Annotated in this window: 61 protein-coding genes (2 of these 61 cut by a window edge); 39 read left to right on the top strand and 22 right to left on the bottom strand. The window is 59.6% G+C overall.

The window, feature by feature from the left end; all coding sequences use genetic code 11:
- From AC0IXS_RS11965 to AC0IXS_RS11930, 8 genes are all read right to left on the bottom strand, one after another.
- A protein-coding gene (locus AC0IXS_RS11965) for a PrkA family serine protein kinase (RefSeq protein ID WP_004885332.1) crosses the window boundary here: on the bottom strand, positions 1–185 show its 5' end (the start). Its footprint begins 1,738 nt before the window's first position; 185 of the gene's 1,923 nt are visible here — the first part of the coding sequence; its start codon is at positions 183–185; its stop codon lies off the left edge, out of view.
- A 285-nt stretch (positions 186–470) separates the two neighbouring features.
- The gene (glpE, locus tag AC0IXS_RS11960) at positions 471–794 is read right to left on the bottom strand and encodes a thiosulfate sulfurtransferase GlpE (protein ID WP_004885333.1); all 324 of its coding nucleotides are present in this window, start codon (positions 792–794) and stop codon (positions 471–473) included.
- Positions 791–1,693 (bottom strand): symmetrical bis(5'-nucleosyl)-tetraphosphatase, encoded by a 903-nt coding sequence (locus tag AC0IXS_RS11955; protein ID WP_057409935.1) that lies wholly within the window; start codon positions 1,691–1,693, stop codon positions 791–793. Before AC0IXS_RS11955 ends, glpE begins: the two co-directional genes overlap by 4 nt.
- Positions 1,693–2,073, bottom strand: coding sequence for a Co2+/Mg2+ efflux protein ApaG (gene apaG, locus AC0IXS_RS11950; RefSeq protein WP_025993453.1), 381 nt, complete (start codon positions 2,071–2,073; stop codon positions 1,693–1,695). The genes AC0IXS_RS11955 and apaG overlap by 1 nt, the downstream gene beginning before the upstream one ends.
- Before the next feature lie 116 nt (positions 2,074–2,189).
- Positions 2,190–2,996, bottom strand: coding sequence for a 16S rRNA (adenine(1518)-N(6)/adenine(1519)-N(6))-dimethyltransferase RsmA (gene rsmA, locus AC0IXS_RS11945; protein WP_471824694.1), 807 nt, complete (start codon positions 2,994–2,996; stop codon positions 2,190–2,192).
- A complete protein-coding gene (gene pdxA / locus AC0IXS_RS11940) occupies positions 2,993–3,982 on the bottom strand; it encodes a 4-hydroxythreonine-4-phosphate dehydrogenase PdxA (RefSeq protein ID WP_471824692.1) in 990 nt (329 codons plus the stop codon). Before pdxA ends, rsmA begins: the two co-directional genes overlap by 4 nt.
- The gene (locus AC0IXS_RS11935; protein WP_004885338.1) at positions 3,979–5,301 is read right to left on the bottom strand and encodes a peptidylprolyl isomerase; all 1,323 of its coding nucleotides are present in this window, start codon (positions 5,299–5,301) and stop codon (positions 3,979–3,981) included. Before AC0IXS_RS11935 ends, pdxA begins: the two co-directional genes overlap by 4 nt.
- On the bottom strand, positions 5,282–8,062 hold the full coding sequence (locus AC0IXS_RS11930; RefSeq protein WP_057409932.1) for an LPS-assembly protein LptD: 2,781 nt from the start codon (positions 8,060–8,062) through the stop codon (positions 5,282–5,284). The genes AC0IXS_RS11935 and AC0IXS_RS11930 overlap by 20 nt, the downstream gene beginning before the upstream one ends.
- A gap of 129 nt (positions 8,063–8,191) precedes the next feature.
- Here AC0IXS_RS11930 and AC0IXS_RS11925 point away from each other — a divergent pair, with 129 nt between their 5' ends.
- Genes AC0IXS_RS11925 through AC0IXS_RS11915 form a run of 3 tightly spaced genes read left to right on the top strand, consistent with a single transcriptional unit; the run spans position 8,192 to position 10,694 of the window.
- Complete coding sequence (locus AC0IXS_RS11925; protein ID WP_122668073.1) at positions 8,192–9,217, top strand: aminoglycoside phosphotransferase family protein; 1,026 nt, start codon at positions 8,192–8,194, stop codon at positions 9,215–9,217.
- Between the two features lie 41 nt (positions 9,218–9,258).
- Entirely contained in the window at positions 9,259–9,933 is a 675-nt protein-coding gene (murU, locus tag AC0IXS_RS11920) for an N-acetylmuramate alpha-1-phosphate uridylyltransferase MurU (RefSeq protein WP_057409930.1), read from the top strand.
- Positions 9,930–10,694, top strand: coding sequence for a TerB family tellurite resistance protein (locus tag AC0IXS_RS11915; protein ID WP_057409929.1), 765 nt, complete (start codon positions 9,930–9,932; stop codon positions 10,692–10,694). The genes murU and AC0IXS_RS11915 overlap by 4 nt, the downstream gene beginning before the upstream one ends.
- A gap of 293 nt (positions 10,695–10,987) precedes the next feature.
- On the opposite strand, the gene AC0IXS_RS11910 is transcribed toward AC0IXS_RS11915, so the two are convergent.
- The gene (locus AC0IXS_RS11910; RefSeq protein ID WP_471824689.1) at positions 10,988–11,953 is read right to left on the bottom strand and encodes an alpha/beta hydrolase family protein; all 966 of its coding nucleotides are present in this window, start codon (positions 11,951–11,953) and stop codon (positions 10,988–10,990) included.
- 154 nt (positions 11,954–12,107) lie between these two features.
- On the opposite strand from AC0IXS_RS11910, the gene AC0IXS_RS11905 reads away from it, so the two are divergent.
- The 9 genes from AC0IXS_RS11905 (at position 12,108) to trpE (ending at position 22,598) form a co-directional block, all read left to right on the top strand.
- Entirely contained in the window at positions 12,108–14,069 is a 1,962-nt protein-coding gene (locus AC0IXS_RS11905; RefSeq protein ID WP_471826226.1) for a sensor histidine kinase, read from the top strand.
- Complete coding sequence (locus AC0IXS_RS11900; protein ID WP_004885362.1) at positions 14,066–14,695, top strand: response regulator; 630 nt, start codon at positions 14,066–14,068, stop codon at positions 14,693–14,695. Before AC0IXS_RS11905 ends, AC0IXS_RS11900 begins: the two co-directional genes overlap by 4 nt.
- Before the next feature lie 296 nt (positions 14,696–14,991).
- On the top strand, positions 14,992–16,116 hold the full coding sequence (locus AC0IXS_RS11895) for an ABC transporter ATP-binding protein (RefSeq protein WP_025995960.1): 1,125 nt from the start codon (positions 14,992–14,994) through the stop codon (positions 16,114–16,116).
- 82 nt (positions 16,117–16,198) lie between these two features.
- Complete coding sequence (locus AC0IXS_RS11890; protein WP_004885367.1) at positions 16,199–17,233, top strand: polyamine ABC transporter substrate-binding protein; 1,035 nt, start codon at positions 16,199–16,201, stop codon at positions 17,231–17,233.
- Between the two features lie 78 nt (positions 17,234–17,311).
- Positions 17,312–18,559 carry an ABC transporter permease gene (locus tag AC0IXS_RS11885; RefSeq protein ID WP_471824686.1) on the top strand — a complete coding sequence of 416 codons (1,248 nt, stop codon included), beginning with the start codon at positions 17,312–17,314 and terminating at the stop codon, positions 18,557–18,559.
- Between the two features lie 11 nt (positions 18,560–18,570).
- Positions 18,571–19,395 carry an ABC transporter permease gene (locus AC0IXS_RS11880; protein ID WP_449117685.1) on the top strand — a complete coding sequence of 275 codons (825 nt, stop codon included), beginning with the start codon at positions 18,571–18,573 and terminating at the stop codon, positions 19,393–19,395.
- Between the two features lie 161 nt (positions 19,396–19,556).
- Positions 19,557–20,231, top strand: a complete 675-nt coding sequence (gene rpe, locus AC0IXS_RS11875) for a ribulose-phosphate 3-epimerase (RefSeq protein ID WP_004885372.1) — start codon at positions 19,557–19,559, stop codon at positions 20,229–20,231.
- Positions 20,228–21,046 (top strand): phosphoglycolate phosphatase, encoded by an 819-nt coding sequence (locus AC0IXS_RS11870; protein WP_122553354.1) that lies wholly within the window; start codon positions 20,228–20,230, stop codon positions 21,044–21,046. Before rpe ends, AC0IXS_RS11870 begins: the two co-directional genes overlap by 4 nt.
- 70 nt (positions 21,047–21,116) lie before the next feature.
- The gene (trpE, locus tag AC0IXS_RS11865; protein ID WP_057409924.1) at positions 21,117–22,598 is read left to right on the top strand and encodes an anthranilate synthase component I; all 1,482 of its coding nucleotides are present in this window, start codon (positions 21,117–21,119) and stop codon (positions 22,596–22,598) included.
- Between the two features lie 149 nt (positions 22,599–22,747).
- On the opposite strand, the gene estP is transcribed toward trpE, so the two are convergent.
- From estP to AC0IXS_RS11840, 5 genes are all read right to left on the bottom strand, one after another.
- Positions 22,748–24,679, bottom strand: a complete 1,932-nt coding sequence (gene estP / locus AC0IXS_RS11860; protein ID WP_471824683.1) for an esterase EstP — start codon at positions 24,677–24,679, stop codon at positions 22,748–22,750.
- Between the two features lie 113 nt (positions 24,680–24,792).
- Positions 24,793–25,035, bottom strand: coding sequence for a pyocin activator PrtN family protein (locus AC0IXS_RS11855; protein WP_004885381.1), 243 nt, complete (start codon positions 25,033–25,035; stop codon positions 24,793–24,795).
- Positions 25,036–25,081: 46 nt separating this feature from the next.
- Entirely contained in the window at positions 25,082–25,264 is a 183-nt protein-coding gene (locus tag AC0IXS_RS11850; RefSeq protein ID WP_471824681.1) for a hypothetical protein, read from the bottom strand.
- Positions 25,265–25,352: 88 nt separating this feature from the next.
- The gene (locus AC0IXS_RS11845) at positions 25,353–25,610 is read right to left on the bottom strand and encodes a DUF1654 domain-containing protein (protein WP_004885385.1); all 258 of its coding nucleotides are present in this window, start codon (positions 25,608–25,610) and stop codon (positions 25,353–25,355) included.
- Positions 25,611–25,758: 148 nt separating this feature from the next.
- A complete protein-coding gene (locus AC0IXS_RS11840) occupies positions 25,759–26,370 on the bottom strand; it encodes a LexA family protein (RefSeq protein WP_471826224.1) in 612 nt (203 codons plus the stop codon).
- 175 nt (positions 26,371–26,545) lie between these two features.
- Here AC0IXS_RS11840 and AC0IXS_RS11835 point away from each other — a divergent pair, with 175 nt between their 5' ends.
- From AC0IXS_RS11835 to AC0IXS_RS11725, 23 genes are all read left to right on the top strand, one after another.
- On the top strand, positions 26,546–26,983 hold the full coding sequence (locus tag AC0IXS_RS11835; RefSeq protein WP_025995967.1) for a hypothetical protein: 438 nt from the start codon (positions 26,546–26,548) through the stop codon (positions 26,981–26,983).
- A gap of 304 nt (positions 26,984–27,287) precedes the next feature.
- Positions 27,288–27,677 (top strand): DUF3450 domain-containing protein, encoded by a 390-nt coding sequence (locus AC0IXS_RS11830; protein ID WP_004885392.1) that lies wholly within the window; start codon positions 27,288–27,290, stop codon positions 27,675–27,677.
- The gene (locus tag AC0IXS_RS11825) at positions 27,658–27,996 is read left to right on the top strand and encodes a hypothetical protein (protein ID WP_025995968.1); all 339 of its coding nucleotides are present in this window, start codon (positions 27,658–27,660) and stop codon (positions 27,994–27,996) included. Before AC0IXS_RS11830 ends, AC0IXS_RS11825 begins: the two co-directional genes overlap by 20 nt.
- An 86-nt stretch (positions 27,997–28,082) precedes the next feature.
- Entirely contained in the window at positions 28,083–28,673 is a 591-nt protein-coding gene (locus AC0IXS_RS11820; protein ID WP_029243356.1) for a phage tail terminator protein, read from the top strand.
- Positions 28,670–28,855 (top strand): DUF2635 domain-containing protein, encoded by a 186-nt coding sequence (locus AC0IXS_RS11815; RefSeq protein ID WP_025995970.1) that lies wholly within the window; start codon positions 28,670–28,672, stop codon positions 28,853–28,855. The genes AC0IXS_RS11820 and AC0IXS_RS11815 overlap by 4 nt, the downstream gene beginning before the upstream one ends.
- An 18-nt stretch (positions 28,856–28,873) precedes the next feature.
- Positions 28,874–30,370 carry a phage tail sheath subtilisin-like domain-containing protein gene (locus AC0IXS_RS11810; RefSeq protein WP_449121774.1) on the top strand — a complete coding sequence of 499 codons (1,497 nt, stop codon included), beginning with the start codon at positions 28,874–28,876 and terminating at the stop codon, positions 30,368–30,370.
- 67 nt (positions 30,371–30,437) lie between these two features.
- The gene (locus AC0IXS_RS11805; protein WP_004885400.1) at positions 30,438–30,785 is read left to right on the top strand and encodes a phage tail tube protein; all 348 of its coding nucleotides are present in this window, start codon (positions 30,438–30,440) and stop codon (positions 30,783–30,785) included.
- Positions 30,782–31,078: a phage tail assembly protein gene (locus AC0IXS_RS11800; RefSeq protein WP_004885402.1), complete on the top strand. Its 297-nt coding sequence runs from the start codon at positions 30,782–30,784 to the stop codon at positions 31,076–31,078. Before AC0IXS_RS11805 ends, AC0IXS_RS11800 begins: the two co-directional genes overlap by 4 nt.
- A 130-nt stretch (positions 31,079–31,208) precedes the next feature.
- Positions 31,209–33,491, top strand: coding sequence for a phage tail tape measure protein (locus tag AC0IXS_RS11795; RefSeq protein ID WP_471824677.1), 2,283 nt, complete (start codon positions 31,209–31,211; stop codon positions 33,489–33,491).
- Positions 33,488–34,933, top strand: coding sequence for a DNA circularization protein (locus tag AC0IXS_RS11790; protein ID WP_122689874.1), 1,446 nt, complete (start codon positions 33,488–33,490; stop codon positions 34,931–34,933). The genes AC0IXS_RS11795 and AC0IXS_RS11790 overlap by 4 nt, the downstream gene beginning before the upstream one ends.
- A gap of 3 nt (positions 34,934–34,936) precedes the next feature.
- Positions 34,937–36,043: a phage baseplate assembly protein gene (locus AC0IXS_RS11785; protein WP_029243351.1), complete on the top strand. Its 1,107-nt coding sequence runs from the start codon at positions 34,937–34,939 to the stop codon at positions 36,041–36,043.
- Positions 36,040–36,549: a phage baseplate assembly protein V gene (locus AC0IXS_RS11780; protein WP_122413322.1), complete on the top strand. Its 510-nt coding sequence runs from the start codon at positions 36,040–36,042 to the stop codon at positions 36,547–36,549. Before AC0IXS_RS11785 ends, AC0IXS_RS11780 begins: the two co-directional genes overlap by 4 nt.
- Positions 36,549–36,947 carry a phage GP46 family protein gene (locus AC0IXS_RS11775; protein WP_025995977.1) on the top strand — a complete coding sequence of 133 codons (399 nt, stop codon included), beginning with the start codon at positions 36,549–36,551 and terminating at the stop codon, positions 36,945–36,947. The genes AC0IXS_RS11780 and AC0IXS_RS11775 overlap by 1 nt, the downstream gene beginning before the upstream one ends.
- Complete coding sequence (locus tag AC0IXS_RS11770) at positions 36,937–37,977, top strand: baseplate J/gp47 family protein (RefSeq protein ID WP_122559082.1); 1,041 nt, start codon at positions 36,937–36,939, stop codon at positions 37,975–37,977. Before AC0IXS_RS11775 ends, AC0IXS_RS11770 begins: the two co-directional genes overlap by 11 nt.
- Positions 37,965–38,564: a YmfQ family protein gene (locus AC0IXS_RS11765; RefSeq protein ID WP_191957480.1), complete on the top strand. Its 600-nt coding sequence runs from the start codon at positions 37,965–37,967 to the stop codon at positions 38,562–38,564. Before AC0IXS_RS11770 ends, AC0IXS_RS11765 begins: the two co-directional genes overlap by 13 nt.
- Positions 38,565–38,574: 10 nt before the next feature.
- A complete protein-coding gene (locus AC0IXS_RS11760; protein ID WP_191957479.1) occupies positions 38,575–40,404 on the top strand; it encodes a phage tail protein in 1,830 nt (609 codons plus the stop codon).
- 17 nt (positions 40,405–40,421) lie between these two features.
- A complete protein-coding gene (locus tag AC0IXS_RS11755) occupies positions 40,422–40,964 on the top strand; it encodes a tail fiber assembly protein (protein ID WP_471824673.1) in 543 nt (180 codons plus the stop codon).
- 11 nt (positions 40,965–40,975) lie between these two features.
- Entirely contained in the window at positions 40,976–41,521 is a 546-nt protein-coding gene (locus AC0IXS_RS11750; protein ID WP_471824671.1) for a glycoside hydrolase family 19 protein, read from the top strand.
- Positions 41,518–42,027 (top strand): lysis system spanin subunit, encoded by a 510-nt coding sequence (locus AC0IXS_RS11745; RefSeq protein ID WP_137203400.1) that lies wholly within the window; start codon positions 41,518–41,520, stop codon positions 42,025–42,027. Before AC0IXS_RS11750 ends, AC0IXS_RS11745 begins: the two co-directional genes overlap by 4 nt.
- A gap of 397 nt (positions 42,028–42,424) precedes the next feature.
- Entirely contained in the window at positions 42,425–43,024 is a 600-nt protein-coding gene (locus AC0IXS_RS11740; protein WP_025995984.1) for an aminodeoxychorismate/anthranilate synthase component II, read from the top strand.
- A 21-nt stretch (positions 43,025–43,045) separates the two neighbouring features.
- Positions 43,046–44,095 carry an anthranilate phosphoribosyltransferase gene (gene trpD / locus AC0IXS_RS11735; RefSeq protein ID WP_057410148.1) on the top strand — a complete coding sequence of 350 codons (1,050 nt, stop codon included), beginning with the start codon at positions 43,046–43,048 and terminating at the stop codon, positions 44,093–44,095.
- On the top strand, positions 44,092–44,928 hold the full coding sequence (gene trpC, locus AC0IXS_RS11730) for an indole-3-glycerol phosphate synthase TrpC (protein WP_471824668.1): 837 nt from the start codon (positions 44,092–44,094) through the stop codon (positions 44,926–44,928). The genes trpD and trpC overlap by 4 nt, the downstream gene beginning before the upstream one ends.
- A 33-nt stretch (positions 44,929–44,961) precedes the next feature.
- Positions 44,962–45,654, top strand: a complete 693-nt coding sequence (locus tag AC0IXS_RS11725) for a lipoate--protein ligase family protein (protein WP_137203398.1) — start codon at positions 44,962–44,964, stop codon at positions 45,652–45,654.
- A gap of 12 nt (positions 45,655–45,666) precedes the next feature.
- Here AC0IXS_RS11725 and crp read toward each other — a convergent pair whose 3' ends face one another.
- Positions 45,667–46,311 (bottom strand): cAMP-activated global transcriptional regulator CRP, encoded by a 645-nt coding sequence (gene crp, locus AC0IXS_RS11720; protein ID WP_122553360.1) that lies wholly within the window; start codon positions 46,309–46,311, stop codon positions 45,667–45,669.
- A 211-nt stretch (positions 46,312–46,522) separates the two neighbouring features.
- On the opposite strand from crp, the gene AC0IXS_RS11715 reads away from it, so the two are divergent.
- Both AC0IXS_RS11715 and speD read left to right on the top strand, forming a co-directional pair.
- Positions 46,523–46,945, top strand: coding sequence for an OsmC family protein (locus tag AC0IXS_RS11715; RefSeq protein WP_137203397.1), 423 nt, complete (start codon positions 46,523–46,525; stop codon positions 46,943–46,945).
- 243 nt (positions 46,946–47,188) lie between these two features.
- Positions 47,189–47,983, top strand: a complete 795-nt coding sequence (speD, locus tag AC0IXS_RS11710) for an adenosylmethionine decarboxylase (RefSeq protein WP_004885441.1) — start codon at positions 47,189–47,191, stop codon at positions 47,981–47,983.
- 78 nt (positions 47,984–48,061) lie between these two features.
- Here the strand turns inward: speD and coq7 are convergent, their stop codons facing one another.
- The 5 genes from coq7 to hemJ form a co-directional block, all read right to left on the bottom strand.
- Positions 48,062–48,709 carry a 2-polyprenyl-3-methyl-6-methoxy-1,4-benzoquinone monooxygenase gene (gene coq7, locus AC0IXS_RS11705; RefSeq protein ID WP_004885443.1) on the bottom strand — a complete coding sequence of 216 codons (648 nt, stop codon included), beginning with the start codon at positions 48,707–48,709 and terminating at the stop codon, positions 48,062–48,064.
- A 116-nt stretch (positions 48,710–48,825) separates the two neighbouring features.
- Positions 48,826–49,164, bottom strand: a complete 339-nt coding sequence (locus tag AC0IXS_RS11700; RefSeq protein ID WP_003316306.1) for a histidine triad nucleotide-binding protein — start codon at positions 49,162–49,164, stop codon at positions 48,826–48,828.
- A 94-nt stretch (positions 49,165–49,258) separates the two neighbouring features.
- The gene (locus AC0IXS_RS11695) at positions 49,259–50,035 is read right to left on the bottom strand and encodes an SDR family NAD(P)-dependent oxidoreductase (protein WP_057410152.1); all 777 of its coding nucleotides are present in this window, start codon (positions 50,033–50,035) and stop codon (positions 49,259–49,261) included.
- Positions 50,036–50,088: 53 nt separating this feature from the next.
- The gene (locus AC0IXS_RS11690; RefSeq protein WP_471824665.1) at positions 50,089–50,988 is read right to left on the bottom strand and encodes a DUF805 domain-containing protein; all 900 of its coding nucleotides are present in this window, start codon (positions 50,986–50,988) and stop codon (positions 50,089–50,091) included.
- Between the two features lie 105 nt (positions 50,989–51,093).
- Positions 51,094–51,522 carry a protoporphyrinogen oxidase HemJ gene (gene hemJ / locus AC0IXS_RS11685; protein ID WP_025995992.1) on the bottom strand — a complete coding sequence of 143 codons (429 nt, stop codon included), beginning with the start codon at positions 51,520–51,522 and terminating at the stop codon, positions 51,094–51,096.
- A 133-nt stretch (positions 51,523–51,655) separates the two neighbouring features.
- On the opposite strand from hemJ, the gene argC reads away from it, so the two are divergent.
- Together argC and erpA are read left to right on the top strand one after the other, a co-directional pair.
- On the top strand, positions 51,656–52,690 hold the full coding sequence (gene argC / locus AC0IXS_RS11680) for an N-acetyl-gamma-glutamyl-phosphate reductase (protein ID WP_025995993.1): 1,035 nt from the start codon (positions 51,656–51,658) through the stop codon (positions 52,688–52,690).
- Positions 52,691–52,825: 135 nt separating this feature from the next.
- The gene (erpA, locus tag AC0IXS_RS11675; RefSeq protein WP_004885454.1) at positions 52,826–53,176 is read left to right on the top strand and encodes an iron-sulfur cluster insertion protein ErpA; all 351 of its coding nucleotides are present in this window, start codon (positions 52,826–52,828) and stop codon (positions 53,174–53,176) included.
- A gap of 75 nt (positions 53,177–53,251) precedes the next feature.
- Here the strand turns inward: erpA and AC0IXS_RS11670 are convergent, their stop codons facing one another.
- Complete coding sequence (locus AC0IXS_RS11670) at positions 53,252–54,346, bottom strand: anhydro-N-acetylmuramic acid kinase (RefSeq protein ID WP_025995994.1); 1,095 nt, start codon at positions 54,344–54,346, stop codon at positions 53,252–53,254.
- Between the two features lie 3 nt (positions 54,347–54,349).
- Positions 54,350–55,378, bottom strand: partial view of a peptidoglycan DD-metalloendopeptidase family protein gene (locus tag AC0IXS_RS11665; protein ID WP_057410154.1) — the 3' portion only. It continues 399 nt past the right edge of the window; the window shows 1,029 of its 1,428 coding nt (coding positions 400–1,428); its start codon lies off the right edge, out of view; its stop codon occupies positions 54,350–54,352.

Raw genomic sequence — 55,378 nt, 5'->3', positions numbered from 1 at the left:
CGCGACAGCCGCGAGTTGGCGGAAGTATCCACCAGCTCAGGTTCGCCTATGGCCAGCAGCAGACGTTCTGCCGCCGAAGCATATGCGCTGCGATCCTGTTTGCAGAGCTCAAGATACTCCTGCAGCGAGAGCTCTTCCTGACGTGTGGTTTCAAAGCGTTGTTGGAAGTGGCTAAAAATACTCATGACGTCACCTCGCTCGATACGTTGAGCCGGCGGCGGATCGTCAGTCGATGCTGGCAGCAGCTGAGTATCCAGATGCCGTTTACCCCCCAGAACACCATAAAAGTAACTACCGATGACCCACGCGCCGGTGTACCGGCTCTCCCCTGATTTCGGATGGCCTAGGCTAAGGATAGTTCGGATTCGGAAAGATAAAGAAGGGATGAGCGAGAAGACGGGCTGACCGTTCGTCAGTTGGGGTGCGAGCCCGCGTAGAACGCGGGATCGACTGTCATAAAAATATTTTTTTCAGTTGCCTTGTACGGTTTCGGCCGGAAAAGTCGAGCGCCACAGCTCGAAGCCGCCGTCCACGCTGTACACGTCCGAGAATCCCTGACCCACGAGATAGGCCGCTGCGCTCTGGCTGGAGTTGCCGTGATAGCAGATCACCACAAGGGGTTTGTCCAGATCGGCTTTGGCGATGAAGTCGGCGATCGAGTGGTTGTCCAGGTGCTGTGACTCGGGAATGTGGCTGCTCTCGAACGTCTGGGCGTCACGAACATCGACCACGACCGCGCCTTGCTCGCGCAGTGCCTGAGCCTGTTCGGGGGGGATGCGTTTGAAATCGGTCATTGCGTGGGCTCCTGAGCCTGTGGCGGCTGATGACGGCTGGCGTCTGCCGGTATTCGGGTGATGGTCGGTGTTGCAACATGGCCGACAGCATCGCAATTGCATTGATGGCGTTCAAGGGTATCGACGTTGAGCAGTGTCATGGCGCCGCCCCACACGCAGCCGCTGTCGAGCGCGAAGACGTCCGGCTCGTCACAGCGACCTTCAAGCGCGGCCCAGTGGCCAAAGATGATCTTCACCGAGCGGGTCTTGCGGTTCTTGTGAGTGAACCAGGGAGCGTAGCCAGGCTTGGCCGTCTCGACGCCTTCCTTGCCCTTGAGGTCGAGCTTGCCATCGCTGGTACAGAAACGCATACGCGTGAAGTAGTTGGTGATGACTCGCAGCCGGGTGACACCAGTAAGGTCGTTGTCCCACTTGGCAGGCTCGTTGCCGTACATGCCGTCCAGAAACGGTTCATACAGGTTGTCTTCCTGCAGAGCCTGTTCGACTTCGGCCGCATGCTTGAGCGCTTTCTTCAGCGACCACTGGGGTGCGATTCCGGCGTGGACCATGGCGACATTGCGCGATTCGTCGTAATGCATCAGTTTCTGCTGGCGTATCCAGCCCAGCAGTTGGTCACGATCCGGCGCTTCCAGGATTTCACGCAACGTGTCGCCTTTTTTCAGGCGCTCGATGCTGCGTGCGGCGGCCAGCAGGTGCAGGTCATGATTGCCCAGTACGCAGACCAACGATTGCCGGATGCCGTATAGGAACCGGAGTGTCTCCAGCGACTGGGGGCCGCGGTTGACCAGATCGCCCACCAGCCACAATTGATCCTTTTCAGGATCGAACTGCACATCGTCAAGCAGGCACTTCAGCGGATCCAGGCAACCTTGCAGGTCGCCGACGGCGTACACCGCCATCAGTGAAGGGCACCCGGAACGGCAAGGCGGAACGGGGCGATGACGGCGTCGAAGCGTTTGCCGTCTTCGGCCAGCATCTGATAAGAGCCCTGCATGTTGCCGACCTTGGTCGTCATCACGGTGCCGCTGCTGTACGTGTGGCTCTGACCAGCCTTGATCAGCGGTTGCTGACCCACCACGCCTTCGCCACGGACTTCCTCGACGTGGCCGTCGCCATCCGTGATGACCCAATGCCGGGACAACAGCTTGGCAGGCAGCTGGCCATTGTTCTGGACCGTGATGGTGTAGGCGAACGCGAAGCGATTCTGCTCGGGTTGGGACTGTTCTGCGAGGAAGCGCGTGACGACGCTGACGTCGACCTGATAACGGGAATCGGACATTCAGTAGGCCTTGAAATCCATAGCGAAAAAAACGGAGTGCTCAACAGCAGCATCAGTCTAGGACAAGTAAACGAAAAATGACCAATGGCCGTCTGCCGTTTACCTGTTACCAATGCTTACTCCGCGACGGCTTTCTCGCCCAGCTTGTCGGCCAGACGAACGAAAGCGGCCAGGTCCAGTTGCTCCGGACGCAGACTGCCGTCTACACCCGCAGCGGTGATGTCGTCACTGCTCAACAGCAGTTTGAGGGTATTACGCAGGGTCTTGCGACGCTGGTTGAAGGCTTCGCGTACGACGCGCTCCAGCAGGCGGTGATCCTTGGCCGGGTGGGGCAGGGTTTCGTGCGGCACGAGGCGCACGATGGCCGAGTCCACCTTGGGCGGCGGGTTGAACGCGCCAGGCCCGACGTTGAACAGGTGTTCCACGCGGCAGTGATACTGAACCATGATCGACAGGCGACCCCAGTCTCCGCCGCCAGGGCCTGCTGCGAGACGCTCGACCACTTCTTTCTGCAGCATGAAGTGCATGTCGCGGATCAGGCTGGCGTTCTGCAAAAGGTGGAAGATCAGCGGTGTCGAGATGTTATACGGCAGGTTGCCAACGACTCTCAGACTGCGAGGCTCGTCACCCAGGCTGTTGAAGTCGAACTTCAGCGCATCACCCTGATGCAGGTTGAAGTTCGGCTTGCCGGCGAACTGGCTGTTGAGGATCGGTATCAGGTCCTTGTCCAGTTCCACGACATCCAGGTGGGCACCGCTGTTGAGCAGGCCTTCCGTCAATGCGCCCTGACCCGGACCGATTTCCAGCAGACGGTCTTCGGGTTTGGCGCGAATCGCGCGCAGGATCTTGTCGATAACGCCTGCGTCGTGCAGGAAGTTCTGCCCGAAACGCTTGCGCGCCCGGTGTTGGTATAGCTCGGTCATGAATGGGTCTCGGCCATCTGGTAGGCGGTTTGCAGTGCGACGTGCAGGCTGCCGGTGTCGATCTTGCCACTGCCCGCCAGATCCAGCGCGGTGCCGTGGTCGACGGACGTACGGATGATCGGCAGGCCCAGCGTCACATTGACGGCTGCGCCGAAGCCTTTGTACTTGAGTACGGGCAGGCCCTGATCGTGGTACATCGCCAGCACCGCATCGCAGTGCTCCAGATATTTGGGGGTAAACAGAGTGTCGGCAGGCAGCGGACCACGCAGGTCCAGGCCGTCGCTGCGCAGACGCTCCAGAGTCGGTTCGATGATGTCGATTTCCTCGCGCCCCAGATGCCCGCTTTCTCCAGCATGCGGGTTCAGGCCACACACCAGGATGCGCGGGTGAAGGATGCCGAACTTGTTCACCAGATCGGCATGCAGAATGCGCGTGACGCGTTCCAGCCGGTCCGGGGTAATGGCATCGGCAACATCGCGCAACGGCAGGTGTGTGGTGACCAGTGCGACTCGCAGGTCGCCAGTGGCCAGCATCATCACCACCTGCTCGGTGTGGGTCAGCTCTGCGAGGAATTCGGTGTGTCCGGAGAAGGCAAAGCCGCCTTCGTTTATCACGCCCTTGTGCACCGGGGCGGTGATCATGCCGCTGAACAGGCCGTCGAGGCAGCCTTGTCCGGCGCGTGTCAGGGTTTGCAGCACGAACCCGGCGTTGGCCGTGTTCAGCTCACCCGTGACCACCGACGCCGCCAGCGGAGTATCCCAGACATACAGGCTGCCCGCAGGAGCGGGCGAGTCGGGGAGGGCATCTGGCATCACGTCGAGCAGGTTGACGGCCACGCCCAGTTGCGCGGCTCGCTCGGTGAGCAGGTCGCGGCTGGTAATGGCAATCAGGGGGTGTGGCTGAGGCTGCGTGGCGAGCAGCAGGCAAAGGTCGGGACCTATGCCGGCCGGCTCGCCGGGTGTCAGGGCGAAGCGCTTTGGTTTCACTGAGCAGCCTGGACTGCGCCAGGAAGCTTGATTTCAACGTAGGCTTCGTCACGGATCTGACGCAGCCAGGTTTGCAGCTCTTCGTCGTACTTGCGGTTACGCAGTACGTTCAACGCTTGCTGATCACGAGCCTGACTGGTGGCGTCCGTGGCGCGACGGCCCAGGACTTCCAGAACGTGCCAGCCATAAGCAGTCTTGAACGGTTTGGAGACCACGCCCTGAGGCGTCTCGGTCATCACTTCACGGAACTCTGGAACCAGCGAGTTGGGATCGACCCAGTTCAGGTCACCGCCGTTGAGCGCCGAACCCGGATCTTCCGAGAAGCTCTTCGCCAGTTCGCCGAAATCTTCACCGTTTTCGATGCGGTCATAGATCTTGGCAGCCAGACGCTTGGTTTCTTCTTCGCTGCGGATTTCGCTTGGCTTGATCAGGATGTGGCGCACATGCACTTCATCGCGCATTTGAGCCTGACCCTGTCCACCGCGCTTTTCCAGCAGCTTGAGGATAATGAAGCCGCCCGGTGTACGCGCCGGAGGCGTCACGTCACCAATTGGCATCGAACTGAGCATGTCGCCGAACGGAGGTGGCAACTGGGCTGCCTTGCGCCAGCCCATGTCGCCGCCTTCCAGCGCGCTTTCGCTCGACGATTTTGCAATCGCCATCTGTGCGAAGTCGGCACCTTTCTTCAACTGGTCGTAAACGTCCTTGGCCCTGCGCGCTGCGGCCTGAATGGCATCGGACGATGCACTGTCAGGCGTGGCGATCATGATGTTGGCCAGGTGAAACTCTTCGGACAGCTGAGCCTTGCCCAGATCGGAGGCCAGGAAGTTCTTCACTTCCTGTTCGGAGACCTGGATACGCTCGGCCACACGACGCTGGCGCACACGGCTGATGATCATCTCGCGACGAACCTGCTCGCGTGCATCGTTGTATGACAGACCGTCATGGGCCAGCGCTGCACGGAACTGGTCAACGCTCATGTTATTGCGCTGAGCGATGGTGCCGATGGCCTGATTCAGTTCTTCGTCAGTGACGCGAATGCCGGAGCGCTCGCCGATCTGCAACTGCAGGTTTTCCAGAATCAGACGATCCAGAACCTGCTGCTGCAGCGCTTCGGCGGGCGGTACGCCCGACCCGCGCTTGGCGATGGTTTGCTGAACTTCACGAACACGCTGGTCCATCTGGCTTTTCATGATCACGTCGTTGTCGACGATGGCCACGACACTGTCCAGAGGCTGAACCGCTGCATGCACAGCACCGCTCAGGAGTAACGCGCCCAGCATCAGCGGGCGCAGACAATCAGAAAGCTTGGTCTTCACGTTCACGATAACCTTGGATGCCTTTGTCGAGGAAGCTCTCTACTTTGGCGCCGGTCACGCCGCCGAGTCCCTTCAACACGATTTGTAGGAATATGCCGCGGTCGCCTTTTTCGTTCTGAGGCTCGGCCTGGCTGGATTCGTCGTAGTCAATCCAATAGCGGTTGATCAGTCGCATTTTCCAGCAGCAGTTATCGTATTCGAAGCCGCCGAACGCCTCGAGTGTACGATTACGGTTGTAGTCGAACTGCCAGCGGCTGATAACACTCCATTGCGGCACAATCGGCCAAATGACCGAGAAGTCGTGCTGCTGGATCTTGTAGTAATCCTTCACGTAGTTCGGATCACCCGGACGACCGTAGTCGCCGCCACCCACGATCCAACGGCCAGTGCTTTCGTCGTAACGAATCTGGTCATTGCGATAGCGATAGCCGAGGTTGACGACCTTGTTCGGGGTGTCTTCAGGCTGGTAGTGGAAGAACGCACTGCCCGAACGGGTGCTCTTGCTGTCGGGATCCCAATTGAAGTCGGAGTTGAAGCGCCAGTCGCGGTTGAAACGGTATTCATATTCCAGCGCGTAAGGAGAGACCTTGGCCTGCGCGTCGTCGCGGTCTTCAAAGACCACACCCGGAAGTTGAACCTTGCGATCTGCGAAATACAGAGCCTGGCCGATACTGAGGCGTTGACGTTCGAAGCCGTTTTCCTCTATCCAGCGATTGGTCACGCCCAGAGACAACTTGTTCTCGTCACCGATGCGGTCGGAGCCGGAGAAGCGGTTGTCACGGAAAAGCGACGCATAGTTGAACGTACTTTCGCCAGAGTCGAATACCGGGATGTCGGTCTGATCCTTCTCCGGCACGTAGAGGTAGAACAGTCGAGGCTCAAGGGTCTGGCGATAATTCTTGCCGAACCATTGGGTGTCACGGTCGAAGTACAGACCGCTGTCGACGCTGAAGATGGGTACGCTGCGGCTCTGGCTGCTGCTGTACTCCTCGTCTGCCAACAGCGAGTTCTTGCCCTGGCTGTCCAGGTCAAGCGCGTACTGCGTATAGACATACTTTAGCTTCGGCGTCAGGAAACCGTAGTTCCAGTTCATCGGCAGGCTCACTGCCGGAGCCAGATTCAGGCGGTCTCCATTGGCCCGGGCGATACCGGAAATGTTGGAGTCCAGACGTCGCTCGGCAATACCGTCTTCATCGATGAAGGTACCGTCACGCAAATCCCGGTCGAAACGAACGGCTTCTGTCTGATACTCGAACTTGAGACCACCGGGGCTGTAAGGCAGTACGCCGTCCAGGGAAATCTGAGGCAGTCGGTTGTAAGGCGTAATTTTGGAGACGGTTGCCAGCTTGTAGGCCTGAGCATTGAGCGTCGCCGTGTAGCTTGAGCCACGATAGATCAACGAGCCCTGCTGGTTGAGGAAGTCAGTTCTTTCTACTCCAATCTGATCGCTTTCCAGATCCTGGAAATAGTACGGGTCGCTGATATCGGTGTAGTCGACCTTTGTCATCAAGCGCGAATCCAGCCCGCCCTTGTGCTGCCAGTTGATCATCCAGCGTGTCTTGTCGTAATCCGACTGCAGCTTGCGATCATCGTTTTCGTCATTCAGGTAACCGCCGCCGAACTGGCCTTCGCTGCTCTTGGTCAGGTAGCGGAACTCACCTTCCATTAAGAGACCGCGTTTGGCCATGTACCGCGGGTACAGCGTGGCGTCGTAGTTCGGCGCCAGGTTGAAGTAGTACGGTGTGACCAGCATGAAGCCGGTGTCGGTGCTCGTAGAGAAGCTCGGCGGCAGGAAACCGGACTGGCGACGGTCGTCGATCGGGAAGTAGATGTACGGCGTGTAGAGTACAGGTACGTCCTTGACCCGCAGCGTCACGTTGGTCGCAGTGCCGAAACCGGTGGCCGGGTTCAGCGTGATGTTGTTGCCTTTGAGCGTCCAGGCGTTGCTGTTCGGCTCGCACGTGGTGTACGTGCCGTCCTTGAGACGAATGATCGCGTTCTCGGCACGCTTGGCGTACAGAGCGTTACCGCGAATGTTCGATTTGTGCAGGACGTACTCGGCGTTGTCGACACGGGCTTCGCCTGTGTCGAGCTGCAGTTCGGCCTTGTCGCCGACGATCAGCGCGCCGTTGTCACGCAGACGTACGTCACCGTTCAGCTCGCCACGGTTCTCGGCCTGATGCAGGGAGGCTTCCTGAGCCTGTACCTGCATGCTGCCCTGACGTAACACGACGTCACCAGCAAGGGTCGCAACCTGTGCTTCCTGCTCGTAACGCGAGGCTTTTGCACCGACGAACATCGGTGCATCGCTCATCTTCGTCTTGTCGTCCATACCCGGGCGAATCGGCTCTACGTAGGCACCCGAGCAATACGGACCGGTTTCGGCCAGTTGTGCTGCGGTGAGCTTTTCACGAGGAACCCAATCGAGGTGACTGTAGTCAGCACTACGCGACCTCAGGCCTTTGCCCTTGGCTTCGGTCACCAGTTGCGTGGTCGCAACTGGTTCGCCGGCGGAAGTGCTTTCCGAGGTCACAGTACCGTTGGAACTGACCGACGTCGTGCTGTGCACGGGGCGCGGAGGCAGTTCAACGGCAGCGGTGCCGGATTTAGGCGCACAATTCCAGGCACCCGAAGCAGAGACTGAGCAGTCATACTGTTCCGCGGCAACCACGAATTGAGTGGCCAGAGGTTGCATCGCCAGCAGACTGCCGGTTACGAGCAACGGAAATTTTTTACGAAACGCGGGGGATTTCAATGCCATCTTATTAGTCCGGGCTTCCTGCGCGCCATCTGCCCGCGGGGGGGCCGCACGCCTCTCGATGGGCTGAAAAAGATTCCGGATAATAAAGCATGACCCGCTTGACGGCTAGCGCCGTCGGAGACCCTTGTAATGCCAGATCAAGATATACGCCTGCAATCCCTGAAAGTTTGGCTGGATCAGCAGTTGCCAGCGCTGTTCGCCGCGCAGAATTGGGGCGCCGTACCCCCGGCCACGTTGACTGCGGCCAGTAGCGACGCGAGTTTTCGTCGTTATTTCCGTTGGGAGGGCGAAGGGCGAACTTTTATTGTGATGGACGCGCCGCCACCCCAGGAAAACTGCAAACCGTTTGTGGATATCGCTCATTTGCTGGAAAAGTCCGGCATAAATGTTCCGAAAATTTATGCCGAGGACCTCGCGCAGGGCTTTTTGCTGCTCAATGATCTGGGGCGTCAGACTTATCTGGACGTGATCGATGCCGATAACGCGGATGCGTTGTTTGCCGACGCCATCGAGTCGTTGCTGGCTTATCAGCAGTTGCCGATGGATGCGCCGTTGCCCAGTTATGACGTGGCCTTGCTGCGCCGTGAACTGGAGCTGTTTCCCGAGTGGTACGTGAAGCGTCATCTGGGCATCGACATGGACGAGGCGCAACTGGCTGACTGGCAGCAGGCCAGCGATTTGTTGATCGAAAGTGCGCTGATACAGCCCAAGGTGCTGGTGCATCGCGACTACATGCCTCGTAACCTGATGATCAGCGAACCCAATCCGGGCGTTCTGGATTTTCAGGATGCCGTGTATGGCCCGGTCACTTACGACATCACCTGCCTGTTCAAGGATGCGTTCCTGAGCTGGCCGCAGGAGCGCGTCAGCGACTGGTTGAAAATCTACTGGGACAAGGCGCGGGCGCTGGGCATTCCGGTCCATGAAGACTTCGCTGCGTTCGAGCGGGCCAGCGACCTGATGGGCGTACAGCGTCACTTGAAGGTCATCGGAATCTTCGCACGCATCTGTCACCGCGACGGCAAGCCGCGTTATCTGGGCGACGTTCCACGCTTTTTCGCCTATATAGAAGCCGTTCTTTCGCGACGTCCGGAACTGGCGCAACTGGGCCAGTTGCTGACCAGCCTGCAGCAGCCCGTCGAGACAGCCGTCTGACTCATTTTGAAAAAGGTACCGATTGTGTTGAAGAGGACTGCATGAAAGCGATGATTCTCGCTGCCGGGAAAGGCGAGCGCATGCGCCCGTTGACCCTGCACACGCCAAAACCTCTGGTGCGCGCAGGTGGTGTGCCTTTGATCGAATATCACCTCAATGCTTTGCGTGAGGCCGGGTTTCACGATCTGGTCATCAATCATGCGTGGCTGGGTCAGCAGATCGAAGACTGGCTTGGCGACGGCCAGCGCTTCGGTCTGAACATCCGTTACTCCCCTGAAGGCGAGCCGCTGGAAACCGGTGGCGGCATCTTCCGCGCCCTGCCTTTGCTGGGCGACGAGCTTTTTGTGGTGGTCAATGGTGACATCTGGACGGACTACGACTTCGCCTCGCTGCGTCGACCGCTAACGGGGCTTGCGCATTTGGTGTTGATCGACAACCCGGCGCATCACCCGACGGGGGATTTCTCGCTGGTTGATGGTCAGGTACTCGATGACGATTCGGCCGGGCACCGTCTCACCTACAGCGGTATCGCGATTCTGCATCCTCGACTGTTCGCCGGCTGCGAGGCGGGCGCGTTCAAGCTGGCGCCGTTGCTGCGTGATGCCATGCGTGAAGGGCAGGTAACCGGTGAGCATTTCAGCGGACGCTGGGTGGATGTCGGTACTCATGAACGGCTGGCCGAAGTGGAGCAGTTGCTGGCGGGACGTACTGAATGATCTGGCCGGGCACACTGGCAGGCGCTGGTATCGGGTACGCGATTGCCGACATACCCGGTGCGATGCTGGGCGCCTTGCTGGGGCAGGCGCTGGACCGTCGATTGAAACTGTACAGCTGGGCGCATCTGCGTGAGTGTCTGGGTGGTCGCCCGGCTGTTCATGACGATGAGTTGCTGTTCGTGCTGCTGGGGCGCCTGGCCAAATGTGACGGGCGCGTGGTCGCCAGTCACATCCATCAGGCGCGGGTCGAGATGCAACGACTGAGCATGGACAAGGCGGGTCAGTTGCGTGCAATTAATGCGTTCAAGCGCGGCAAGGACGGTTCCGATGGGCTGCGCAGTTATCTGCGAGGTTTGCGTGATCAACCGGACAAGGCCGAAGGATTGTTACATGCCTGTTGGCGAATGGCGTGGGCCGATGGCAAGGCGTCCCGGGCCGAGCGCGAGCTGATTGGTGTGTGGGGCATGTGGCTGGGCTGGACCGAGCCGCAGATCGAGGCGCTGGCCGCCGAACATGATCCGATGAAGCGGCCGTCAATCGGCAGCACTGACGCCTACAAAGGTGCACTGCTGTTGCTGGGCGTAAAGGCCGACACCGATCCTGTGACCATCAAGCGTGCCTACCGGCGGCTGCTCAGCCGCCACCACCCGGACAAGATCGCAGGCTCGGGCGCCAGCTCATTGCAGGTGCGTGTGGCGACCGAGAAAACCAGCGAACTGCACAACGCCTATCGACTCATCAAGGGGCGCCGCGGGTTTTAGTGATGATTCTGCGCGTGGATGTGTTCTGAATACCCCGATCAGTGGGAGGCGGCTCTTATCAAACAACCTGCAACTTACTGAAGGAACGCGATTTTTTTGTAGGAGCGCGCTTGCCCGCGATTGCGTCATGTCAGTCACTGATTTTCTGTCTGTAAGAACCTATCGCGGGCAAGCGCTCCTACGGTCCGGTGTGTGCTGCGCGACAGCGCTACGTCGAAGACGTGGTGACGCCTCTCACAATCTGGTGATTGCTACGGACAGCGTGTTTCAACACGCCAAGAGCATCCCCCGGCCTATTTGGCCTCGACCCAGCCCCGAACCCGGCGGAACAGTTGTTCCTGTTCTGTCTCTGCATTGCCTGCAATATTGATCAGCCCGATTTGTGTGAAGCCCGGTCCCTTGGCGCGTTTGCTGGCCTGGAGGCGTTCGGTCGCTGCCTGCTGGGGCGGGTTCTTGTAGATGAAGTCGGCGGTGTTGACCTTCAGCGTGGGCACCATGTCCAGCAGTGACGGTGGCGTGTCGAGCGGTTCGCGCGCGGCCACCATCACCAGTTTCTGTACCAGAGGCGACGGGCGCTCGCTCATGTAGCGCGTCGCCCAATAAGCGCCGCTGCTGTGGCCGAGCAAGACGATGCTGTGCGCCTTGTTCTGCTGCGCAAAGGCAATCGCGCTATCAATGCGGGCAAAGACCCGTTCAGCCTGGGCCTTGTTGCGTTCTTCATCGGCCGCTGCCTTGGCCGTGTCGGCGCTGGCCTGGGCTTCTGCTTCGGCGGCCGCATCCTTGGCAGGCGCATCCTTTGGCGCTTCCTTGGGTTTTTCAGCGCTGGCGTCGCCGGTTGCGGCGTCAGTGTCACGTGGCATCAGCGCACTGTCCTGTGCGTCCGGCAAGGTCACGCTCAGGCTGGACCAGCCAACGTTGGGAAACTTGCGTCGCAGCGGGCCGACCACGTCGGGCCAGTCCGGCGATTCGCCTGCGCCAGGCAGGATAATGACGGCACCTTGCGGCTCGTCGGTGTTGGCCGGTTTCCAGAGCGCCAGAAAGCTTTCGTCGCCTGCCTGCAGTTGCTGCTGATCCTCTTTGGGCAGTTGACGCTCAAGCGCGACGGCATCTTCCTGCGCGCGGCTGGGCAGTGGCGCGCGCTCTTCGGGAGCTTCCTTGGCCGCGTCCTTTGGTGCATCGGCTGCCAGGGCAGGCAGGGCACAAGGAATGATCAATGACAGAAACAATGCAGGAAACATTGCGCGAATGGTGTGGGACATCGGATATTCCAAGCCAGAAACGATACCGGCAGCCTAATGGGTTGATCGGCTTTTGTCAGGCGTGAGCCTGGGCGCACTACCTCTATATGAGAACGACACGTTGCTAACTCGTCTTCGGCGCATCGGTTTTATCGGCTGCCTGGCTGTGCTCTTGATGGCGCAGGCGGCAAATGCACAGTTCGCTGCATCTGACGTTGCTGCGCGTGCCCAACTGAATCCGGCGCAGCGTGAGTGGCTGAAACAGCATGGCCCGTTGCGCGTCGGCCTTGTGCTGCGTGCGCCCTACGCGCAGTTCGATCAGCGCCTGCAGCAGTTGTCGGGAGCCAATGTCGAGTTCATGAATGCCCTGGCGGCCACGTTGCCAGTGGAATTGCTGTGGCGAAATTTCGCTGATCAGGCCGCACTCGAGAAAGCGCTGGCCGAGGGCGAAGTGGACGTTGCACCCGGTCTGACCCAGACGCCTGCGGGACTGAAACTCTGGCTGTTTTCCGATCCCTATCTACGAGTCTCCCAGTTGTTGATCGGCGAACGGGACGGCAGCACCGCCGTGGATCTTGACAAGCTCGACAGTCTCTCCCGAGTTGCGGTCCGTATGCCCAGTGCCACGGCCGATTACCTGCGCAGCAATTACCCGCACCTGAATCTGCAAGGCGTACCGCTGGAGCGTCAGGCCTTGCAGTTGTTGCTCAGCCAGCAGGCGCGCTATGCCGTGGCCGATGAAGCCCAGCTCAGTCGCCTGCTGCGCGAGCCCGAGTTTGCAGGTCTTGCGGTGGTGGGCGACATCGGCCTGCCGCTGTTGCTGAGGGTCGCGTCGCGCCGGGATGCCCCGGAGCTTGCGGACATCATCGGTGAAGCGTTGCGTGCCATTCCGGCCAGAGAACTGGATCAACTGCACACCCGCTGGATGCCGCTGACACCTTCGCATTTCAGCGAGTCGCCGGGGCTCTGGCAGAACCTGTGCATCCTGCTGCTGGTGATGCTGCTGGCCTGTTTCGCCATCGTGATCTGGCAACGTCGTCAGCAGCAGGCGCTCGAGCAGGAGTTGCTCACTGCTCGCGATGACATCGCCCGCCGGGTGCAAGGCGAGGAATCGCTACGGTTGGCGCAGTTTTCCATCGACCAGAGCACCGTCGGCATTCTCTGGGTCAACTGGGACAGCCGCGTGCGCTACGCCAACCGGGCGGCGGAAACCATGCTCGGTTATGCGCCGGGTAAAGTCGTCGAAAGGCCCTTGATCGATTTTGACCCCAGCCTGCATATGGATCGCTGGCTCAACCTGTGGAAGAACGCTCGCTCGACCGAAGAGAGCCCACAACTGTTCGAGACCAATTGTGTGCGCGCCGACGGCAGCGTATTGCCGGTCGATGTATCGCTGAGCTTTCTGCGCTTTCGCGAGGCGGAATATCTGGTGGTCTTCCTCAGCGATGTCAGCGAACGACGTCGCGCCCATGATCAGTTGCGCGAACTGTCGGCTCACCTGGAAAGCGTGCGTGAAGAAGAAAAAGCCAGGATCGCCCGCGAGGTCCACGACGAATTGGGGCAGATGCTGACCGTACTCAAGCTGGAAACCTCGATGTGCGAACTGGCCTACGCCGATCTGGACCCCGGCCTCAGCGAGCGGCTGGGCAGCATGAAAAAACTGATTGCGCAGTTGTTCCAGTTGGTACGCGATGTGGCGACCGCGCTGAGACCGCCGATTCTCGATGCGGGCATTGCCTCGGCCATCGAGTGGCAGGCCCGGCGTTTCGAGGCGCGGACTCAGATCCCTTGCCTGGTGCAGGTCCCGGACAATCTGCCGACGCTCAGCGATGCGAAGGCGACAGGAATGTTCAGGATTCTTCAGGAGGCGCTGACCAATGTGATGCGTCACGCGCAGGCGCACACGGTCGAAATCAGCCTGACGCTTGAGCGAGACATGCTCTGCATGACGGTGGCCGACGACGGGCAGGGCTTCGTCATCGAGTCCGGCAGGTCGGCGTCGTTCGGTGTGGTCGGGATGCGCGAGCGGGTATTGATGCTGGGCGGTCGATTGTTGCTGGACAGCGAGCTGGGTGAGGGCACAACCTTGCGCGCCTATATTCCGTTGGACCCCGCTGGACAGGAGCGAGCAAAGTGATCCGTGTACTGGTAGCCGAAGACCACACCATCGTGCGTGAGGGCATCAAGCAGTTGATCGGCCTGGCCAAGGACCTGCAGGTGGTGGGCGAGGCGAGCAATGGCGAGCAACTGCTGGAGACGCTGCGCCATGTGGCCTGCGAGGTGGTGCTGCTGGATATTTCCATGCCGGGCGTCAACGGACTTGAAGCGATCCCGAGAATTCGTGCCTTGAACAATCCACCCGCCATTCTGGTGCTGTCGATGCATGACGAGGCGCAGATGGCGGCCCGCGCCTTGAAAGTCGGTGCCGCAGGTTACGCCACCAAGGACAGCGATCCGGCGCTGCTGCTGACGGCGATCCGTCGCGTGGCGGCAGGCGGGCGTTACATCGACCCCGAACTGGCCGACCGCATGGTGTTCGAGGTGGGCCTCACCGACAACCGCCCGTTGCACTCGCTGCTGTCCGAGCGCGAATTTTCGGTCTTCGAACGACTGGCCCAGGGCGCGAATGTCAACGACATCGCCCAGCAACTGGCACTGAGCAGCAAGACCATCAGCACCCACAAGGCGCGCCTGATGCAGAAAATGAAGCTCAACTCGCTGGCTGACCTTGTGAAATATGCGATGGAGCACAAGCTGCTCTGAGTCTGAAAACGACATGTGTCAGAGTTCTGGACACCGACCCGTGGGAGCGGACTTGTCCGCGAAGAATGGGTCAGGCGACGCAGATGCTCAGGGTTGGCTACTTTTCGCGGACAAGTCCGCTCCCACCTGATTCCGCGCAGTTTAGAAGACATACCCATCCCCGCCATCCTTGTAGGGCAATCCCTACCCCTGGCCTTCCAGCCTGCCTAGGCTAATCTCTCATCAGCCCCGATTTGCGGGGGCTTCGGGCTGTTCTAGTCTTCGAGCCACGCAGACAGAAAACAAAGGTGTGGGTAATGAGCGACGTCGATACAAGCGCTGGAGCAAGTGATGTTCTGGTCAGCTTTCGTGGTGTGCAGAAGAGCTACGACGGCGAAGCACTGATCGTCAAAGACCTCAACCTGGATATTCGCAAAGGCGAGTTTCTCACCCTGCTCGGACCGTCCGGTTCCGGCAAGACCACCAGCCTGATGATGCTGGCCGGTTTCGAAACCCCGACTGCCGGTGAAATCCTGCTCGGCGGCCGTGCCATCAATAATGTGCCGCCGCACAAACGCGACATCGGCATGGTGTTTCAGAATTACGCATTGTTTCCGCACATGACGGTGGCCGAGAACCTGGCGTTCCCGCTGTCGGTGCGTGGCATGAGCAAGACCGATGTCGGCGAGAAAGTGAAACGTGCGCTGGGCATGGTCCAGTTGGATACGTTCGCTCATCGCTATCCGGCCCAGTTGTCCGGCGGTCAGCAGCAGCGTGTCGCCCTTGCCCGCGCGCTGGTTTTCGAACCGCAGCTGGTGCTGATGGACGAACCCCTCGGCGCACTCGACAAGCAACTGCGTGAGCACATGCAGATGGAGATCAAGCACCTCCACCAGCGCCTCGGCGTGACCGTGGTGTACGTGACCCACGACCAGGGCGAAGCCCTCACCATGTCTGACCGCGTGGCAGTATTCCATCAGGGCGAAATCCAGCAGATCGCGCCACCGCGCAGCCTGTATGAAGAGCCAAAAAACACCTTTGTGGCCAACTTCATCGGCGAGAACAATCGCCTCAACGGCCGTCTGGTCAGTCAGGACGGCGACCGCTGCGTCGTCGAGCTGGAGCGCGGTGAGAAAGTCCACGCACTGGCGATCAACGTCGGGCAGCCGGGCGGTCCGGTCACGCTGTCCATTCGCCCCGAACGCATCCACCTCAATGGCCGCAGCGAGAGTTGCACCAATCGTTTCTCCGGCCGTGTTGCCGAGTTCATTTACCTGGGCGACCACGTGCGCGTGCGTCTGGAAGTGGCAGGCAAGACCGACTTCTTCGTCAAGCAGCCCATCGCCGAGCTGGACCCGGCGCTGAGCGTCGGCGACGTGGTGCCCATCGGATGGCAAGTCGAGCACGTGCGCGCGCTCGACCCCTTGCAGCAAGTGCATTGATCTATCGATAAAAGCAATAACAGAGGCGAATCGATCGCCCATTCCAATCGCTTACCAACACTGCTCGTGGAGAAAAGAATAAATGCTGAAATCATTGAAGTTCACCGCCATCACCCTGGGGATGATGTGCGCAGCGCAGACCATGGCAGCCACTGACCTGACGGTCATTTCCTTCGGCGGTGCCAACAAGTCCGCGCAGGAAAAAGCCTTCTACGCGCCGTGGGAAAAGGCGGGTAATGGCAAGATCATCGCCGGTGAGTACAACGGTGAAATGGCCAAGATCAAGACCATGGTCGACACCAAGAGCGTGTCCTGGGACCTGGTAGAAGTCGAGTCGCCGGAGCTGGCGCGTGGCTGTGACGAGGACATGTTCGAAGAGCTTGATCCGGCCATGCTGGGCAAGGCTTCCGACTATGTTCCGGGCGCCATCACCACCTGCGGTGCCGGTTTCTTCGTCTGGTCCACCGTGCTCGCCTACAACGCCGACAAGGTTGCCAGCGCACCGAGCGGCTGGGCGGATTTCTGGGACACCAAGAAATTTCCAGGCAAGCGTGGCCTGCGCAAGGGCGCCAAGTACACCCTGGAATTCGCTCTGATGGCCGACGGCGTTGCGCCGAAGGACGTCTATAAAGTGCTGGCCAGCAAAGACGGCCAGGACCGTGCGTTCAAGAAGCTCGATGAGCTCAAGCCGAACATCCAGTGGTGGGAAGCCGGCGCACAGCCGCCGCAATACCTCGCCTCCGGCGACGTGGTGATGAGCTCGGCCTACAACGGTCGCATCGCCGCCGTACAGAAAGAAAGCAACCTGAAAGTGGTGTGGACTGGCGGCGTCTACGACTTCGACGCATGGGCCATTCCAAAGGGTTCGAAAAACGCTGAAGCTGCGAAGAAATTCATCGCCTACAGCCTGAGCCCGGAACAGCAGAAGGTCTACTCGCAGAACATTGCCTACGGCCCGGCCAACACTCAGGCGGTACCGCTGCTGGACAAGGAAACCCTGCAGAACATGCCGACGACCCCTGAGAACATCAAGGATCAGGTGCAGATGAACGTGTCGTTCTGGACTGACAACGGCGAATCCCTGGAGCAGCGTTTCACTGCCTGGGCCGCCAAGTAAGCGCGTCACGTTGCGTTAGATCCGGGTGTTCCCTGTACCAAGGGGAACACCCTTCGTTGAAAGATTCCGGAGTTCGCTATGGCCATCGCCGTGCCCCTGACTGAAGGCGCCAGCCCCAACTTGAAGCAACGTCTTGCTCGCGCAGAGCGGGTCAACCGCTGGAAGGCCCAGGCACTGATCGCTCCGCTGGTCATCTTCCTGCTGCTGGTGTTTCTGGTCCCTATCGCCGCGCTGCTCTACAAAAGCGTCGATAACCCGGAAGTCGTTGCCGCCTTGCCGAGCACCGTGATCGAAGTCCAGAAATGGGATGGAAAAGGGCTGCCGCCCGAGTCGGTCTACAAGGCAATTAGCCTGGACCTGGCTGAAACCCGCAAGAATTCGACCCTGGGCGATCTGTCCAGACGCTTGAACGTGGAGCTGGCCGGTTATCGCAGCCTGCTGAGCAAGACGGCTCGTGCGTTGCCGTTCAAGACTGAGCCTGCCTCTTATAAAGAAGCGCTCGAAGCGCTGGATGAGCGTTGGGGCGATCCCGCCTACTGGCAGGCCGTGCGCCGCAACACCAGCAGCATCACCCCGTATTACGTACTGGCCGCGCTGGATCATCGCATCGACGACCTCGGTGAAGTGGCCCCCGCGACCCCTGATCAAGCAATCTATCTGGACATCTTCGCCCGCACTTTCTGGATGGGACTGGTCATTACCGTTATCTGTCTGGTGCTGGCGTATCCACTGGCCTATCTGCTCGCCAGCCTGCCTTCACGGCAAAGCAATCTGCTGATGATTCTGGTGCTGCTGCCGTTCTGGACCTCGATTCTGGTGCGGGTTGCGGCCTGGATCGTATTGCTCCAGTCCAGCGGACTGATCAACAGCGCGTTGCTGGCGATGGGCATTATCGACAAGCCGCTGGAACTGGTCTTCAACCGGGTGGGTGTGTACATCTCAATGGTGCACATCATGCTGCCGTTCATGATCCTGCCGATCTACAGCGTGATGAAGAACATCTCTCCGACCTACATGCGCGCCGCAATTTCTCTGGGCTGTCATCCGTTCACCAGCTTCTGGCGCGTGTACTTCCCGCAGACCTACGCCGGGATCGGTGCCGGGTGCCTGCTGGTGTTCATTCTGTCGATCGGCTACTACATCACCCCGGCCCTGCTGGGCAGCCCGAACGATCAGATGGTCAGCTACTTCGTCGCGTTCTACACCAACACCAGCATCAACTGGGGCATGGCCACAGCGTTGGGAGGTCTGCTGCTGTTGGCGACCATCGTGCTGTATCTGATCTATAGCTGGCTGGTCGGCGCCAGCCGCCTGCGTCTGAGCTGAGGAGCGTCACCATGCTGAATCCCTACACATCGCCGATCGAGCGCATCTGGTATTTCGCGCTGCGCATCATCTGTGCGCTGGTGCTGCTGTTCCTCGTGCTGCCAGTGCTGGTCATCATTCCGCTGTCGTTCAACTCCGGCAGCTTTCTGGTCTATCCGCTGCAGGGCTTTTCCCTGCAGTGGTATCAGGACTTCTTCAACTCTGCCGAGTGGATGCGGGCACTGAAGAACAGCATGATCGTCGCTCCGGCCGCGACCGTGCTGGCCATGGTGTTCGGCACGCTGGCGGCCATTGGCCTGACGCGGGGCAACTTCCCCGGCAAGGCGCTGGTCATGGCGCTGGTGATCTCGCCGATGGTCGTGCCGGTGGTGATCGTCGGGGTCGCCAGTTACCTGTTTTTCGCACCGCTCGGGCTGGGCAACAGCTACACCTCGCTGATCCTGGTGCACGCGGTGCTGGGTGTGCCGTTCGTGATCATCACCGTGTCGGCGACGTTGCAGGGCTTCAATCACAATCTGGTGCGTGCAGCGGCCAGCCTGGGCGCCTCGCCGCTGACTGCGTTTCGCCGCGTGACCTTGCCGCTGATCGCGCCGGGCGTGATTTCCGGTGCGCTGTTCGCCTTCGCGACCTCGTTCGATGAAGTGGTGGTGACGCTGTTTCTCGCCGGTCCCGAGCAAGCGACATTGCCGCGACAGATGTTCAGCGGTATCCGCGAAAACCTCAGCCCGACCATCGCCGCTGCCGCCACCCTGCTGATCGGTTTTTCGGTGGTATTGCTGCTGGTGCTGGAGTGGCTGCGTGGGCGGAGCGAGAAGTTGAGGACGCAGGCGGTCTGATGCCTTTGCGCAGCGGACACTCAGGATGTGTCATGCATGAAGCGATCTCTGATATTTAGCCGCTGAATGCCTGACAAAAACATCCAGAGTGCACCTGCGACATATCCAGAAACGTTGGAGTACAATGCGCGCCACTGTGATTCTGCTCAAACAGGTGCGTCATGCAGCCCTTCGTTATTGCCCCATCGATTCTTTCCGCTGACTTCGCCCGTTTGGGTGAGGAAGTCGACAATGTGCTGGCCGCTGGCGCGGACTTCGTGCATTTCGATGTCATGGACAACCACTACGTCCCGAACCTGACCATTGGTCCGATGGTGTGCAGCGCGCTGCGTAAGTACGGCGTTACAGCGCCCATCGATGTGCACCTGATGGTCAGCCCGGTGGACCGCATCATCGGCGATTTCGTCGAGGCCGGTGCCACGTACATCACCTTCCACCCTGAAGCCACTCAGCACATCGACCGTTCGTTGCAGTTGATTCGCGAAGGCGGTTGCAAGTCGGGTCTGGTGTTCAATCCTGCGACGCCGCTGAACCTGTTGGAGTACGTCATGGACAAGGTCGACATGATCCTGCTCATGAGCGTCAACCCCGGTTTCGGTGGTCAGAAGTTCATTCCCGGCACGCTGAACAAACTGCGTGAAGCACGGGCGTTGATCGATGCGTCGGGTCGCGATATCCGTCTGGAGATCGACGGCGGCGTCAACGTCAATAATATCCGCGAAATCGCGGCTGCCGGTGCCGACACTTTTGTCGCCGGTTCTGCCATCTTCAATGCCCCCGATTACCGCGAAGTGATCGAGAAAATGCGTGCCGAACTGGCGTCTGCCCGCGCATGAGCGGCTTCGAGCAGCTGTTTGCAGGTCAACTGCCCAAGCTGATCATGTTCGATCTGGACGGAACCCTCGTGGACTCCGTGCCGGATCTTGCCGTCGCCGTGGACAAAATGCTGCTTGAGCTGGGTCGTCCTGCGGCCGGGCTTGAGTCGGTACGCGCCTGGGTTGGCAACGGCGCGCCGGTGCTGGTGCGTCGCGCGCTGGCCAATGACATCGACCACGGCCATGTCGACGACGCCCTGGCCGAGCGCGGGCTGGAGATCTTCATGGAAGCCTACGCGCAAAAGCACGAGTTCACTGTGGTCTATCCGGGCGTGCGCGAAACCCTGAAGTGGCTGCAGAAGATGGGCGTGCAGATGGCCCTCATCACCAACAAGCCGGAGCGCTTCGTTGCGCCGTTGCTCGATGAAATGAAGCTGGGCCGGTTTTTTCGCTGGATCGTCGGTGGCGACACCATGCCGCAAAAGAAACCCGATCCTGCGGCGTTGTTTTTCGTCATGAAAATGGCCGGTGTTCCGGCCTCGCAATCCCTGTTCGTCGGCGACTCGCGGACCGACGTGCAGGCTGCCAAAGCCGCCGGTGTGGCCTGCGTTGCGATGAGCTACGGCTACAACCATGGTCGCCCGATTGCCGAGGAATCTCCGGCGATGGTGATCGATGATCTGCGCAAGCTGATTCCCGGTTGCCTGGATCAGGACGCTGAGATACTGTTGCCCGACATCGAACGTCCCTCCTTTAGAGATTCCATCGTGGTGGTCACTCGCAAACTCTGGATGAAAGTCATGAAGGCCCTGGCCCGCTGGCGTTGGCGCGCCTGACTTGTTTCTGGCCGGCCTGCCGGTGCGTTTGCCTTACTGACCGTTTTATCCTCAAACCACGAGGTTGCTCATGAACCGTGAAGAATTCCTGCGTTTGGCCGCTGATGGCTTCAACCGCATTCCGCTTGCCCGCGAAACCCTCGCTGACTTCGACACACCGCTGTCGATCTACCTGAAACTGGCCGACCAGCCGAACTCCTATCTGCTGGAGTCGGTGCAGGGCGGCGAGAAGTGGGGGCGGTATTCGATCATCGGTCTGCCATGTCGCACCGTGATGCGTGTGCATGGCCATCGCGTCAGCATTACCCACGATGGCGTCGAGATCGAAACTCACGAATCGGAAGACCCACTGGCGTTCGTCGAAGCCTTCAAGGCGCGCTACAACGTGCCGACCATCGCCGGTCTGCCGCGTTTCAATGGCGGTCTGGTCGGTTATTTCGGTTATGACTGCGTGCGTTATGTCGAGAAACGTCTGGCCAACTGCCCGAACCCGGATCCGCTGGGCGTGCCCGATATCCTGCTGATGGTGTCCGATGCGGTTGTGGTGTTCGACAACCTGGCGGGCAAGATGCACGCCATCGTGCTGGTCGATCCTGCACAGCAGGATGCCTATGAGCATGGGCGCAAGCAGCTGGATGAACTGATGGACAAACTGCGTCAGCCAATCACGCCGCGTCGTGGTCTGGATCTGGACCGTCCGCCTGCGCCCGATCCGGTATTCCGCTCCAGTTTTACTCAGGGCGATTACGAAGCCGCAGTCGATACTATCAAGCAGTACATCCTGGCGGGCGACGTGATGCAGGTCGTCCCGTCGCAACGCATGTCCATCGACTTCAAGGCCGCGCCCATCGATCTGTACCGGGCGCTGCGCTGCTTCAACCCGACGCCTTATATGTACTTCTTCAACTTCGGCGATTTCCATGTCGTCGGCAGTTCGCCGGAAGTGCTGGTGCGGGTCGAGGACAACCTCATCACGGTGCGTCCAATCGCCGGGACCCGCCCACGCGGTGCCAACGAAGAGGCCGATCTGGCGCTGGAAAAAGACCTGCTGTCCGACGACAAGGAAATCGCCGAGCACCTGATGCTCATCGACCTGGGTCGTAACGATACCGGTCGGGTATCGGAGATCGGTACGGTCAAGCTGACCGAGAAGATGGTCATCGAGCGTTATTCCAACGTGATGCACATCGTCTCCAACGTCACCGGCCAGTTGAAGGAAGGCCTGACGGCGATGGACGCTCTGCGAGCGATTCTGCCGGCGGGCACCTTGTCCGGCGCACCAAAGATTCGCGCGATGGAAATCATCGACGAGCTGGAACCGGTCAAGCGTGGCGTTTACGGCGGCGCCGTGGGCTACTTTGCCTGGAACGGCAACATGGACACTGCCATCGCGATTCGTACGGCGGTGATCAAGAACGGCGAGCTGCATGTGCAGGCGGGCGGCGGGATTGTGGCTGACTCGGTGCCTGCGCTGGAGTGGGAAGAGACCCTCAACAAACGCCGCGCGATGTTCCGCGCAGTGGCGCTGGCGGAGCAGACCGCGGGGGAGTGAGAGCCTCCCACAGTCCGTGGTCGCAGCAAGATACGGGTATAACGCTGAGCACAAGCATGGGCATGATCGGCGTGCTTGAGATCACGCTGATCGTTCCCACGCTCTGGAGCGTGGGAACGATCATCTCCCGCATGGTCCCATTCCTTCACTCAGAAGTTCAGGCTCAGCGCCACGTTAGCCCCTTGCTGGGTCACGTCATCGTTCTTGCGCCAGTTGTAGTTGGCGCGCAGCGTGAGGTCCTGGGTGAGTTTCTGGCTGACGCCCAGTGTGGCGCGGTTGAGGTTGCGTTGCGGGGTGTAGCCGTCCAGCGTGAAGTCGATGGGCGGCACGCTGTTGAGCGACAGGGTCACGTCCTGCTGATCGGTTTCAAACTCCCGCTCACGCGCCACTTCTCCCCAGACCTGCGTCGATGGTGTGACCTGGAACTTGCCCTGCAAGCCCACGCCTGCTCGTTTGGATTTGCGCGTCTGGTCGCTAAAGGTCAATGCCGTCGAACGAGTGCCTTCTTCGGAATAGCCGTCCACATCGATGTGCGCATAGTCTGCGCTGATGAACGGCGACAGGTGCCAGCGGCTGGCTGTGCCCGCGATGTCGAAGCCGACACGTGCGCTCACAGCCCACATTTCACCGTCGGTATCGCCTTTCTCCTGACCTTGGCTCACGCCCAATGCGAACTTGCGCTCGGCGTTCTCGTAATCCAGTTTGCCGCCTGAGGCCGCCAGATCACCCCACCAGTGGTTGGCCTGATACTGCAGAAACGCGGTGGCGATGTAGCTGTTGAGTTTGTAGTCCGAATCTCGCGGACCCGCCTCGAGGTTCTGTCGATAGGCGCCTGCAACGACACCCGTGCGCCAGTTTTCGGCGAAACGGTAGCTGGTGCCGATCGTGAGGTTGTAGCCCTTGCCGTCTGCATCTGCAGCGGTGTCCTGAGCGTCGATGTCCAGTTTCTGACCGCCTGCCGAGAGGATGCCTTGCCATTGGCCAACCGCCTGCCAGTTGCCAAAGTCGCTGAGCCATTGGGCGTGCAGCTCGTCCTGGTGGGCACGCAGGGTGCTGTTGGCCATTTCCGGCAGGAGGGTGATTTCCCAGGGCGCCGACAACAATGAATACGCATAGTCGGCCAGCAGACGCTGCCCGGCTTCGGTCGGGTGAACGCGGTCGTTGAAGAACAGCTTGGTCGGATCAGGTGTTGTGCCTGAGCGTCCGAAGGTGGCGCTTTCGTCACAGCTGTCGCCGCTGAAACAAGTGCCGACCAGATCTTCATTGGGATCGAAGCCGAATCGCGCAGGCTGCGCCAGGGTTTCGCTGATCAGCAGCGGCACGTTGAGCGGGATGATCTGCGCATCGATCTGCGACAGCCGGCTGACCAGTTGCTCGTTGAATCGGGCGCTGAGTCTGGACGTCAAGGATTCCAGCACCGTGCCGCTCAAGGCGGGCGTCTGGCCGATGTCCGGCAGCAGCCAGACCATGATGTGACGTGCGCCCGCCTGCTGCAGCACCTGCGCGCTGTCGGCGAGACGGTCGGCGGCATCCTCGGCATCGCCGAAACTCAGTACACGACCCTGCAGGAAATCGTTGCCACCTCCGGTCAAGTAATAAAGCGCATTCGGATCGGCACGAAACCCGTTGCTGGGCAGATAGCCCGGGCGGCTGCGCAGAACGGTCTGCGATCCGCTGGTGATGGGCGTCACCGCGTCGGACTGCGTGGTGATCGAGTCCAGGACCTGGTCGGTTCGATAGCCGCCTACCGCCCAGTTGTTGCCATCCGGCAGGCCCAGCGCAGCGTTGACGGGGGAGGTCGAAGCGGCCAGATCGCCAGCAGAAACGTTGAGCATTCTGCCGATAAGCGTGGACGAGTTGAGGTTGTAAACCTCGCCGCTGCCGTCCTGATAGGTCGGCCCGACCCGGTTGGTGAAGCGCAGGGTCGAACCGGCAGGTCCGTCCGTGTCGGGAAACTGCCCGGCATCGGCCAGACTGTCACCGAACACAACCATGGTCGAGTAAGGCGCGGCAACGGCCGTGCTACAGGCCAGCGAAAGCAGACAGGCCGCGAAGGGCCATCGCCTTGATATCGTGATCATGAGAAAGATCCTTTCCTGTTTTTTATTCTGTCTAGGAAACGTAGCAAGCCTCTTCATGACCGCCAGCGCTATCGAAAGTTACCGCCCAATGGTTGGCCTATCACTGGCGTAAATCATGCGGCCCTGTCAGTGACGATATCGTTGAGGTAGTTCGCCAGATCGTGCAGGTAGACGAACGGGTGGCCCTGACGCGTGCCGCCGGTGCGGCTGACCTTCAGGGCGATACGCCCGGCGTTGATCTTGCGCAGCAGGTTGCGGTCGTTGGACAGATGGGAGAAATAGCGCTCGCGCACGGCACTCAGCGATGGGCACGGCGTGGCGAATTCCTTGCGAAGCTGGTCGAGTATGTCGTTCATTCCGTGACTCCTTGTGGTTGTGTCGGTGCAGATGAAAGGCGCAGCGTCATGCCGCGTCTCCACCTGACGGGGCAGGGTGCGTATTGATGGCAGGCGATGGCCTGTGGCTGGAATTGGTCAGGACCAGAAACTGCCCGGTCTGCCGCTGGATCGTCTCGATGAGATGTCTGTCGCAGGCTGCCGGGTGCAGATACACCGGGCAGCGTGCTTTGGGTCGTGTGGTCTGCATGTTCGTACTCCATGACGAGGTGCGAACAAACAATACGATATGTAGCGGAATGATGCAATACAGATTGTATATTTAAATACGTTTTGTATTAGTACGCGTCTGCGGATTCGACGTACCACGACACGTTGACCGAGCCGTTTTCGAAGTTACGCGTCACGTTGATACCTTCGGCCTCACTGATCTGCTCGACGATCTGCTCCCAGTGAACAGGTGATTCACCAGGCTCTCTGACTAATAGCACCTGGTGCTCTATCTGCGCCTTGGGGCTGGTGATCAGGTCCTGGATACGCTGGGCGAGCGCCAGGTAGGCATCGTGTTGCGAGGCTTCAGGTCTCAGGTTTTGCATGCGTGAACTCCTTTTTACTGTATGTGCGTACAGTAGTTGAGTAATTTTTCCCACGCAAGCGGCAAACCTTTCCTATCTGGAAGTCATGACCCTGAATCCCGGGCATAAAAAAGCCTCGCTGGGCGAGGCTCGGGGATCATCACGGTGTTCAGAGGCGCATGGTCATCTGCCGGATAACACCGATCAATTTGCATTCCTCGCTGATCGCGATGGTGGGATAGGCAGGGTTGAGCGGCTTCAGGAAATAGCGTCCGGCGTCTTCGACCAGCTTCTTGAACGTTGCCTCATTGCTTTCCGGAAGCTTGGCAATCACCAGCTTTCCAGGGGTTGGCTCGATGCCGGTGTCCACCAGAATCAACATGCCTTCCGGAATGCTCTGGCCTGCGGGTGCCGTCATCGAGTCCCCGCGCACCACCAGCCAGAAGGCTCGGCCCTTGGCTTTGTAGTCGCTCAATTCGAAGGTTTCCGAGTAACCGACCGGATAGGGCTCGACCGCCTCGTTCCAGCCACCGGCTTCGACCCAGCTGATCACCGGGTAGCGATAGAAGCGCGAAGGCTGCTCCGTTGGCGCAACGTTCTGTTGTCCGGGCTCGTTCCACGGGATGGAGGTAGTAAGGATCGGCAGGCCCAGCTCGCCAAGCAATCGATTGATGACCTCGATCTTGGGCTCGCGTTTGCCGTTCAGCCAATGCCCGACCGCGCCGGGCGTAACCCCCATGCGTTCAGCCATTTCTTCCTGGCTGATCTGCTGGGTATCCATGACCTGTCTTGCGACTTCATACCATTTATTCATGCGTCGAATCATACAGGCTGTAGGGTGTTCTTCAATATACACATTGTAATGGTGTGTTGTGTATAAAAAATACAGATTGTATTGTCTGGCTTTCCTGAGGACGTCGATCGGCGTTCTCTGCACAAAAGTCAGGAGCGACACAATGATTGAAGAAGTAGAAGCGGTGATGGCGCATTGGGGCGAGCAGCGCAACCGCATCGGGCTGAGCGGCGGATTGAGCAGCCCGATGGCCGGGATCATGGAATGGGGCGCTTACATTCCCCGCAGCACGCCGGGTTCGCGCTCGCTGATCGGCAATGGCAGCGGCATGGACTATATAAGCAGCGAAGTCGAAGCCGCTGTTGCCGAGATGGCGCGCAGCCCGGCCAGAAGCCGAGGACCTGAATTGGCGCAGTTGGCCACCCTGCGTTACGTGGAGTCGTTGCCGGTGCGCGAACAGATGCGTTTGCTGGGCATTAATGAAGGCGCCGATCGAACCTACCGCAACTGGGTCGACAAGCTTCATCAAAGCATTCTGGCTGCGCTTTCTGCGCGTAGCGCCTCTCGAAGCAACAGGAAGGAGGTCGCGCGCAGAGCCTGATTTCGTCACGGATCACGCGGTGTTTCGCACCGCTCATCCGGGTTGACTGCACAGCTGCGGTCGAACTCGGGTTGAAGTCCGGTCAAACTCGACCCACCCCGAAATTGCCCCTTCCCAGCCTTTCCGGAGGGGGGTAAAAAGGTCCCACGATATGCAATTTGCGCCTCGGAACTGCTGTTCAAGGCAGGCCGCGCAACTGTTGAAACGGGTCATTCGTGACCCGCCCCGAAGCCCGCCCTGGCGGACTACCGTCATGGATTTCCCCGGCCGCCACTGTGCGGCCTTTTTTATGCGTGGAGCAAAGATGGACCCAACCGACCTTGGACCAGGCACAGCTACCTGGCTGGGCGGCACTGGCACCATTCTGCTTGGCGGCTTTTTATGGCTGCGCAAGTTTCTTTCCAGAGACGCCGCCGACCGGGCGATGGACAACGCCGACATCGGCACCGTCCGGCGCCTCAATGAACTGCTCGACTCCGAGCGACAGATTCGCAAGGAGGCTGAAGCGCGGGCTGATCAGTTTGCCAAGGAGCGCAACGAACTCGCCGCAGCCGTTGGCCGCATGGAGGGCAAGATCGAAGCGCTGACCAGTCACATCGTGCAGCTCACCGACAAGGTGACCACCCAAAGCGCCGAGATAGCCCGGCTTCGTTCCCAGCTCGGAGGTGCCAACGATGCACAGATGCGTAATTGATTTCATCGCCCGTCGCGCCTGGCGCCAGATCGAGGTCTGGGTGATCGCCGCGTTGATGATCGCAGGCTGCCTGATGCTCGGGTTTCAGGCCGGTCAATGGTCGGCGAATACCGAACATACCCAGCAACTGGCCGAAGTGCGCAAGGCCTACGACGCAGCACTGGGCAGGCGCGATCTTCGTCTGGACCGGCTGGCCGAGAGTACGACCGAAGCCGCTGGCAAGGTCGAAAGCGCCGCCACGGTTGCCAGCGAGGCAGCACACACGGCGAGCCGCGCTGCCGACAAGGCCAACAAGGTACTCGACAAGGCAACCCAATAGCTCAAGGCGTTCAGCCGTACACACCTTCCAGACTGGCAGCCAATGCTGGCGTGCTGGATCGACATTTCTTACACGCGGATTCACTCATGAAGATAACCCCGATAGTTGCTCATTTGCAGGCGACCTGCCCGACCTTTGCCGGGCGAATCAGTGCAGGGATCGACTGGGCGGCTGTTGCCCTCGGCGATCAACTCGCGCATCCCTCGGCTTACGTGATTGCCACCGGCGATCTGGCCACGGCCAACGATCTGCAGAACGTCGTTCGCCAGACCATCACCGACCGGCTGGACGTGGTGGTGGTGCTTGATGGTGGCGACAAGCGCGGACAGGAAGCCAGTGAACAACTGCATGCCATTCGCGCCGAGCTATGGCGTGCGCTGGTGGGCTGGAGCCCGGAGCGCGAGTACGACCCGATGCAGTACCAGGGTGGGGCGCTGGTGCAGATCAGCGGTGATCGCGTGACCTATCGCTTCGGCTTCGCCGCGCAGTTTCAGCTGGGTCGCAACCTCGAAAGCCAGCCCGCCGAAACCTGGCACGAGGCTTATCTGGACGGATTGCCGGGCTTTACCGGTGCCACGTTCGAGATGGACAGCATCGACCCGGCAGACCCCAACCTGAAATACCCAGGCCCGGACGGGCGTATCGAAGTGAAATTCTCAGGAGATGTAAAACCATGACCCAACGCATCACCGTTCTACCGGCCGAAGGCCGCACCGTGCCCGACCCTGAAGCAGGCGATCTGTTGCCTGCCGAAGGACGCGTCGTGACGTTCAACGCCTGGTGGCAACGCCGTCACAACGACGGCGATATCACCCTGCAAACCGAGCAATCCCCCACTCAACCCGCCGAAACGGCTTAATCAAGAGGAAGCCAAACAATGGCTATCAGCTTTAACAACATTCCATCCGATGTCCGCGTGCCGCTGTTCTATGCGGAGATGGACAACTCGGCCGCCAACAGCGCGTCGGCCGGCATGCGCCGTCTGATCGTTGCTCAGGTCAACGACGATGTTACCGGCCCGGAAATCGGTTCGCTGGTGCTGGTGCCAAGCGTGGCGCTGGCGAAGAACCTTGGTGGTCAGGGCTCCATGCTCGCCGCCATGTACGAAACCTGGCGCAAGGCCGACCCGACCGGTGAAGTCTGGTGCCTGCCGCTGCTCAATACCGAGGGCGCCAAGGCCGGTGCGACTGTTACCGTGGCGGGCGCAGCGACCGAAACCGGTCTGCTGAACCTGTATGTCGGTGGCGTGCGCGTGCAGGCTACTGTGGTCAATGGTGCAACGGCGGCTCAGGCAGCCAATGCCCTGTCGGTGAAGATCAACGCCACGCCTGACCTGCCAGTCCGGTCGGTGGTAGACGCGGGCGTGCTGACCCTCTCCTGCAAATGGAGCGGCGTGAGCGGCAACGACATCCGCCTGGAATTCAATCGCTTGGGCAAGACCAATGGCGAAGCGATTCCGGCAGGCCTCACCGCTGAAGTCACCGTCATGACCGGCGGCGTCGGCACCCCTGACCAGGTTCAGGCGCTGGCTGCTTTGGGCGATGAGCCTTTCGAGTTCCTGTGTCTGCCATGGACCGACACCAGCACGCTGGATGCCTGGAAAGCGGCCATGGACGACAGCACCGGTCGCTGGAGCTGGGCGCGTCAACTGTACGGTCATGTCTACAGCGCCAAGCGTGGCACGGTCGGTACGCTGGTCGCCGCAGGTCAACTGCGCAACGATCAGCACATCACCATTCAGGGTGTCGAGATGGCAGCGCCACAGCCGGTCTGGCTGCAAGCGGCTGCATTGGCTGCACGCACCGCAGTGTTCATTTCCGCCGACGCCAGCCGTCCGACCCAGAGCGGCACCATGCCCGGTCTGGACCCTGCACCGGCCAGCCAGCGTTTCACGCTGACCGAGCGTGAATCGTTGCTGCGTTACGGCATTGCCACGGCGTACTACGAAGGCGGTTACGTGCGCATTCAGCGCTCGATCACCACCTATCAAAAGAACGCTTACGGCCAGGCCGACAACTCGTACCTGGACAGCGAAACCATGCACCAGTCGGCGTTCATCATTCGCCGCCTGCAGGGTGTGATCACCAGCAAGTACGGTCGCCACAAGTTGGCCAGCGATGGCACGCGCTTCGGCGCCGGTCAGCCGATCATCACGCCGAGCACCATTCGCGGTGAGTTGATCGCGCAGTACGCCCGTCTTGAAGAAGAAGGCCATGTGGAGAACGCGGAAGTGTTCGCCCAGCACCTGATCGTCGAACGCGACAGTAACGATCCGAGCCGCGTGAACGTGATGTTCCCGCCGGATTACATCAACGGCCTGCGCGTGTTCGCGCTGCTCAACCAGTTCCGCCTGCAGTACGACGAAGCGGCGTAAGTTTTCCCACCAACATCACTTTCAAACCCGCCGCGTGCGGGTTTTTTCATTCTGGAGATAAAAGAACATGGCTCAGAAAGTTGCGGGTACCTGCTACATCAAAGTGGATGGCACCCAATTGACCATCAGCGGCGGCGGCGAAGCCCCGTTGATGAATGTGAAACGCGACACCGTCGTGCCGGGCTACTTCAAGGAGGTGGATAAAGCCGCCTGGGTGAAATTCAAGGCCGTACACACGCCAGACATGCCGCTCAAACTGCTCACCACTGGTGTGGATATGACCATCACCTGCGAGTTCAACAATGGCAAGACCTACGTTCTGTCCGGCGCCTACATGGTCGAAGATCCGAGCAGCAAGGCCGATGACGGCACTATCGACCTGAAATTCGAGGGCAGTCAGGGGAGCTGGCAATGAGCGAAATCATCGAACTGGCGAGCCCTATCGAGGCTCATGGTGAAACCGTCTCGCAACTGACGTTTCGCCGTCCCACCGCACAGGAAGCGCGCGCCATCAAGGCCCTGCCTTACCGGATCGACAAGAACGAGGACGTGTCCCTCGATCTGGACGTGGCGGCGAAATACATCGCCGTCTGCGCCGGCATTCCGCCGTCGTCCGTCAACCAGATGGATCTGTGTGACATCAACACGTTGAGCTGGAAGGTCGCGAGTTTTTTCATGGCAGCGGCATCAGCAACCTTGAAGGCCTGATAGCCGTCGTTTACGACCTCGCGTACTTCTGGAAGACCGACCCCGAACTGATGATGTCCAGGGAGCTGGACGTCATCACCGAGTCGATCTTGCAGGCGCAACGCATCAACCAGATCCTGCAGGGGGAGTGATGGCAGACACTATAAAAACGCTGATCACCGGCGTCGATCAACTGTCTCCAACGCTGGAGACGATCAACAAGAACGTCAAAGGATTCACGGAAGGTCTGGAAAGCTCCGGTTTGGCAGAAGTCCCGCTCAAGGAAATGATCGGCGAAAGCACCCTGGCGCAGCCGCTGATCAATGCGGTCAAGGCCGCGATGGGTTTCGAGACAAGCATGGCCGGTGTGAAGCGGTCGGTGACGTTTGAAACCCCGCAGCAATTCCAGGCAATGAGCCGTGACATTCTTGACCTGAGTGAACGGCTTCCGGAAAGCGCGAGTGGTCTTGCGGCGATTGTCACTGAAGGCGCAAAGGCCAATGTGCCGCGCGCCGAGCTGACCGGGTTTGCCACCGATGCCGTGAAAATGGGCATCGCGTTCGACCAGACCGCAACTCAGTCTGGCGAGATGATGGGCAAGTGGCGTTCTTCATTCGAGATGACTCAGCCACAGGTCGCGGCGCTGTCCGAGAAGATCAATGTGCTGGGCGGCAACAATCTGGAGAAGCAGATTGCGACCATGGTCACCGCGATGGGCCCGCTCGGGCCTGTGGCGGGTCGGGCGTCGGGCGAGATTGCCGCCATGGGCGCTACGCTGGCCGGGGTGGATGTACCGACCGATGTGGCCGCCAAGGGCATCAAGAGTTTCATGCAGTCGATTACCGAGGGCGGCGCAGCCAAGGCTGGGGCTTTCGAGGCCCTGCAGCTGGACATCAACCAGTTGACCCAAGGCATGCAACAGGACCCGTCCGGGACCATCGAGAAGGTGCTGGAGGCCATCTCGACAGTCGATCCGGGCACACAGTCGGCGGTCATCACGCAATTGTTTGGCGAAGAGTCGCTGGGCGCTATCACGCCGCTGCTGAAGAACCTGGATGTGCTGCGCTCCAACCTGGCGAAAGTCGGGGAGGGCGTGCAGTCGGCAGGGACCATCGAGCAGGAGTTCCAGGCCAACTCGGAGACGACTGCGGTCGCTCTCAAAGAGATGGGGAATCGGGTTGATCGCCTGAGCATCAATATCGGCAGCATGTTTCTGCCTGCGATGAATGAAGCAATGGCCGTGATCGGGCCGATGATTTCTCAGGTCGCAGCACTGGCCGCCGAACACCCGGGCGTCATCAAGGGTGTGGTGGGTGCTGCGATTGCCTTTGGCGTGCTGCAGGTGGCCGTCATCGCGGCGACCAGCGCCAGCAGAGTGCTGAGCGCGGTCCTCGGTATGTCTCCGGTGGGCATTGTCGTGCGGGCGCTGGCGCTGGCCGCCGGTCTGCTGATCGCCAACTGGTCGACCGTCGCCCCTTATTTCCAGGCGGTATGGGCTGCGATCCGTGAACCCGTCATGGCGCTTTGGGATGTGTTCAAGATGGTCTTCGGCTGGACGGCGATCGGTCTGGTCGTCTCGAACTGGCAACCGTTATCCGCGTTTTTCGGTGGGCTATGGGACGGCATCAAGACGCTGGCTGCGTCGGCGTTCGACGTGATGAAGACGTTGTTCAGCTGGTCGCCGATCGGACTGATCATCTCGAACTGGCAGCCGTTGTCGGCGTTTTTCAGCGCGCTTTGGGGCGTCATCCAGGCCTTGGCTTCGCCGGTGATTGGTTATTTTCAATCAATGTTCGACTGGTCGCCAATGGACATGGTTTCGGCCGCCTGGCAACCCGTGAGTGGTTTCTTCACAGGTATCTGGGAAGGCATCAAGGCCGAGACCGCGCCGCTCATGGACGCGCTGACGGGGCTGTTCAACTGGTCGCCGATGGATTCGATCAACGAGAAGTGGGCGCCGATCAAAACCTTCTTCTCGGGTCTGTTCACGGACATCAAGCCGTTCATTGACCCGATCCTGAGCTGGTTCGGTATGGGCTCCGATGACAAGTCTCTGCTGCAAAAAGCCACTCAAAAGCTTAACGAGTTCGCTGAAGAACGGCGGGTGGATAACGCCGGTCCCGGTGGTGGCAAAGGGGCTTTTCTGGCAGCCGACGCTGTGCAGGTCAGCCAGTTGAAACAGCAGCAGATCAATCAGGCAATGGGCATACCCGCAACCAGCCAGTTGCTGAGTGCGCCTAACCTGCCAGCCCCTGGCAGCCTGTTGCTGCAACAGGGCGCAGGCGTGGGTTCACGACTTGAAGGCGAGCTCAATATCCGCTTTGAAAACGCGCCGCCTGGCATGCGTACTGAACAGATGCAGACCAATCAACCGGGTTTGACGATATCGCCAAGCGTTGGTTATCGAACCCTCGGCGCAGGAGCCGCATCATGAGTACTTGGCGTGACAGCCTGTTGCCCGCGTCTTTTCGGGGTGTCGGCTTTTTCATCAGCAGTACGGCCGTTCCGATAGGACGCAAAGGCCAACTGCATGAGTTTCCGCAGCGCGACGAACCTTACTTCGAGTCGCTGGGCAAGCAATCGCAAGTCCATACGGTAACGGCGTTCATTGTCGGGCCGGACTGTTTTGAACAAAGGGACAAGCTGCTTCAGGCGCTGGAAGCGTCGGGCGCCGGTGAGTTGGTGCATCCCTGGCTGGGACGGATGCAGGTGCAGGTTGGCGATTGCGACATGACGCACAGCCTGGCCGAAGGCGGAATCGTGCGTCTGAACCTGAAGTTCTACCCGGATCAGCCGCTGAAGTTTCCGACGTCGACGCTCAACACGGGACGCCAGCTCATGCAGGCGTCCGAGGGATTGCTGGGTTCTGCGCTCAGGCGCTACCGGGCGGTCATGGCGACGGTGGATGCGGTGCGCATCAACATTCAGGCGCTGCGCAGCACATTGTCTGGCGTATTCGCCACGATTCAGCGGCAGTTCTCCTCGTTCATGACGGTCTATTCGGATGCCACCGCACTGGTGCATTCGCTGGTCAACGCGCCTTACACCGTGAGTACGATGTTTTCCACGTTCTTTGCCAGCTTCCAGGGTGACAGCCGCCGGAGCAGCAGAGAGCGCGGCAGTAGCAACATCGGCGCAGGCGGCGCTGGATCTGGCAGCGGAAGTTCTGGCGGTGGCAGCACAGGCAATGGTTCAGGTAGCTCGGGTAGTGGCGGCTCCAGTGGTTCCAGCGGTTCCAATGGCACAGGTAGCGTCGGTAGCGTTGCGTCCAGCGCCTCGGTCTCCCGAAATGCCTCGGGTGTCGAGGCGGTGCCGTATCGCTCGATCATCTCCGACGCGACACAACAGGCGCAGGCAGTCTCCAGCATCAATCAGGTCAATCAGGGCGGAGGTCTCGATACCGGGGTGACTGCTCAGGCCACGGCGGATCTGGTGCAGGACGCGCTGCTCGTCAAGGTGGCGAGGGTTGTGGCCAGCATGCCGGTAGCGGTCAGCACGACACCGATTCTGGTCGTGCCTTCGCTGGATCAGCAACGGGTTCAACCGCTGCAACGTGCCGATGTACCGGTGGCCGACGATGTGATCGAACTGCGCGACACGCTCAGCGCGGCGATCTGGGACGCCTCATTGAAAGCCGATCCGGAGCATTACCTGGCGCTCAATACGCTGCGTCATGCATTGATCAGTCACCTCAATGCGGTGGCTGCTTCCGGTGTACGGCTTCAGGACATGAAGGTTTCCGAACCTTTACCGGCACTGGTGCTGGCGTACCGTCGTTTCGGCGACGCAAGCCGCTCGCACGAAGTGGTTCAGCGCAACCGTATTCCGCATCCAGGCTTCGTGCCGCCCGGCACGCTGAAGATCGCTCAGGAGTAACCTATGATCGACCCCAATGTTGTCACCTTGACGGTGGATGACAAGGATTACGCTGGCTGGAAAACCGTGGAAATCTCCGCAGGCATCGAGCGTCAGGCGCGCAGCTTCGACATCAGCCTGACCTGGCAATGGCCTGGAACGGATATGGTCAGACCTGTCCGGGCAGGTGCCCGGTGTGCGGTCAGTATCGGCGGCGAGCTGATCCTGACAGGCCGGGTGTTCGCCACACCTGTGAGCTATGACGACAAGCAGATCACCTTGAAGATCTCCGGGCGCTCCTTGACGGCCGACCTGATTGATTGTTCTGCGATCAACAAACCTGGCGAGTGGAACGACGTGTCGGCGTTGACCATCGTCAGGGAGCTGGCCGCGTCCTACAACGTGAAGGTGCTCAGCGAGATACCGGAAACCTCGAGGAAATCGAAGCACACCATCGAGCCCGGTGAGACCGTGTTCAAGTCCATCGACCGTCTGTTGACCGTGTTCCGGATATTTTCCACCGATGACGAATACGGCAATGTCGTGCTCGCCAGGCCCGGCAGCATGGGCAATGCAGTGGACGCGCTGGAGTTGGGCAGGAACGTACTGTCAGCCGTTGCGCCACTGGATTTTTCCGGACTCTTTTCCGAGTACCAGGTCATTGGCCAGCAGGCGGGCAATGACAAGACATTCGGTAAGGCGGCGTCCGAGGTATCGGCCTCGGTCACTGACAGCAGCGTTACGCCTGCGCGTGTGCTGGTCATCCATGAGGAGTCGCCGATCACACCGGCGCTGGCGTTGAGCCGTGCCAAATGGGAGCGCGGTCATCGCCAGGGCAAGACGCGGCTCACGACCTACAAGGTGCAGGGCTGGCGGCAGGCCAACGGCGCGCTATGGCGCCATAACACCCTGGTCCGGGTCGTTGATTCGATCCTCGATCTGGATCAGGAAATGCTGATTTCAGCCATTACCTATTCGCTCAGCGATAAGGGCACCACCACCACGCTGGTGGTGGGGCCGATAGAGGGTTTTGAAGCCGAGCCCGGCGATCCTGAAAAGCGCAGCAAGGTGCCGGTCAATAAAGACGCCTACAGCTACGCGCAACCCAATGACGAAGGAACACTTGCATGAGTCTATTCAATCGCATGCTGGTGCGCGGCACGGTCGTGCTCGCAAGGGCCAGCAGCAAAATGCAGGCGCTGCAAATGCGTCTGACGGCAGGGGAGGTCAGGGGCGATATGGAGCATTTCGAACCCTATGGCTTCACCAGCAACCCGCTGGCCGGCGCCGAAGGCATCGCTGCCTTCATCGGCGGAGACCGCTCCCACGGGCTGCTGCTGGTCGTCGCCGACCGCCGTTATCGCCTCCAGGGACTGGAGTCGGGCGAAGTGGCGATCTACACCGATGAAGGTGACAAGGTTCACTTCAAACGCGGCAAGGTCATCGACATCGAAACCAACACCTTGAACATCAAGGCGGCGACGGCGGTGAACTTCGATACGCCACAGATCACCCAGACCGGAAAGATCGTTTCCCAGGGCGACCAGGTTGCCGGCGGCATCAGCCAGATCACCCATCTGCACGGCAGCGTGCGCTCCGGTCCCGACCAGAGCGGGCCGCCCGTTGGAGGTGGCTGATGATTATCGAAGGCTCCTTGCAGGCTTCGTTGCTGCGCTCGGTGATCATCAGCCTGTTCACCTGGCGCCGCGCCGAAGCGGACGATCCGTTCGACGATGCCGAGCGCTTCGGCTGGTGGGGCGACACCTACCCGGCCGTTGCCAATGACCGGATCGGCTCCAGGCTCTGGCTGCTGCGCAGGGTCAAGCTCACCGCTCAGACGCAGCGCGACGCCGAGTTCTATGCCCGCGAAGCGTTGAGCTGGATGATCGACGACGGTCACGTCCAGCGCATCAACATCTTCACCGAACAGGTTCAGAGCAATCGCTTGAACCTGGGCGTCGAGCTGGTCGTCCCGGACGGTCAGGTTGTGCGCTTCAACCCTTCAGAACAGTGGCAGGTGATTTATGCCGTTTGAAACCCCCACGTTACCCGCACTCGTCAACCGCACACAGGTTGATCTGGCGGGCGACGCGCTTCGTCAGTCCGATGCCCGCGTACTGTCCCGCGCCCACAGTGGCGCGGCCTATGGGCTGTACGGCTATCAGGACTGGATCGCGGACCAGATTCTGCCGGACACCGCCGATGAAGAAACCCTGGAGCGCCAGGCCATCCTGCGTCTCAGGCAACCGCGCAAACCCGCGCAGCCTGCCACCGGCGCCGTGCGTTTTGTGGCGGCCGCGGGCGCTGTGCTGGATGTCGACACGATCCTGCAGTTCAGCGATGGGCGTTTCTATCGCGTAACCCAGGGCGTTACCACAGTGGCAGGCAACAACACGACCACTGTCGAGGCGGTAGACGCGGGAGCCTTGGGCAATGCGGATGCCGGTCAGGTCATGACCGTCGTGCAGCCTGTCGAAGGCATCGACAGCAGCTTTACCGTGATCGCCGACGGCCTTGCCGGCGGCATCGCCCGGGAAAGCACCGAGTCGCTGCGGGCTCGTGTCGTGCGTTCCTACAGGGTCATCCCGCACGGCGGCAATCAGGACGACTACGTCACCTGGGCGCTGGACGTGCCGGGCGTGACACGAGCCTGGTGTGTACGTCGTTATATGGGGCCGGGCACCGTCGCCGTGTTTTTCATGCGCGACGATGACGCGACGCCGACGCCCGATGCCGAACAACTGGCCCAGGTGGCGGCTTACATCGAGCCGCTGCGCCCTGTCACGGCCGAGCTGTACGTGCTGGCGCCGGTGCAGAAACCGGTGACCTACACCATCAGCCTGACGCCGGACACCACGGCGGTGCGCGCCGCAGTGCAGGCGCAACTGGCCGATCTGCATAACCGCGAGGCGGGCCTGGGTGAAACCCTGTTGCTGACGCACATCGCTGAAGCTATCAGCCGAGCTGCCGGGGAAACCGACCATGTGCTGATCTCACCGACGGCCAACGTCACGGCAGCCGCCAATCAGCTGCTCACCTTCGGAGGGATTCTATGGTCGTCATAAGAACCGCCGAGCATTACGCCGAACAGCTGCAAGCCTTGTTGCCACCCGGTTCTGCCTGGGACCCGGAGCGCGTGCCCGAAGTGCAGCAATTGATCGCCGGCCTGTCCCATGAGTTCGCTCGCATTGACGGCCGTGCCTTCGACCTGCTCAACGAGATGGACCCGGCCACCGTCAGTGAACTGGTCCCGGATTGGGAGCGGGTCATGAACCTGCCCGACCCCTGCCTTGGCCTCAAGCCACTGTTCGAAGACCGACGCCTGTCGGTACGTCAGCGGCTGGTAGCCGTAGGAGGGCAGAACGCGGCGTTCTACGTCGGCATTGCCGTCAGCCAGGGCTATCCCGATGCCTCCGTCACCGAATTCAGAACGCCCCGTATGGGGCGTTCTCGTTTTGGGCAGGCGCATTTCGGCACCTGGAACGCGCAATTCATGTGGACCCTGAACACCGGCGGGCGCCAGCGGCTGGGTCGGCGCTTTGGCGCCAGTTACTGGGGAGAGCGTTTCGGGGTCAATCCCGGAACCGCAATCGAATGCCTGATTCGTCGAGCAGCACCGGCGCACGGCATCGAATTCGTTAATTTCAACTGAGGAACAACCTATGGATTATCCCAAGAGTGTGCCAGGCGTAGGCCTGGTCAGCGGCAAGTTTGTAGATGAAAACCCGGCGACCGGCACCCCCGGCTCGCTGATTCCGGCGCAGTGGGGCAACTCGGTGACGCAGGAGATTCTGAACGTGATTCTGGGGGCCGGTCTGGTGCCCAGCGAAGCGGATGTCACGCAACTGCACAGGGCCATCCTAGGCCTCGCCGCCTCGGACTACAAAAAGTCCGTGCGCTGCGCCACGACAATGGCGATCGGCTTGAGCGGCTTGCAGACCATCGACGACGTCACACTGGTTGCAGGCGACCGGGTACTGGTCAAGAACCAGGACAACCCGGCGCAGAACTGGATCTATTTGGCAGCAGCAGACGCCTGGACCCGAGCGCAGGACGCCAATGAAAGCACCGAGTGCACCCCCGGTCACCTTGTGCCGGTGCAGGCAGGGACTAAAAACGGCGGTACGGTTTGGCAGCTGACCAACACAACGGCTCCGGTTTTGGGCACCACAGGCTTGGTCTTCGAGCGTGCGCTGGGGCGCAGTGGTGTGGCGGCGGGTAGTTATAGCCGGGTGAAGGTCAATCGGTATGGGCAGGTGGAAGAGGGGAGTAACCCTACGACGCTTGCCGGGTATGGTGTTACGGATGCTTTCACAAAGGCCGAGGTCGATCTGCGTGATGCTGCAAGACCTCTCCGTGATTCGATTACCCATGTGGGTATGGCCAATAATCAACCCGATGCCCCTTACATGCGGCGCGAGTCGGATAATGGTGTTTATTACTTGCAGTCGAGACTGGGTTTTACCCCGGTTCAGCAGGGTGGCGGAGTAGGCCAGCAAGGCAACCTGATCAAAATTGGTTGGTCCGGATCGAGCCTCAAAGCCACAGTCGATGCGGCTGACTTGGGCAACCTCTGGTATTCCAGCAATTTCGATCCGGCTACCAAAGCCAACTACGCTGACGTTTACGCTAAAAGCGAAGTTGATACGCGAGTCGGTAGCCGAGCATTAGCTGACAGCATCACCTATGTAGGGTTGGGCAGCGGCCAGATTACACAGCCCTATATGCGTCGAGCTGCTGACTCAAGTATCTGCTGGCTTCAGAGCAAACTGGATTTCCCCCCTGTTCAGCAGGGTACTGGCGTCGGTCAGAACGCCAACCTCGTAAAAATTGGTTGGTCAGACAATGGGCTCAAAGCCACGGTCGATTTTACCGACTTGGGAAATCTCTGGAATGCCGCCAACTTCGACCCGAACAGCAAGGCCAACTGGGGCAAGACGCTAGCAGCCTATGGCATCACTGATGCTTATACCAAAGCTGAGTCCGATGCTCGTGACGCTCAGCGCGCTGCTGCCGACTCTATAACTGCGGTAGGTTTTGCCAGCAATAACCCTGTCTATCCGTATATGCGTCGAGCATCGGACGGTCAGGTTTACTACCTGCAAACGCAACTTGGGTACACGCCCATTGAGCAAGGCGGTGGCCCAAACATGACCACCAACAAGCTACGCGTCGGTTACAACGGTGCGGGTAGCTTGCGCGTCCAGGTGGACGCAACCGACATGGGCGACCTGATCAATGACCAGAACCTGACTGTAAAAATCGCCGGGATAGGGCTGAGTGGAATCGGCTCCTATGCCTTCGCTCGCGTCATCAATTCTCAGGGTTTGAACAATCAGGGGGCGGCGGTCGCCGGGACCAATCTGCTTTATAGCTCCACCAATGGCAGTGACGGTGCCAGCAATAACTCCGGGACCATCGGTGTAGGCACCTGGCGGGCGCACGGAGCATTCTCGGGCGGCGAACGCACGCTCTTTCAACGTATTAACTAATTGGAAAAGGTATTTATATGAACACTGTACTAAGCGCTCGTAACCCGCGTTGGTCCGATCTCGCCCATACGTCCATTGTGTTGTCGGTCATATTCGAAGAAACAAAGGATATTTACGGCGAGGTGCCATTTGCCGCTTCTGCCCAAGACACCGAACCTCACGGTGTCGACCTGTTCAACCGTGCTGTTGCCGGTGAGTTCGGCGAAATGCTTGAGCCAACCGAGCAAATGGTTCTGGCGCAGGTGATGTGTCAGCGTGGTGTTTACTCGGCTGCGGCCACAGCCAGAGTCAACGAACTGGCTGCCGAACTTGACACGCTGCAAGACGCCGTCTCGATGAATCTGGCAACGGAAGATCAATCAAAATCGTTGCCTGCGGTGGAAGCTGAGCTCAACGCTTTCCGTCGTTATCGCGTGCAGCTTGCCCAACTTGAAACGTTGGCAGGTTATCCAGCGAAGTTCGACTGGCCTGAAGCTCCGTCAAAGCCGTTTGTGTATGAACCAGTCGAAGAGCTGCCTCCTGTGACAGGCGTCAGTAAAGACGAATTGCCCAAGACCTGACAGGAGGATACATGCCTATCGATTCTTATCAACTCCTCCAAATCCTCCCCAACGCCGGCCTTAAAGCCGGCGTTTTCGTTCCTGCTCTCAACATCGCGATGACTCGCTACTGCATTGACACACGGCTGCGCGTGGCGGCATTCATCGCGCAGATCGGTCATGAGTCCGGCCAGTTGCGGTACGTGCGTGAACTGGGCAACGACAGTTACCTGGCGAAGTACGACACGGGGCAGTTGGCGCTGCGTCTGGGCAATACGCCCGACGCAGACGGCGACGGCCAGCTTTACCGGGGTCGTGGGCTGATTCAGGTCACGGGGCGGACCAACTATGAAGCGTGCGGTGAGGCGCTGGGTCTGGATCTGTTGCGCCAGCCCGAACTGCTCGAAAGACCCGACCATGCCGCGATGTCGGCAGCATGGTTCTGGGGCCGTGCCAACTTGAATGCGCTGGCGGACAAAGGTGACTTCCTGTTGATCACCCGGCGCATCAATGGCGGCACCAATGGCCTGGCAGACCGACAGGCACTCTATCGACGTGCTCTGGAGGTGCTGCCGTGAACGCATTGGCGCTGCGTTTTTTGGTGGGGGCGGTTTTGCTTGGCTCAGGGCTTGGGGCGTGGCTGGCCTGGGAATGGCAGGCCACGCGTTACGAGCGGCAACTATCCGAGCAGGCGATGTCCTGTTTGCAAGCGCGCGAACTGGCGTCCAAAGCCGCCATCGACCAACAAACCGCTGAACAGGCCCGCCGACGGGCGCTGGAAATTCGTCTGCAAAACAGCGATGCGACCCTTCATAAGGAATTGAGTGATGCACAGGATTCTCAGGTCCGCCTGCGTGATCGTCTTGCTACTGCTGATCTGCGGCTGTCAGTCCTCCTCGCCACCCCAAGCGATGCCGCCGGCTTGCCAGCCGCCCCCGACCCCGGCGGCGTGGTTCATGGAGGCACGCGAGCCGAACTTGACCGAGCGGCTGCTCAACGAATTGTCGCCATCACCGACGAAGGCGACTGGGGACTGATCGCGCTCAAGGCCTGTCAGGCCTATGTGCGCGAGAGTACGTTCTGAACTACCTGCCTCTTTTCCCGCCTGCACATGCAGGCGCGGCCTTCCTCATGGCCTTTTACAGGCTGTCCCATCGACGGTATGGAGCGCTTCGCTCTGTACTTTCATATTGCACCGCTCTCATCGGTACGCTAATGTCCCGAAACGTACCGATGAGACCCCTTCCGTGACGATTGTCAGCAAACTCTTGATGCGCGTTATCAAGGCTCACGCCCGCTGGCGTTGGCGCGCCTGACTATTTCCTTGCCGGCCCTGCCGGATCCGCACCTGTATGTCTTCAATTCGTCATGTTCTCCCGCCACTGTCACCTCATTCGATGTGGCTGAAAAGGCGGATGCTTGAGCGAATCGCGATCTGAAGGCGTAAACGAAGTCAGTAAATTCAAAAGGTTAATAGCAAAATGCTGCTGATGATCGATAACTATGATTCCTTCACCTACAACGTCGTGCAGTACCTGGGCGAACTGGGCGCCGACGTGAAGGTCATCCGCAATGACGAGCTGACCATCGCGCAGATCGAAGCCCTGAACCCCGAGCGCATCGTTGTTTCGCCCGGTCCTTGCACGCCCAATGAAGCCGGTGTCTCGCTGGAAGTGATCAATCACTTCGCGGGCAAACTGCCGATTCTGGGTGTCTGCCTCGGACATCAGTCCATTGGTCAGGCATTTGGTGGTGACGTGGTCCGTGCGCGTCAGGTCATGCACGGCAAGACCAGTCCGGTGATCCATGAAGACCAGGGCGTTTTCGAAGGGTTGAACCATCCGCTGGTCGTCACGCGTTATCACTCGCTGGTGGTCAAGCTGGACACACTGCCTGAGGCTTTGGAAGTCACGGCCTGGACAGCACATGACGACGGTTCGGTTGACGAGATCATGGGCCTGCGTCACAAGACACTGAACGTCGAAGGGGTACAGTTTCACCCCGAGTCGATCCTGACCGAGCAGGGCCATGAGCTGTTCGCCAACTTCCTCAAGCAGCGCGGCGGCAGTCGTCAGGGTTAAGGACTTTTTATGAATACCCCCATGAATATCAAAAGCGCGCTGAACCGCGTGGTCAACCAGCTGGACCTGACCACGGACGAGATGCGCGACGTCATGCGCGAGATCATGACTGGCCAGTGCACTGAAGCACAGGTCGGCGCGTTCCTGATGGGCATGCGCATGAAAAGCGAAACCATCGATGAGATCGTCGGCGCGGTGTCGGTCATGCGTGAGCTGGCCGATCACGTCGAGCTGAAGACGTTGGAAGGTGTGGTCGATATCGTCGGCACCGGCGGCGACGGTGCTAACATCTTCAACGTTTCGACGGCATCCGCTTTCGTGATTGCAGCAGCGGGTTGCACCGTGGCCAAGCACGGCAACCGTGCGGTTTCGGGCAAGAGCGGCAGCGCCGATCTGCTGGAAGCCGCAGGCGTTTACCTGAACCTGACGCCGGTCCAGGTCGCGCGTTGCATCGATAGCGTCGGCATCGGCTTCATGTTCGCCCAGTCTCATCACAGCGCAATGAAGCACGCTGCAGGTCCGCGTCGTGACCTGAGCCTGCGCACCCTGTTCAATATGCTCGGCCCGCTTACGAATCCGGCCGGCGTACGCCATCAGGTGGTTGGCGTGTTCAATCAGGCGTTGTGCCGTCCGCTGGCCGAAGTGTTGCTGCGTCTGGGCAGCAAGCATGTGCTGGTGGTGCACTCGCAGGACGGGCTGGACGAGTTCAGCCTGGCCGCACCCACGTTCGTCGCGGAACTCAAGAATGGCGAAGTGACCGAATACTGGGTGCAGCCTGAAGACCTGGGCATCAAGAGTCAGAGCCTGTATGGCCTGGCGGTGGAAAGCCCGGCGGCCTCGCTTGAGCTGATCCGAGATGCTCTGGGTCGTCGCAAGACCGAGAACGGCCAGAAAGCGGCCGAAATGATTGTGCTCAATGCAGGGGCTGCTCTTTATGCAGCAGACCACGCCACGAGCCTCAAGGAGGGCGTAGCACTGGCGCATGACGCGCTTCATACCGGCCTTGCCCGGGAAAAACTGGAAGAGTTGGGCGCCTTTACGGCAGTGTTCAAGCAGGAGAACGAAGAATGAGCGTACCAACCGTACTGGAAAAGATCCTTGCCCGTAAGGCTGAGGAAATCGCGCCCCGCCGCGCTGTCGTCAGCCTGGCCGAGCTTGAGCAACAAGCTGCCGCAGCCGATCCTGCGCGTGGCTTTGCCAGGGCGTTGATCGAACAGGCCAGAAAGAAACAGCCTGCGGTCATCGCTGAAATCAAGAAGGCATCGCCCAGCAAAGGCGTGATCCGGGAAAACTTCCTGCCTGCCGAGATCGCCAAAAGCTACCAGACCGGTGGCGCAACCTGCCTGTCAGTGCTGACCGACATCGACTTCTTTCAGGGTTCGGATCAATACCTGAGAGATGCCCGGGCGGCGTGCAACCTGCCTGTGATCCGCAAGGATTTCATGATCGATCCGTATCAGATCGTCGAAGCCCGCGCCTTGGGCGCGGACTGTGTTCTGCTCATCGTGTCGGCGCTGGACGACGTGCAGATGGCCGAACTGGCCGCCGTTGCCAAGGGCGTGGGGCTGGACGTGCTGGTCGAAGTGCATGATGGCGATGAGTTGGATCGCGCACTCAAGACACTCGACACCCCGCTGGTCGGCATCAACAACCGTAATCTGCACACGTTCAACGTCAGCCTGGAAACCACGCTGGACTTGCTGCCACGCGTTCCTCGCGACCGTCTGGTCATCACCGAAAGCGGCATTCTCAACCGTGCCGACGTCGAATTGATGGAAATCAGTGATGTGTATGCGTTTCTGGTCGGTGAGGCGTTCATGCGCGCGGAACATCCAGGTACGGAACTGCAGCGCCTGTTCTTCCCCGAGCGCGGTGCGCCGGTGAGCGGCTCGACACTCGACTGACTGTTCCACACGTACAGGAGCCAGAGCGTTCGTATGTCAGACTCGATCATCGACATCTGTGTCGAAAAAGGACTGCAGGCCGAGCAGGATCTTCTGACTGCTGTGTTTGCGGGCGAGGCAGAGCATGGGGTGCTGTTCTGGCGCCCCAATGATCAGGCACTGGTCATGCCACGTCGCTTGAGCCGGCTTCCTGGCTTCGTCGAAGCGAGTGAAACCCTGGCGGATAACGGATGGCCGATCCTGCTGCGGGAAACCGGCGGCGAGCCGGTGCCGCAGTCGTCCGCCACCGTGAACATTGCTTTGGTCTATGCACAGCCATCGACGGATCTTGATCGGGACCGTATCGAGACAGCGTATCGCCGTCTGTGTCAGCCCATTCTCGACATGTTGAATGAGCTGGGTGGCGAGGCTTCGCTGGGTGAAGTCGATGGCGCGTTCTGCGACGGTCGTTTCAACGTCAACCTCATGGGTCGCAAGATGGTCGGCACGGCCCAGCGCTGGCGTCAGAGTCAGGGTGGCGCACGACCTGTTGTACTGGCTCACGCCGCCTTGTTGCTGGACGATGAAAGGGTGCAGATGGTCGCTGCCGTCAATCGCTTCAACGTGATCTGCGAACTCGATGCGCGCGTCCGGGCCGAAAGCCACATTGCGTTGCATGAAGCGTTTCCCGAGGCGGAGGTGTCCGTGCTGCTGAATGCCTATCGGCAGCTGCTTGCGGGCATCTGACCCTTCCGCATGTCAGCGTGTGCCGTACACCACCATGGTCTTGCCTTTGACGTCGATCAGGCTCTGCTCTTCGAGCGCCTTGAGCACTCGCCCTACCATTTCCCGTGAACAGCCCACGATGCGACCGATCTCCTGACGGGTGATCTTGATCTGCATACCGTCGGGGTGAGTCATGGCATCGGGTTGCTTGCACAGGTCCAGCAGGGTACGAGCCACACGTCCGGTGACGTCCAGAAATGCGAGATCCCCCACCTTGCGCGTGGTGTTGCGCAGACGATCCGCCATCTGGCCGCCCAGGGCATAAAGAATATCCGGCTCCTGCTGCGTCAGTTCACGAAACTTGCCGTAGGCAATCTCGGCCACTTCGCATTCGGTCTTTGCCCTTACCCAGGCGCTGCGCACTGACGTCTGCCCTGCCTGTTCGAAAAGACCCAGCTCGCCGAAGAAGTCGCCGCTGTTGAGGTAGGCAATAATCATCTCGCGGCCTTCGTCGTCTTCGATCAGGATCGTGACCGATCCCTTGATGATTAGAAACAGCGAGTCAGAGCTGTCACCAGCGTTGATGATGTTGCTCTTGGCGGTGTAGCGACGGCGTTGTGCGTGTGGAAGAAGCTTTTCCAGATTCTTTGTTTTAGATGCAAGTGTGAGTGCGGCCATGCGTGAATTCCGAAATGAGGACCTGCGCCAAATGGCATACCTGTAGGTATCGGCTGCACCTGCATTCTCGCCAGCTTTTCGACGAGCGGCAGGCCCAATCTCCGAATATTCCTACACATTGGCTGCGAAATGCATTTTTCATCATGTGATCAGGGAGCGGGGTGGCCCTGTGCTAAGCTGACGCCCCTTTTTTAGCACTGGAGTCTTGGCGATGAAGGCACGCATTCAATGGGCTGGCGAAGCCATGTTCCTCGGTGAATCCGGCAGCGGTCACGTGGTGGTCATGGATGGCCCGCCCGAAAGTGGCGGTCGCAATCTGGGCGTTCGTCCTATGGAGATGGTGCTGATCGGTCTGGGCGGTTGCAGCAATTACGACGTCGTGAGCATCCTCAAGAAGTCCCGCCAGCCAGTCGAGAGCTGTGAAGCTTTCCTCGAGGCAGAGCGTGCAGACGAGGATCCGAAAGTCTTCACCAAAATCCATCTGCACTTTGTCGTCAAAGGTCGCGGGCTTAAAGAAGCCCAGGTCAAACGCGCCATCGAACTGTCCGCAGAAAAGTATTGCTCTGCCTCGATCATGCTCGGCAATGCGGGTGTGAAGATCAGCCACGATTATGAAATCGTCGAACTGGGCTGACCTCCAGACATCCAACGATCATAAAAACGGCGCACACTCTGGCAGACGGCTTCGGACGTCTGCATAATGCGCCACTTTTTCAGGGCGCAGCGTGCATTGGTTATCTGCTGTCGCGCCCGAACAGACAACCAAAATCGCCAACGCGAAGAGGTGTTAACCGTCCTACGCAGCTGAGCCGGACTCATCTGACGGGCATGCTTGATCACGCGGCCGGCGCCGCACACATATAGAGAGTTTTTAACGGTGAAAAGCAAACTCAAGCTCCACGGGTTCAATAACCTGACCAAGACCTTGAGCTTCAACATTTATGACATCTGCTATGCGGAAACTCCGCAAGACCAGCAGGCTTATGTCGAATACATCAACAGTGTGTATGACGCAGAACGCCTGACGCGGATTCTGACCGATGTTGTCGATATCATTGGTGCCAACATCCTGAACATTGCGCGTCAGGATTACGATCCTCAGGGCGCCAGTGTGACCATTCTGATCTCCGAGCAGCCGGTGACGCCTACCGAAAGCCAGATCGAAGAGTCGCCAGGTCCATTGCCGGAAACCATTCTGGCCCACCTGGACAAGAGCCACATCACAGTTCACACCTACCCGGAGATTCACCCGGTAGACGGCATCGCCACGTTCCGCGTGGACATCGATGTGTCGACCTGTGGCGTCATTTCACCGCTCAAGGCCCTGAACTATCTGATTCACAAGTTCGAGTCGGATATCGTGACGGTCGATTATCGTGTGCGCGGCTTTACCCGTGACGTGGAAGGCAAGAAGCACTTCATCGACCACGAGATCAACTCGATCCAGAACTACCTGTCCGAAGACACCCGCAACGGTTACCAGATGACCGACGTGAACGTGTATCAGGAAAACCTGTTTCACACCAAGATGCTGCTCAAGGAGTTCGAACTGGATAACTACCTGTTCGGCGATGCGACCAGCAACCTGTCCACCGAGCAGCGTGAGCAGGTGACCGCGAAGGTCAAGCACGAGATGCTGGAAATCTTCTACGGTCGTAACGTAGCGGTCTGAGTACAGACTCGGATCGGCCAGCAGCCGTAAGCAAAAAAGGCGCCTCTTGAGGGCGCCTTTTTTGTTCATGCGGTTTTGTCAGATGCGGTACGTGCTTTTGGTCATGACCTTGGCCAGGATACTCATGCCGAACTTGACCGGTGCCGGGAAGCGAAAACCGCCCGCTTCCAGTGCCGATTCCGCGTGATGCTCCTCGTCACTGAGCATCTGTTCGAGAATCGCCCGAGACTTGTTGTCCTCGACGGGCAGTTGTTCCAGATGTTCGCTCAGGTGCTTGCAGACCTGATCTTCAGTCGCGGCAACGAAACCCAGGCTCACCCTGTCGCTGATGATGCCGGCCGCTGCGCCCATTCCGAATGACAGGCCGTAGAACAGCGGATTAAGCACGCTGGTGTGACTGCCCAACTGATGGATGCGTTGTTCGCACCAGACCAGATGGTCGATTTCTTCTTCAGCTGCATGCTCCATGGCCTTGCGCACCTTGGGCAGCTTGGCGGTCAGCGCCTGACCCTGATACAGCGCCTGGGCGCAGACTTCACCTGTATGGTTGATGCGCATCAGACCCGCGACGTGACGGGAGTCGACATCGCTCATCTTGTGATCAGTCTGCACAACGGCAGGGGATGGCCGACGGGAGTGGCCGCTTGACGGTAGCAGCGTGCGCATCGCGCTGTCGGCCTGCAGCAGCAGGCGGTCAATGGGGGAGTAGTGACGTTCGGTAGCCATGGGCACCTCCGGATAGATCCTGAGAAGGAGTTTAACCGAATCAGCGGAGCAGGGTACCGCCTTGCCAGCCTCTCGATGCCGGAAGCTGGAAGGACGTATGGGGCTGGAAGGCTGACTCAGCCCGGTGGCCAGTTCATCTGGCGTTGACCCAGTACGTGCATGTGAATGTGATAAACGGTCTGTCCACCCAGCTCGTTACAGTTCATGACCACGCGAAATCCTTCTTCGCAGCCCAGCTCAAGTGCCAGACGCTGCGCCGTGAACAGGATGTGTCCAGCCAGGCCTTTATCTTCTTCGGTCAGATCGTTCAGCGTGCGAATCGGCTTCTTGGGAATGACCAGAAAGTGTACCGGGGCCTGAGGGGCGATATCGTGGAACGCCAGCACCTGATCATCTTCGTAGATGATCTTCGCCGGAATTTCCCGATTGATGATCTTGGTGAACAAAGTATCCACAGCCGTATGCTCCTTATCGGTTGATGGTGCGTGCGGGGTATCACAGCGGTCGAGTGTACTGAGCGAGGCAGGGCTCGCCCAGCCATTTTGTGGGTCAGCGCGGGCAGCAGGATTTGTTGATGTAACCGCTGATCTGTCTGGCCAGCCAGCGTGAAACCAGTCGCGGGCTGAATGTCCAGAGCCTGTTGCGCCAGCCCGGTATGATGACGGCGCGGTTCTTCGCCAGAGCCCGTACGGTGTACAGCGCAACTTCTTCGGGGCTCATCATCTTGTCGATGTTGACCTTGAGCTGAGCGTTACGGAAAAAAGCCGTCCGGGTCGGACCGGGGCAGAGTACCGACACCTTGACTCCGGTTTTCTTCACTTCTTCGCGCAAGCCTTCGGAAAAGTGCAGGACATAAGCCTTGCTTGCGTAATACGTGCTCATCCATGGGCCGGGCTGGAATGCAGCCACCGACGCGACATTGAGTATCTGTCCGCCACCCTGAATCGCCATCAGATTGCCGACGGTGTGGCACAGACGCGTCAGCGCCAGAATATTCAGGTCGATCAGATCCTGTTCGACGCCCCAGTCCTGCGCGAGGAAAGGGCCGCTGCTACCGATACCTGCTGCGTTGACCAGCAGATCGATCTGATGCGCGCCGTCTTCCAGCTCGAGCAGAAAGCCGGAAAGCCGCAGAGGCTCGCCCAGATCGCAGGCGCGAAACAGCACTTCCACGCCAAATCGCTGCGTCAGCTCCAAGGCGATGGTTTCCAGATGATCTCGCTGGCGAGCAACCAGAATGAGGCTGCGACCACGGCGCGCCAGTGCTTCGGCCATGGCCAGGCCTATGCCGCTGGATGCACCGGTGATCAGGGCGTAACGGGTCATGCAGTTCTCCATTGAGCGTAGTGCGGTCGGCAGTCTACCGGGCCATGAGCCTTTTATTGCGAGTCGCTTTCGTCTTCAGGCAAATTTTCAGTGTCGGCCTGGCTGGATTGGGCGTTGTCGCGTTGCGCTTCATCGTCATAAGGCAGGGACTGCTCGTACTCGTCGGTCTGCACCTCAATTTCTTCCTTGAGTGTATTCATGCCGCCGAAAATGCCGCTGATGAGAATGACCGGAATCAGCAGTAACCACAGTCCGGCCAGGACCTTGACGCCGCGTGAGTTGGGCGGCTGCGGTGCTCCGTATGGGTTGGGTCCTTTGGTGCCGGGCATGGCGGTCATCACGAAGGGAAAGACACTGCCCACGAAAGGCACGAGATTGAGCAGCAGAAGCCAGCCTGACCAGCCGATGTCGTGCAGCCGCTGAACGCCCATCATTGAGCTGATGACCACAAATACCATCGCAATGATCGCGATCAGCAGCCCGCCGGCGATCAGTGACTGGCTCATGATCGTGATTGCGATGGACAGCAGCGCCAGGCTGGCAGCGCTCAGCACCAGCGTCCATGCCAGGTAACGCAGACGACCGATCCTTCCGTTGATGCTGAATATTTTGAGCGTTGAGTGCTCGGCGAACTCGGCAGTTCCCACGTGTGATCGAGGTGGCGCATAAGGGGAGGCGGGCGCGGGAAGGTCTTTCTCGTTGATGCTCGCGCTGATTGCCGGATCCGGTTCAATCCGCGCCTCGACGCCAGCTTCATACAGCGCCTTTATGTAGTGCTCGGCCTCGTCGTGGGGCAAGCCCCGCTTGAGTGCAACAGGCTGACCGTTGAACAGTTTTTCGACGGCCGCGGTTTCGCTCTTGAACAGACGCGCCAGATTGGCTTTCGCAACCTCGGGCTCTACGCCATCACGCACCTGTCCTTCAAAAACGATCTTGAAGTGGGTTTCGGCCATACAGGGCTTCCTTGTCTTGAAGTGAGAGCGAGCCAGGCGCATCTGCAAAAGGGCAGAGCGCCTGTTATTTGAATGAGACCCGAATGAGCACCATCCAGTCGTGCATCAGAATGGTTTGACGATTACCAGAATGACGATGGCCAGCAGAATCAGGACCGGGATTTCATTGAACCAGCGGTAGAACACATGGCTGCGTCCGTTCTCGCCCCGGGCGAAACGTTTGACCTGCGCGCCGCACACATGGTGGTAACCGATCAGCAACACTACCAGCGTAAGCTTGACGTGCATCCAGCCCTGGCTGAAATATCCGCTTGGATTGAAGCTGATCAGCCAGCCGCCGAAGATCAGGGTCGCGATCATTGCCGGGCCCATGATACCTCTGTACAGCTTGCGCTCCATGATGCAGAAGCGGTCGCGGCTGATGGTGTCTTCGCTCATGGAGTGATAAACGAACAGTCGTGGCAGGTAGAAGAGACCTGCAAACCAGCAGACCATCGAGATGATGTGCAGCGCTTTGATCCATAGATAGAGCATTTTTGGTTATTCCCAGGTTCACGGTGGCCGAATAGTAGAGGCTAGAGTGTCCATACGTCACGTTGTCGGTTGTCGCAGAGGCCATAGGCCCATATTATCGACCGCTTTCCAGTTGTTTCGTTGAGGGCAGGTTATGGTCAAGGTCGGTATCGTCGGCGGCACGGGTTACACCGGAGTCGAGCTGCTGCGTCTGTTGGCACAGCATCCGCAGGCTGAAGTGGTGGTGATTACTTCCCGCTCGGAGGCCGGTCTTCCCGTCGCCGACATGTACCCGAACCTGCGAGGCCATTACGACGGTCTGGCGTTCAGCGTTCCGGATGTTCAGACACTGGGTGCCTGTGACGTGGTGTTCTTCGCGACACCTCATGGCGTTGCCCATGCGCTGGCTGGCGAGTTGCTCGCGGCGGGCACCAAGGTGATCGACCTGTCCGCAGACTTCCGCCTGCAGGACCCTGTCGAGTGGTCGAAGTGGTACGGCCAGCCTCACGGCGCACCGGAATTGTTGCAGGATGCGGTCTACGGCCTGCCGGAAGTCAATCGTGAGCAAATCAAGAATGCACGCTTGATTGCGGTTCCTGGCTGCTATCCGACTGCAACTCAGCTGGGCTTCCTGCCGTTGCTGGAAGCAGGCATTGCCGATAACACGCGTTTGATTGCCGACTGCAAGTCGGGTGTCAGTGGTGCCGGGCGCGGTCTGAGCATCGGTTCCTTGTACTCGGAAGCCAACGAAAGCTTCAAGGCGTACGCCGTCAAAGGTCATCGTCATCTGCCCGAAATCACTCAGGGCCTTCGCCGCGCCGCCGGTGGTGACGTGGGTCTGACCTTCGTTCCGCATCTTGTGCCGATGATCCGTGGTATTCACTCCACGCTTTACGCGACAGTCACTGACACGTCGGTCGATCTGCAGGCGCTGTTCGAGAAGCGCTACGCCGATGAACCGTTCGTTGACGTGATGCCTGCAGGCAGTCATCCGGAAACCCGCAGCGTTCGTGGCGCCAACGTCTGCCGCATCGCCGTGCATCGTCCGCAGGGCGGTGATCTGGTCGTCGTGCTCTCGGTCATCGACAACCTGGTCAAAGGCGCGTCGGGTCAGGCGGTGCAGAACATGAACATTCTGTTTGGTCTGGACGAACGGCTGGGCCTGTCCCACGCCGGTATGATGCCGTAAGGCTCGGGATCAAGCGGCAAGCGGGGGCCTGCTCCATTTGCCGCTGCTCTGCAAATAGTTGACCGATTTTCTAGGACAAGCGGATAATGCCCGTCATTACGCATTACGACGGCTTATCGCCGGGAGATATCTGACATGAGTGTCGAATCCTTCACTCCGACGGCTTTGGAATTCACCCCAGGTGCAGCGCACAAGGTGAAATCCCTGGTCGATGAAGAGGGCAATGATCGCCTTAAACTACGTGTCTTCGTGACGGGGGGCGGTTGTTCCGGCTTCCAGTATGGCTTCACATTTGATGAAGACGTTGCAGACGACGACACCATCGTCGAACGCGAAGGCGTCAGTCTGGTGGTCGATCCGATGAGCTTCCAGTACCTGGCGGGTGCCGAGGTGGACTATCAGGAAGGACTGGAAGGCTCGCGCTTCGTGATCAAGAACCCGAATGCTTCCACGACCTGTGGTTGCGGTTCGTCGTTCTCTATCTGATCGTACGCTGCAGTTACAAAAACGCCGCTCATTGAGCGGCGTTTTTCGTTCTGGCGCTTCGGATCAGTCGGGGCATCAGGCCGGATAGATAGCACCCAGCACTCGCAGACCTTTGGCACCGGTCACCGTTGGACGGTTGGCCGGCACGCTTTCCAGGCAGCAATGCGCCAGCCAGGCAAATGCCATGGCTTCAACCCAGTCAGGATCGACGCCGAACTTCGCGGTGCTGCTGACACGTGTATCGGGTAACAACTCGGCCAGTCGATTCATCAACGCAGTGTTGTGAGCGCCGCCGCCGCAGACCAGGAGTTCCATCGTGCTCGACTGAGCCGACTGCAGAGATTCGGTAATGGTCAGCGCGGTCAGTTCGAGCAATGTCGCCTGGACGTTTTCCGGTGCCAGGGTTGGCAACTGGAACAGATGATGATGCAGCCAGCCGAGGTTGAACACTTCGCGGCCAGTGCTCTTCGGACCCTTGGTCAGGAAGAACTGGTCGCTCAACAACGTCTTCAACAACGCCGCATCTACCTGTCCGCTGGCGGCCCAGGCGCCATCCTTGTCATAGCTCAGATTGCGCTGCGACTGGATCCAGGCATCGAGCAAGACATTGCCCGGGCCGCAATCGAAACCGGTCACCGGGCGATCGGACTCGATCAGGCTCAGGTTGCTGAACCCGCCGATGTTGAGTACTGCACGGTGTTCCTTGTTGTCATCGAACAACGCTTCGTGGAAGGCCGGGACCAAGGGTGCACCCTGGCCTCCTGCTGCGATGTCACGACGACGAAAGTCACTGACTACCGTGATTTCGGTCAGCTCGGCCAGCAACGCAGGGTTGCCGATCTGGATGCTGAAACCGCGTGCCGGCTCGTGGCGGATAGTCTGACCGTGGCTGCCGATCGCACGGATCTGGCCGGCGACCATGTTCTGTTCTTCCAGCAGTTGCAAAACGCCCTTGGCAACCAGATGGCACCACTTCTGCTCGGCAATCGCCGCACGCGTCAGCTCATCCGTGCCACTGGAGCAGAGACCCAGCAATTCCGCATGCAAGTCTTCCGGCATCGGAATGTAATGGGTTGCCAGAAGTCTTGGTCGGTCGTCTTGCTCCAATAGGGCGATATCAATCCCATCGAGGCTGCTGCCGGACATCACACCTATATAGAAGAAGGCCATGGATTACCTTTTATTCGAGGCCAGCGTGGTGGCCTTTTCCTGATCCATGCGTGCCATCAAAGGTTGGCTTTGCTGCATGAACCGCTGCTTTTCGGACTTGGCGATCGGATCCGCCATCGGAAGTTTCTGGCCCAGAGGGTCGACATGTACGCCGTTGACCTGGAATTCGTAGTGCAAATGCGGGCCTGTCGACAAACCGGTTGTTCCAATATAGCCGATCACCTGACCTTGCTTCACCGATGAGCCGGTTTGTACGCCTTTGGCGAAGCCCTGCATGTGGCCGTACAGCGTGCGGTAGGTATCGCCGTGCTGGATGATCACGGTATTGCCGTAGCCGCCGCGACGACCTGCGAGAAGGACTTTGCCATCGCCGGTCGCCTTGATGGGGGTACCGCGCGGCGCTGCGTAATCGACGCCTTTGTGGGCGCGGATCTTGTTGAGGATCGGATGTTGACGGCCCATGGAGAACATCGAGCTGATGCGGGCGAAGTCCACCGGTGTACGGATGAACGCCTTACGCATGCTGTTGCCATCGGCGGTGTAGTAATTGGTGTTGCCCTGCTTGTTGGTGTAACGAACCGCTGTGTAGGTCTTGCCGCGGTTGGTAAAGCGGGCGGACAGGATATTGCCGGTGCCGACGGGCTTGCCGTTGACGACTTTCTGCTCGTAGACCACGTCGAATTCGTCACCCTTGCGGATGTCCTGGGCGAAGTCGATGTCGTAGCCGAAGATGTTGGCCATGTCCATCGTCATACTGTGAGTCAGCCCTGCACGCTGCGCGGATTGCGAAAGCGAGCTGTTGATCACGCCATGGACGTAGGCGTTACGAACGTTGGGCTTGCTGACTTCGCGGCTGAAGGTAAAGCCGGCAGCCGATTTGGACAGGCTGATGGTTTCAAGCTCGCTGAGCTTGGTATGCAGATTCTTGAGCTGGCCATCCGGGGTGAGCTCGAACTGCAGGACCTGACCGTTCTGCAGCTTGCTGAATTCCTTGGACTGCTTGTCGCTGGCCAGTACCTCATGGACGGTCGT

Source organism: Pseudomonas sp. AC016, from assembly GCF_979253365.1.
This window is presented reverse-complemented; position numbering and strand designations above follow the sequence as displayed.

Coding starts and splice junctions, on each gene's coding strand:
- AC0IXS_RS11790 (WP_122689874.1), top strand. CDS start 33,488: ATGAGTACTTGGCGTGACAGCCTGTTGCCCGCGTCTTTTCGGGGTGTC.
- AC0IXS_RS11840 (WP_471826224.1), bottom strand. CDS start 26,370: ATGGATACCCAGCAGATCAGCCAGGAAGAAATGGCTGAACGCATGGGG.
- AC0IXS_RS11690 (WP_471824665.1), bottom strand. CDS start 50,988: ATGGCCGAAACCCACTTCAAGATCGTTTTTGAAGGACAGGTGCGTGAT.
- AC0IXS_RS11895 (WP_025995960.1), top strand. CDS start 14,992: ATGAGCGACGTCGATACAAGCGCTGGAGCAAGTGATGTTCTGGTCAGC.
- rsmA (WP_471824694.1), bottom strand. CDS start 2,996: ATGACCGAGCTATACCAACACCGGGCGCGCAAGCGTTTCGGGCAGAAC.
- AC0IXS_RS11810 (WP_449121774.1), top strand. CDS start 28,874: ATGGCTATCAGCTTTAACAACATTCCATCCGATGTCCGCGTGCCGCTG.
- murU (WP_057409930.1), top strand. CDS start 9,259: ATGAAAGCGATGATTCTCGCTGCCGGGAAAGGCGAGCGCATGCGCCCG.
- AC0IXS_RS11780 (WP_122413322.1), top strand. CDS start 36,040: ATGAGTCTATTCAATCGCATGCTGGTGCGCGGCACGGTCGTGCTCGCA.
- trpE (WP_057409924.1), top strand. CDS start 21,117: ATGAACCGTGAAGAATTCCTGCGTTTGGCCGCTGATGGCTTCAACCGC.
- coq7 (WP_004885443.1), bottom strand. CDS start 48,709: ATGGCTACCGAACGTCACTACTCCCCCATTGACCGCCTGCTGCTGCAG.
- AC0IXS_RS11800 (WP_004885402.1), top strand. CDS start 30,782: ATGAGCGAAATCATCGAACTGGCGAGCCCTATCGAGGCTCATGGTGAA.
- AC0IXS_RS11850 (WP_471824681.1), bottom strand. CDS start 25,264: ATGCAGACCACACGACCCAAAGCACGCTGCCCGGTGTATCTGCACCCG.
- AC0IXS_RS11755 (WP_471824673.1), top strand. CDS start 40,422: ATGAACACTGTACTAAGCGCTCGTAACCCGCGTTGGTCCGATCTCGCC.
- AC0IXS_RS11695 (WP_057410152.1), bottom strand. CDS start 50,035: ATGACCCGTTACGCCCTGATCACCGGTGCATCCAGCGGCATAGGCCTG.
- AC0IXS_RS11910 (WP_471824689.1), bottom strand. CDS start 11,953: ATGTCCCACACCATTCGCGCAATGTTTCCTGCATTGTTTCTGTCATTG.
- AC0IXS_RS11740 (WP_025995984.1), top strand. CDS start 42,425: ATGCTGCTGATGATCGATAACTATGATTCCTTCACCTACAACGTCGTG.
- AC0IXS_RS11765 (WP_191957480.1), top strand. CDS start 37,965: ATGGTCGTCATAAGAACCGCCGAGCATTACGCCGAACAGCTGCAAGCC.
- AC0IXS_RS11795 (WP_471824677.1), top strand. CDS start 31,209: ATGGCAGACACTATAAAAACGCTGATCACCGGCGTCGATCAACTGTCT.
- AC0IXS_RS11835 (WP_025995967.1), top strand. CDS start 26,546: ATGATTGAAGAAGTAGAAGCGGTGATGGCGCATTGGGGCGAGCAGCGC.
- AC0IXS_RS11885 (WP_471824686.1), top strand. CDS start 17,312: ATGGCCATCGCCGTGCCCCTGACTGAAGGCGCCAGCCCCAACTTGAAG.
- AC0IXS_RS11930 (WP_057409932.1), bottom strand. CDS start 8,062: ATGGCATTGAAATCCCCCGCGTTTCGTAAAAAATTTCCGTTGCTCGTA.
- AC0IXS_RS11915 (WP_057409929.1), top strand. CDS start 9,930: ATGATCTGGCCGGGCACACTGGCAGGCGCTGGTATCGGGTACGCGATT.
- erpA (WP_004885454.1), top strand. CDS start 52,826: ATGAGTGTCGAATCCTTCACTCCGACGGCTTTGGAATTCACCCCAGGT.
- AC0IXS_RS11725 (WP_137203398.1), top strand. CDS start 44,962: ATGTCAGACTCGATCATCGACATCTGTGTCGAAAAAGGACTGCAGGCC.
- AC0IXS_RS11770 (WP_122559082.1), top strand. CDS start 36,937: ATGCCGTTTGAAACCCCCACGTTACCCGCACTCGTCAACCGCACACAG.
- estP (WP_471824683.1), bottom strand. CDS start 24,679: ATGATCACGATATCAAGGCGATGGCCCTTCGCGGCCTGTCTGCTTTCG.
- trpD (WP_057410148.1), top strand. CDS start 43,046: ATGAATATCAAAAGCGCGCTGAACCGCGTGGTCAACCAGCTGGACCTG.
- crp (WP_122553360.1), bottom strand. CDS start 46,311: ATGGCCGCACTCACACTTGCATCTAAAACAAAGAATCTGGAAAAGCTT.
- AC0IXS_RS11750 (WP_471824671.1), top strand. CDS start 40,976: ATGCCTATCGATTCTTATCAACTCCTCCAAATCCTCCCCAACGCCGGC.
- AC0IXS_RS11845 (WP_004885385.1), bottom strand. CDS start 25,610: ATGCAAAACCTGAGACCTGAAGCCTCGCAACACGATGCCTACCTGGCG.
- AC0IXS_RS11775 (WP_025995977.1), top strand. CDS start 36,549: ATGATTATCGAAGGCTCCTTGCAGGCTTCGTTGCTGCGCTCGGTGATC.
- glpE (WP_004885333.1), bottom strand. CDS start 794: ATGACCGATTTCAAACGCATCCCCCCCGAACAGGCTCAGGCACTGCGC.
- rpe (WP_004885372.1), top strand. CDS start 19,557: ATGCAGCCCTTCGTTATTGCCCCATCGATTCTTTCCGCTGACTTCGCC.
- AC0IXS_RS11890 (WP_004885367.1), top strand. CDS start 16,199: ATGCTGAAATCATTGAAGTTCACCGCCATCACCCTGGGGATGATGTGC.
- AC0IXS_RS11955 (WP_057409935.1), bottom strand. CDS start 1,693: ATGGCGGTGTACGCCGTCGGCGACCTGCAAGGTTGCCTGGATCCGCTG.
- AC0IXS_RS11855 (WP_004885381.1), bottom strand. CDS start 25,035: ATGAACGACATACTCGACCAGCTTCGCAAGGAATTCGCCACGCCGTGC.
- apaG (WP_025993453.1), bottom strand. CDS start 2,073: ATGTCCGATTCCCGTTATCAGGTCGACGTCAGCGTCGTCACGCGCTTC.
- AC0IXS_RS11815 (WP_025995970.1), top strand. CDS start 28,670: ATGACCCAACGCATCACCGTTCTACCGGCCGAAGGCCGCACCGTGCCC.
- AC0IXS_RS11870 (WP_122553354.1), top strand. CDS start 20,228: ATGAGCGGCTTCGAGCAGCTGTTTGCAGGTCAACTGCCCAAGCTGATC.
- AC0IXS_RS11805 (WP_004885400.1), top strand. CDS start 30,438: ATGGCTCAGAAAGTTGCGGGTACCTGCTACATCAAAGTGGATGGCACC.
- AC0IXS_RS11880 (WP_449117685.1), top strand. CDS start 18,571: ATGCTGAATCCCTACACATCGCCGATCGAGCGCATCTGGTATTTCGCG.
- AC0IXS_RS11820 (WP_029243356.1), top strand. CDS start 28,083: ATGAAGATAACCCCGATAGTTGCTCATTTGCAGGCGACCTGCCCGACC.
- argC (WP_025995993.1), top strand. CDS start 51,656: ATGGTCAAGGTCGGTATCGTCGGCGGCACGGGTTACACCGGAGTCGAG.
- AC0IXS_RS11670 (WP_025995994.1), bottom strand. CDS start 54,346: ATGGCCTTCTTCTATATAGGTGTGATGTCCGGCAGCAGCCTCGATGGG.
- AC0IXS_RS11905 (WP_471826226.1), top strand. CDS start 12,108: ATGGCGCAGGCGGCAAATGCACAGTTCGCTGCATCTGACGTTGCTGCG.
- AC0IXS_RS11825 (WP_025995968.1), top strand. CDS start 27,658: ATGCACAGATGCGTAATTGATTTCATCGCCCGTCGCGCCTGGCGCCAG.
- trpC (WP_471824668.1), top strand. CDS start 44,092: ATGAGCGTACCAACCGTACTGGAAAAGATCCTTGCCCGTAAGGCTGAG.
- AC0IXS_RS11715 (WP_137203397.1), top strand. CDS start 46,523: ATGAAGGCACGCATTCAATGGGCTGGCGAAGCCATGTTCCTCGGTGAA.
- AC0IXS_RS11830 (WP_004885392.1), top strand. CDS start 27,288: ATGGACCCAACCGACCTTGGACCAGGCACAGCTACCTGGCTGGGCGGC.
- AC0IXS_RS11760 (WP_191957479.1), top strand. CDS start 38,575: ATGGATTATCCCAAGAGTGTGCCAGGCGTAGGCCTGGTCAGCGGCAAG.
- AC0IXS_RS11925 (WP_122668073.1), top strand. CDS start 8,192: ATGCCAGATCAAGATATACGCCTGCAATCCCTGAAAGTTTGGCTGGAT.
- AC0IXS_RS11785 (WP_029243351.1), top strand. CDS start 34,937: ATGATCGACCCCAATGTTGTCACCTTGACGGTGGATGACAAGGATTAC.
- hemJ (WP_025995992.1), bottom strand. CDS start 51,522: ATGCTCTATCTATGGATCAAAGCGCTGCACATCATCTCGATGGTCTGC.